49 protein-coding genes and 1 pseudogene (1 of these 50 running past the window's edge) are annotated in these 57,671 nt (G+C 48.3%); 9 read left to right on the top strand and 41 right to left on the bottom strand.

All coding sequences use genetic code 11. The annotated features are described in order from the left end of the window. On the bottom strand, positions 1-985 hold the 5' portion of the coding sequence (locus LQ229_RS17950) for an MFS transporter (protein WP_230192449.1). It extends 425 nt beyond the left edge of the window; only the first 985 of its 1,410 coding nucleotides appear in the window; its start codon is at positions 983-985; its stop codon lies beyond the left edge, outside the window. A 156-nt stretch (positions 986-1,141) separates the two neighbouring features. Then, on the bottom strand, positions 1,142-1,567 hold the full coding sequence (locus LQ229_RS17945) for a MarR family transcriptional regulator (protein ID WP_230192448.1): 426 nt from the start codon (positions 1,565-1,567) through the stop codon (positions 1,142-1,144). 173 nt (positions 1,568-1,740) lie between these two features. Here LQ229_RS17945 and LQ229_RS17940 point away from each other — a divergent pair, with 173 nt between their 5' ends. Then, positions 1,741-2,160 (top strand): GNAT family N-acetyltransferase, encoded by a 420-nt coding sequence (locus LQ229_RS17940; RefSeq protein ID WP_230192447.1) that lies wholly within the window; start codon positions 1,741-1,743, stop codon positions 2,158-2,160. A gap of 217 nt (positions 2,161-2,377) precedes the next feature. Here LQ229_RS17940 and LQ229_RS17935 read toward each other — a convergent pair whose 3' ends face one another. From LQ229_RS17935 to LQ229_RS17865, 15 genes are all read right to left on the bottom strand, one after another. Further along, on the bottom strand, positions 2,378-3,409 hold the full coding sequence (locus LQ229_RS17935; protein ID WP_230192446.1) for a hypothetical protein: 1,032 nt from the start codon (positions 3,407-3,409) through the stop codon (positions 2,378-2,380). Beyond that, positions 3,399-3,905 carry an RNA polymerase sigma factor gene (locus tag LQ229_RS17930; RefSeq protein WP_230192445.1) on the bottom strand — a complete coding sequence of 169 codons (507 nt, stop codon included), beginning with the start codon at positions 3,903-3,905 and terminating at the stop codon, positions 3,399-3,401. Before LQ229_RS17930 ends, LQ229_RS17935 begins: the two co-directional genes overlap by 11 nt. Positions 3,906-4,445: 540 nt before the next feature. Continuing rightward, on the bottom strand, positions 4,446-4,838 hold the full coding sequence (locus LQ229_RS17925; RefSeq protein ID WP_230192444.1) for a nuclear transport factor 2 family protein: 393 nt from the start codon (positions 4,836-4,838) through the stop codon (positions 4,446-4,448). A 52-nt stretch (positions 4,839-4,890) separates the two neighbouring features. Continuing rightward, complete coding sequence (aac(6'), locus tag LQ229_RS17920; protein ID WP_230192443.1) at positions 4,891-5,328, bottom strand: aminoglycoside 6'-N-acetyltransferase; 438 nt, start codon at positions 5,326-5,328, stop codon at positions 4,891-4,893. Positions 5,329-5,352: 24 nt separating this feature from the next. Further along, the gene (locus LQ229_RS17915; RefSeq protein WP_216540474.1) at positions 5,353-5,727 is read right to left on the bottom strand and encodes a VOC family protein; all 375 of its coding nucleotides are present in this window, start codon (positions 5,725-5,727) and stop codon (positions 5,353-5,355) included. Positions 5,728-6,516: 789 nt separating this feature from the next. Next, positions 6,517-7,557, bottom strand: coding sequence for an LCP family protein (locus LQ229_RS17910; protein WP_216540475.1), 1,041 nt, complete (start codon positions 7,555-7,557; stop codon positions 6,517-6,519). A 110-nt stretch (positions 7,558-7,667) separates the two neighbouring features. After that, positions 7,668-8,789, bottom strand: a complete 1,122-nt coding sequence (locus tag LQ229_RS17905) for an FtsW/RodA/SpoVE family cell cycle protein (protein ID WP_216540476.1) — start codon at positions 8,787-8,789, stop codon at positions 7,668-7,670. Between the two features lie 29 nt (positions 8,790-8,818). Next, positions 8,819-9,943 carry a putative lipid II flippase FtsW gene (gene ftsW, locus LQ229_RS17900; protein WP_230192442.1) on the bottom strand — a complete coding sequence of 375 codons (1,125 nt, stop codon included), beginning with the start codon at positions 9,941-9,943 and terminating at the stop codon, positions 8,819-8,821. A gap of 47 nt (positions 9,944-9,990) precedes the next feature. Then, the gene (locus LQ229_RS17895) at positions 9,991-10,530 is read right to left on the bottom strand and encodes a hypothetical protein (protein ID WP_230192441.1); all 540 of its coding nucleotides are present in this window, start codon (positions 10,528-10,530) and stop codon (positions 9,991-9,993) included. A gap of 80 nt (positions 10,531-10,610) precedes the next feature. Beyond that, the gene (locus LQ229_RS17890; RefSeq protein ID WP_230192440.1) at positions 10,611-12,008 is read right to left on the bottom strand and encodes a HAMP domain-containing sensor histidine kinase; all 1,398 of its coding nucleotides are present in this window, start codon (positions 12,006-12,008) and stop codon (positions 10,611-10,613) included. A 4-nt stretch (positions 12,009-12,012) separates the two neighbouring features. Beyond that, on the bottom strand, positions 12,013-12,726 hold the full coding sequence (locus tag LQ229_RS17885) for a response regulator transcription factor (RefSeq protein ID WP_356711215.1): 714 nt from the start codon (positions 12,724-12,726) through the stop codon (positions 12,013-12,015). Between the two features lie 278 nt (positions 12,727-13,004). Next, entirely contained in the window at positions 13,005-13,853 is an 849-nt protein-coding gene (locus LQ229_RS17880; RefSeq protein WP_230192439.1) for an ABC transporter ATP-binding protein, read from the bottom strand. A gap of 19 nt (positions 13,854-13,872) precedes the next feature. After that, a complete protein-coding gene (locus tag LQ229_RS17875) occupies positions 13,873-14,925 on the bottom strand; it encodes an NAD(P)/FAD-dependent oxidoreductase (protein ID WP_216540482.1) in 1,053 nt (350 codons plus the stop codon). Positions 14,926-14,974: 49 nt separating this feature from the next. Beyond that, positions 14,975-16,000: an iron ABC transporter permease gene (locus LQ229_RS17870; protein ID WP_216540483.1), complete on the bottom strand. Its 1,026-nt coding sequence runs from the start codon at positions 15,998-16,000 to the stop codon at positions 14,975-14,977. Then, entirely contained in the window at positions 15,997-17,058 is a 1,062-nt protein-coding gene (locus LQ229_RS17865) for an iron ABC transporter permease (RefSeq protein ID WP_230192438.1), read from the bottom strand. Before LQ229_RS17865 ends, LQ229_RS17870 begins: the two co-directional genes overlap by 4 nt. 403 nt (positions 17,059-17,461) lie before the next feature. On the opposite strand from LQ229_RS17865, the gene LQ229_RS17860 reads away from it, so the two are divergent. Beyond that, positions 17,462-18,439, top strand: coding sequence for an ABC transporter substrate-binding protein (locus LQ229_RS17860; protein WP_230192437.1), 978 nt, complete (start codon positions 17,462-17,464; stop codon positions 18,437-18,439). Between the two features lie 116 nt (positions 18,440-18,555). On the opposite strand, the gene LQ229_RS17855 is transcribed toward LQ229_RS17860, so the two are convergent. The 3 genes from LQ229_RS17855 to LQ229_RS17845 form a co-directional block, all read right to left on the bottom strand. Further along, positions 18,556-19,044: a histidine phosphatase family protein gene (locus LQ229_RS17855; RefSeq protein WP_290370050.1), complete on the bottom strand. Its 489-nt coding sequence runs from the start codon at positions 19,042-19,044 to the stop codon at positions 18,556-18,558. Between the two features lie 141 nt (positions 19,045-19,185). After that, positions 19,186-20,946, bottom strand: coding sequence for a dihydroxyacetone kinase subunit DhaK (gene dhaK / locus LQ229_RS17850; RefSeq protein WP_230192435.1), 1,761 nt, complete (start codon positions 20,944-20,946; stop codon positions 19,186-19,188). A 283-nt stretch (positions 20,947-21,229) separates the two neighbouring features. Next, positions 21,230-21,529 carry a hypothetical protein gene (locus tag LQ229_RS17845; RefSeq protein ID WP_230192434.1) on the bottom strand — a complete coding sequence of 100 codons (300 nt, stop codon included), beginning with the start codon at positions 21,527-21,529 and terminating at the stop codon, positions 21,230-21,232. Between the two features lie 639 nt (positions 21,530-22,168). Here LQ229_RS17845 and LQ229_RS17840 point away from each other — a divergent pair. Genes LQ229_RS17840 through LQ229_RS17820 form a run of 5 tightly spaced genes read left to right on the top strand, consistent with a single transcriptional unit; the run spans position 22,169 to position 26,614 of the window. Next, a complete protein-coding gene (locus LQ229_RS17840; protein WP_230192433.1) occupies positions 22,169-23,593 on the top strand; it encodes a PQQ-dependent sugar dehydrogenase in 1,425 nt (474 codons plus the stop codon). Positions 23,594-23,609: 16 nt separating this feature from the next. Continuing rightward, on the top strand, positions 23,610-24,416 hold the full coding sequence (locus tag LQ229_RS17835) for an ATP-binding cassette domain-containing protein (RefSeq protein WP_230192432.1): 807 nt from the start codon (positions 23,610-23,612) through the stop codon (positions 24,414-24,416). Next, positions 24,416-25,273, top strand: coding sequence for an ATP-binding cassette domain-containing protein (locus LQ229_RS17830; protein WP_216540489.1), 858 nt, complete (start codon positions 24,416-24,418; stop codon positions 25,271-25,273). The genes LQ229_RS17835 and LQ229_RS17830 overlap by 1 nt, the downstream gene beginning before the upstream one ends. A 1-nt stretch (position 25,274) precedes the next feature. Beyond that, positions 25,275-26,039: an energy-coupling factor transporter transmembrane component T gene (locus LQ229_RS17825; protein WP_230192431.1), complete on the top strand. Its 765-nt coding sequence runs from the start codon at positions 25,275-25,277 to the stop codon at positions 26,037-26,039. Then, positions 26,036-26,614, top strand: a complete 579-nt coding sequence (locus LQ229_RS17820) for a hypothetical protein (RefSeq protein ID WP_230192430.1) — start codon at positions 26,036-26,038, stop codon at positions 26,612-26,614. The genes LQ229_RS17825 and LQ229_RS17820 overlap by 4 nt, the downstream gene beginning before the upstream one ends. Before the next feature lie 200 nt (positions 26,615-26,814). On the opposite strand, the gene LQ229_RS27335 is transcribed toward LQ229_RS17820, so the two are convergent. From LQ229_RS27335 to LQ229_RS17810, 3 genes are all read right to left on the bottom strand, one after another. After that, complete coding sequence (locus LQ229_RS27335; RefSeq protein ID WP_356711212.1) at positions 26,815-27,051, bottom strand: transposase; 237 nt, start codon at positions 27,049-27,051, stop codon at positions 26,815-26,817. A gap of 140 nt (positions 27,052-27,191) precedes the next feature. Beyond that, a complete protein-coding gene (locus LQ229_RS17815; protein WP_230192429.1) occupies positions 27,192-27,545 on the bottom strand; it encodes a type II toxin-antitoxin system RelE/ParE family toxin in 354 nt (117 codons plus the stop codon). Beyond that, positions 27,529-27,801: a hypothetical protein gene (locus LQ229_RS17810; protein ID WP_230192428.1), complete on the bottom strand. Its 273-nt coding sequence runs from the start codon at positions 27,799-27,801 to the stop codon at positions 27,529-27,531. Before LQ229_RS17810 ends, LQ229_RS17815 begins: the two co-directional genes overlap by 17 nt. A 168-nt stretch (positions 27,802-27,969) precedes the next feature. Between LQ229_RS17810 and LQ229_RS17805 the strand changes: the two genes are divergently transcribed. Continuing rightward, positions 27,970-28,590, top strand: a complete 621-nt coding sequence (locus LQ229_RS17805) for a hypothetical protein (protein WP_230192427.1) — start codon at positions 27,970-27,972, stop codon at positions 28,588-28,590. 499 nt (positions 28,591-29,089) lie between these two features. Here the strand turns inward: LQ229_RS17805 and ilvB are convergent, their stop codons facing one another. The 15 genes and pseudogenes from ilvB to LQ229_RS17725 form a co-directional block, all read right to left on the bottom strand. After that, positions 29,090-30,832: a biosynthetic-type acetolactate synthase large subunit gene (gene ilvB, locus LQ229_RS17800; protein WP_230192426.1), complete on the bottom strand. Its 1,743-nt coding sequence runs from the start codon at positions 30,830-30,832 to the stop codon at positions 29,090-29,092. Between the two features lie 779 nt (positions 30,833-31,611). After that, positions 31,612-31,830 carry a hypothetical protein gene (locus LQ229_RS17795; protein WP_216540496.1) on the bottom strand — a complete coding sequence of 73 codons (219 nt, stop codon included), beginning with the start codon at positions 31,828-31,830 and terminating at the stop codon, positions 31,612-31,614. A gap of 326 nt (positions 31,831-32,156) precedes the next feature. After that, positions 32,157-34,391 carry an FtsX-like permease family protein gene (locus tag LQ229_RS17790; RefSeq protein WP_230192425.1) on the bottom strand — a complete coding sequence of 745 codons (2,235 nt, stop codon included), beginning with the start codon at positions 34,389-34,391 and terminating at the stop codon, positions 32,157-32,159. Between the two features lie 2 nt (positions 34,392-34,393). Further along, a complete protein-coding gene (locus LQ229_RS17785; protein ID WP_230192424.1) occupies positions 34,394-35,092 on the bottom strand; it encodes an ABC transporter ATP-binding protein in 699 nt (232 codons plus the stop codon). A gap of 57 nt (positions 35,093-35,149) precedes the next feature. Continuing rightward, positions 35,150-35,851 (bottom strand): TetR/AcrR family transcriptional regulator, encoded by a 702-nt coding sequence (locus LQ229_RS17780; protein ID WP_230192423.1) that lies wholly within the window; start codon positions 35,849-35,851, stop codon positions 35,150-35,152. Positions 35,852-36,350: 499 nt separating this feature from the next. Further along, on the bottom strand, positions 36,351-37,868 hold the full coding sequence (locus LQ229_RS17775) for an S-layer homology domain-containing protein (RefSeq protein WP_230192422.1): 1,518 nt from the start codon (positions 37,866-37,868) through the stop codon (positions 36,351-36,353). A gap of 36 nt (positions 37,869-37,904) precedes the next feature. Then, positions 37,905-41,237 carry a polysaccharide lyase family 8 super-sandwich domain-containing protein gene (locus tag LQ229_RS17770; protein WP_230192421.1) on the bottom strand — a complete coding sequence of 1,111 codons (3,333 nt, stop codon included), beginning with the start codon at positions 41,235-41,237 and terminating at the stop codon, positions 37,905-37,907. 31 nt (positions 41,238-41,268) lie between these two features. Further along, positions 41,269-45,279 (bottom strand): annotated as a pseudogene (locus LQ229_RS17760) (Ig-like domain-containing protein); the annotation flags it as partial. A gap of 1,210 nt (positions 45,280-46,489) precedes the next feature. After that, positions 46,490-47,431 (bottom strand): glycoside hydrolase family 43 protein, encoded by a 942-nt coding sequence (locus LQ229_RS17755; protein WP_230192420.1) that lies wholly within the window; start codon positions 47,429-47,431, stop codon positions 46,490-46,492. 27 nt (positions 47,432-47,458) lie between these two features. Beyond that, a complete protein-coding gene (locus tag LQ229_RS17750) occupies positions 47,459-48,961 on the bottom strand; it encodes an alpha-N-arabinofuranosidase (protein ID WP_216540503.1) in 1,503 nt (500 codons plus the stop codon). A gap of 29 nt (positions 48,962-48,990) precedes the next feature. Then, a complete protein-coding gene (locus LQ229_RS17745) occupies positions 48,991-49,812 on the bottom strand; it encodes a carbohydrate ABC transporter permease (RefSeq protein WP_230192419.1) in 822 nt (273 codons plus the stop codon). 12 nt (positions 49,813-49,824) lie between these two features. Beyond that, positions 49,825-50,736 (bottom strand): sugar ABC transporter permease, encoded by a 912-nt coding sequence (locus tag LQ229_RS17740; protein WP_230192418.1) that lies wholly within the window; start codon positions 50,734-50,736, stop codon positions 49,825-49,827. A gap of 63 nt (positions 50,737-50,799) precedes the next feature. Beyond that, positions 50,800-52,107 carry an ABC transporter substrate-binding protein gene (locus tag LQ229_RS17735; protein WP_216540506.1) on the bottom strand — a complete coding sequence of 436 codons (1,308 nt, stop codon included), beginning with the start codon at positions 52,105-52,107 and terminating at the stop codon, positions 50,800-50,802. A gap of 145 nt (positions 52,108-52,252) precedes the next feature. Beyond that, positions 52,253-53,281, bottom strand: a complete 1,029-nt coding sequence (locus tag LQ229_RS17730) for a LacI family DNA-binding transcriptional regulator (protein WP_230192417.1) — start codon at positions 53,279-53,281, stop codon at positions 52,253-52,255. Positions 53,282-53,560: 279 nt separating this feature from the next. After that, positions 53,561-54,427 (bottom strand): hypothetical protein, encoded by an 867-nt coding sequence (locus tag LQ229_RS17725; RefSeq protein WP_230192416.1) that lies wholly within the window; start codon positions 54,425-54,427, stop codon positions 53,561-53,563. A 475-nt stretch (positions 54,428-54,902) separates the two neighbouring features. Here LQ229_RS17725 and LQ229_RS17720 point away from each other — a divergent pair, with 475 nt between their 5' ends. Continuing rightward, positions 54,903-55,145, top strand: a complete 243-nt coding sequence (locus tag LQ229_RS17720; RefSeq protein WP_290370049.1) for a DUF4365 domain-containing protein — start codon at positions 54,903-54,905, stop codon at positions 55,143-55,145. 316 nt (positions 55,146-55,461) lie between these two features. Here the strand turns inward: LQ229_RS17720 and LQ229_RS17715 are convergent, their stop codons facing one another. The 3 genes from LQ229_RS17715 to LQ229_RS17705 all read right to left on the bottom strand — a co-directional run bounded on the left by LQ229_RS17715 (position 55,462) and on the right by LQ229_RS17705 (position 57,142). Next, the gene (locus LQ229_RS17715) at positions 55,462-55,677 is read right to left on the bottom strand and encodes a hypothetical protein (protein ID WP_230192415.1); all 216 of its coding nucleotides are present in this window, start codon (positions 55,675-55,677) and stop codon (positions 55,462-55,464) included. 373 nt (positions 55,678-56,050) lie between these two features. Then, complete coding sequence (locus LQ229_RS17710) at positions 56,051-56,800, bottom strand: DUF1129 family protein (protein ID WP_230192414.1); 750 nt, start codon at positions 56,798-56,800, stop codon at positions 56,051-56,053. Positions 56,801-56,803: 3 nt separating this feature from the next. Then, positions 56,804-57,142 carry a PadR family transcriptional regulator gene (locus tag LQ229_RS17705; protein WP_230192413.1) on the bottom strand — a complete coding sequence of 113 codons (339 nt, stop codon included), beginning with the start codon at positions 57,140-57,142 and terminating at the stop codon, positions 56,804-56,806. Between the last annotated feature and the right edge of the window lie 529 nt (positions 57,143-57,671).

Below are 57,671 nucleotides of genomic sequence, written 5' to 3'. Positions count from 1 at the left end.
GTCCCGTCCCATGGTCTTTGGCATCAAGCTTGGACTGGAGCCAAGCCGCCGTCGACCAGCTTAACGCCCCTGCGGCCACAATCAATCCCGCCAGATCCGCAGGCAGATTTTTCACGTCAGTCAACGCCAGGACGACATAGCTTTCCGTGGCATGATAACAAGCGACAAACAAGCCTCGCGAAGCAATGGTCGCAGGCAAGCCTCTTCTTGCGCCAAAAGTGCCCGCCGGGAGCAGCTTTCGCAAAGGCTGAATCATGAGAAGGACTCCTGCCGCCGCAAGCGCCATCCCTTTCCAATCGGTTATCAAACCGAGTCCGGCCAGCAGCAAGCCCGTTCCAACAGCCAGCAATACCGCATATCCTTCTTTGCGGCCGCTCTTGACGGTTCCTTGTTTTCTTGCCGAAAATTTACGAAAAGCGGGAAGCGTCAGCACGACAGCCAAGCCAATGAAAGGAAGCACCAGCCAAAAAACAAATCTCCAGGACAAATACTCGGCCAACAGCCCGGCGATATAAGGGCCGATTAACGCGGGCAAAATATACGCGCTTGAAAACATGGCGAGTATTTTCGTTCTTAGCTTATCGGGATAACCTAACGTAATGCTGTAATATACGCATGTAATAACGGCTCCCGCTCCAAACCCCTGAAACACTCTGCCCGCAATCAGCATCGCCATGTTCACGGCAGTGGCCGCAATCACGATGCCGATGACAAAAAATAGAATGGAGACGACAAACGATGGAAATACGCCGTTTTTATTGATCCGCTGCCCGATCATCATCGTTCCGAGAATTTGCGCCAACAGAAAAGCGCTGAAGATCCAGCCGTACAAAGGAAGGCCGTTCAATTTCTGCGCCAGACTCGGCGCAATCGTGGTAATCGCTAGCCCTTCAAACGCTACAGTAGTCACGGCAAGTATGATCCCGATCGTCAAAGCCCGATATTTGGCGTCAAAAATCCCTGCATCTTTTTTGGATAGTTCCATCCCGTACTCTCCTTTTATTTGTCATGTCATTACTTGTCGCAGCAAGTATAATGCCTGTTTTTATATTTTCTACCCCAAAATAACAGGACTAGATATAATTGTCTTGATGATAATGGTCTTAGCAACTATATGGCCTGTTTTCATAGAGCAAGCCGACTATAAATCCTTTACATTATTATACATGACGGCAAGAACCCTCCTAAACGTCTCAACGTCCTCTTCCGACAAACCTTTGATGGTGTTCTTGTACGCTTCAATGGACGGAGCAAGTATTTCATCTTTAATATCGCGGCCTTTAGGCGTCAAATAGACGCGCAAAGATCTTCGATCCGTCTCATGGACCACCCGATAAATAAATCCCTTCTTCTCCAGCTTGAACAGCATTCTTGCAATGTTCGTCTGATCCTTGTGCAGCCTTTCGGCAATATCTTTTTGGGTAATCCCTTCTTTTTCCCACAAGATGACCAATATTTCCCATTGGTCTACCGTAATATCGAACGGGTTGACCACCTTTTGATAATAGTTATTCAGCTTGAGAGCCGCCCGCTGCACAACAACGCCGATATATTTTTCTAATTCCAAGGCCGTCCTCCATGATCATAGGCATGATTATAGTTGCTACGACCATTATAATAACACTCTTATCGAATGTCAACGTTGCGCAAAGAACAGTTTGGCAAGAGAAGGGAAAAATACCATTGAAATCGAAAATAACTGGTTAGAAACGATGATGTAAAAGAAACGAGAGTGAAACTGTGAAAATTAGAGCAGCCAATGAATTCGATTACCCTGATTTAAGAAAGGTATATTTGGAATCGCGTCGCAAAACTTTTCATTGGGCGGATACCGAAGAAATGAGTTTAGAAGATTTCGATAAGGATACGGAAGGCGAGTTTATCATTTTAGCGGAGGAGGATCGCCAAATCATCGGATTTGCTTCCTTGTACTTGCCGGATAACTTTATCCATAATTTATTCGTACACCCCGATTTCTTGGGCAAAGGCGCAGGCAGCCTGTTGCTTCGCGCCTCCGTAGAAAAAATGAAGACACCGATAAGATTGAAGTGCGTATCCGAAAATCAAAAAGCGATGAAATTTTATGAGAAGAACGGTTGGAAGAAAGTGATTGAAGAAGGTAAACCGGGAGAAAAATATTGGGTTATGATATATGAATAAGAAATTGCCTGAAGCGATCGTGTTGATGACGGTTTTGGCATCCCCCGTATGATCGGCGGAATCCCGACCGGCGCAAAACTGAACATCGTATCGCTGCAGGCAGGATACTACGAATCCATATATCACCCGAATATTCGCTCGTCAAGTGGCGAATCGTTACTCAGCATAATCGCTTCCATGGTTATACCTCCGATAACCATGGAAGCAATCGCGCCATTCAGTTTTGAATCGGAATTTCTTTGTCAAAAAAGACGATAGATGCGATTTCTTTATCATTGATCAGATTCTCAAAAGTTTTGATCGTAAGGATTTGGCCGCTTATATTATCCGCCAAATACAATCCGGAAAAAATAGCAGTCGTTTCCGAAGTGCCATCTGCATAGTTTATTGTGATTGGAAACTTATCCATAGATTTATTTTCGCCAATTTTCTTTAATTTGTCGGCGGCATCGTCAATCTCTTTCAATGAGCTGCTTTCAATCTTTACAGAAATCGAAATGGGCGAGACCGAGATCGTTTTTAATACTGCCTGATATCCAAACATGGTAATGTTTTGATCGACGGTATAAAGGGTGGAGTACTCCTTGAAATCCAGTTTAAATGAGGTTTCCCAAGTACCCGGTATGACCGTTTCAAAAATCGCCGGAAACGGATCGGCTGCTTGTAAATCTTTGAATTTGAAATGAGCCGTTTGGCCGGCTATTGAATTTTCGGTCATGATACTCAAGACAAGGCTAATTTTATTGTCATTTGGATTTCCATCGTCCAGCACCTTAAATTCTGTACTATAATAATTCTGATCTGCACGAATCTCGGGATGCTCAAAACGGTATCGCGCTGCATTTAAAACTGTGCCTTCCGGAGCCGTAAAGTCCATTAAGAGATAAGTCAGGTTGCTGTCGCCAATCACTTGTTTGATGGCAAGCGTCCCATTCTCTTTTGCCACCTGCTTGTCAACTACATAAACGCCATTTGACAAATATTGTGCCTGCTCATGATTTGCCGGGTTGAGAAATTTTAAAAATGCTTCATCCAACCCCATATATGCCGCTGCAAAAGCTGTCGTCGTTAAACAAACCATGAGCACGGGAACCAGTACTGCAAATCTTAACCGTTTCACGGGAGTAAATCTTCTAGTCCTTGAATTTTCATTCCGGCTTTGCATCATAATGTTACGAAACATTTCTTCTTTTTGTTCGGTTTTTGGCGTAAGTGCTTCAAAAAGCCGATGAATATCTTTATTGCTCAAAGCAATTCCCTCCCAAATCAATTTTAAGGCGTTTGCGCCCTCTAGCTAGCTGTGTTTGGATCGTGCTCTCATTACGTCCTAGCATCTCTGATATTTCTTTTACCGAGTACTCCTCGAAATAGTAGAGATATAGAACGGTTTTGTATTTTTCGGGAAGTGAAAGCAGTCGTGCAAGCACCTTACCCGATGGCTCGTCACCATTCCAAGAAGAAACTTCCGGCAAAGCGTCTAAAGCTACGCGTCGAGTTCTCCACCAATGTTTAAGAACGTCTTTACAGTAATTTCTGGTCGTTACCGTTAGCCACGCCTTTTCATGTTCGCGGTCATGGAAAACCATTTGAGATTTGATCAGTTTTAGAAATACAGATTGAACAGCGTCTTCTGCATCAACGGGATGTTTCAAATATAGATAGCACAGCCTGTAAACTAAATCTGCATGCCGTTGATATAGTTCGGCCAATTCTTTATCCGTACGCAATAAAGAATTGTTTTCCATTTTTTCGCCTCCTATATACAACACGATTGATGACTCGAATATATCCCATTATCCCGAATTAAAAAGTACGGGCACAAAAAAAACCCTTGCGGGCATTGGCGTTGCATCGAAAAGGGCTGAGGATTCGATTTCGTGAAGGTTGCCATGCGCGATTGGCCGGCAACTGACCGTGGCGAATATCAATTCGAGGCGATCCGCGCAGTACTCCTTGTTTGGCGCTAAACGAAACTGACAATCCTTATTGGGCTCAAAATGAAGACATGTCCATCCTAACGAATGTACGTATCGCTATTCATTGGAAATCGGCGGTTCTCCCCCCTTTTTTCCCTCATTAGCGTGTTAACGTTTCGTTAGCCCGCTCGACGGGTCGTCAGCCGCGCAGCGGTATGATGAAATGGACTCAAAACGCATCGAAGCGAGAAAAAAGCTCCCTTTTCGCAGGCATTGCCGCAGCAATCGATCAACACGGGCGAAAAGACGCATCATTGCAGGTTTCTGAATGAAAGGCCTTCATGGCCTGGCTTTGGGTGGTGAAACGGGTCAAATCGTCTTTCTATAAGGATAAAATTTCTCCCTTTTCATCTCATATTCATTCAATTCATAGAGTAAGGAGTTCCTGAAATAAACAATACTAGACCCTTCCCATTCATATTCTTGAGCGTCATAAACGCACTTAAATATCCATTCAACAAATGCGGTATTTACGATTTCATCAAATCCTACGCTTTTTATAGTCCAATACTCCACTTTATTGTCATTACCGTTCCATTGTGTAAACCAGTTCGTCAATTCGTCTCTACCCTCTATGACAGTACCGTTGCACTCCCTTACGATGGCTTTATCATGCAACACGCTGCGAAACATCTCCATATCCTTCTTGACCCATGATTCGAAATATTGGCGAATGATTTGAGTCGCTTGATCCCGATTCAATTCAAGTCCCTCCTTAAATAATGAATGTCCCGCACCGCAGCAGATACAACACTTATAAATCCTTAATAAAGGCGACAATCCTGCCCGCTTCTCTAAATCCGATCTTCTTGTGGAATTGCTGGCTTCCATCGTTATCCAACTGTGTATCCGACGCCATTTGGCTGCACCCCAACGACTTTGACCATTGTTCCCCGGCTTCAACCAGTTTTTTGGAAATGCCTTTTCTTCGGTACTTGTCATCCACATAGATGCCTTCAACATAACCTACAGGAGATGAATGCGAACCTTCCACGTAATCATGCCTCAAAGACATATGAATAAACCCGACATAAACTCCTTCGACGAATGCTAGATAAAAGATATCTTTTTCCGATTCCAGCAATTCTTCGAACTCAGACCTTATATCATCTCTCGAATGATCCGGCCATAGCTTCAAGGCTAATGTCGTTAACTCATCAAGGGTTGAGATGTCTGCTTTAACAATGAACATGGACACACCACCTTTACTGTCTATCTAAGCTTTTTCCATGATCGGTTTGATACACTCCACTCTATTCCCAAATGGATCTCTAAATTCAAACCTCTCATATCCGGGTATCGGTACAGATTCCAGGATTTCAATACCATTTTTCCTTAATAGTACTTCTATTTCTTGCAAGTTATCCACTTCATACGCTAGATGAGCTTTCGTTTGAAGACGGTCAACCCTATCTTCCGTACCAATATGTAATTCCTGATCTGCTACTTGTACCCACAAACCGCCTCTACCCATTAATGATTCGGGTTTAGCGATTTCTTTCATTTTTAATATCCCACAGTAAAAGTCCCTAGCCTCTTCTTCTTTTCCATTTGGGATTGTAATTTGAGCATGGTGAAATCGTTTGATCATATCGATTCTCCTTTGTAGACAGTGAACACGATCACGCCTATTATGATTGGATTGGAACGCGGCTTCAGCAAAGAGGTTTACTTCGATACGTTGAAGGTTATTCCGATGATGTGGATCATTGTTGTGCTCTTAGTAAAATTAGTTGCAGGGCCGATTGTAAGTAAAGCGATGCCAAAATTCGTGGGAAAGACAGGCGCGAAAAGCAGAAAATGCAGATGCTTAAACGAAACGGATCAATCAATTTGTCCGGTAATGATTATCTCTTCAATAATGGAATTGCCTTTTCACTTATATTCCTTTCAACAATTCCCGGTAAGATGACATCATCATCTTCCAATAAGGTGTGTTGTCTGAGTAGTCAAGCAGGGTCAGCGATAGTAACTCTAACGGATGTCACGGCCGCTATTTCCGAAAATTCGGCCCATTTGAAATTGTAACGGAACTATACGCCGCTATTTGATGATAGATCGTGTTTTTTCGCATGAAATAACCCGAATAAGGTCGCTCAGATCCGTTACATTTCAAAAAGAGGCTCTATCGGGAAAATAACGTCTGTCACTTCCGTTAGAGCCTCATTCGGATACAGAGCTCGTTACAAATCCACCAACCGAACGAAGCTTTCTCCCATGATTATACATCTAATAACAAAGGGGCGAAAGTCCCGCAACGCGAATGTAATATTGTTATACATAGTAGCGGTACTGCACTTTAGGATTAAGGCCTTCATCATATTTCAATATGTATCGGAGGACGAAGGGTTATGAAAACGGCCCCGCACCTTGCAGCATTTTATTTATTCATCGTCCCGATCGATTCGAACTTTGGATTACTGTCAGTACTGAGACCTGCCTCTTTCCGCAATGCTGCCAGCGCATCCGCAAGATCGTCTTGTTTCACATAAACAAACGGACTCTTCCAGACGCTTTCCATTTGTAAGGATTCCATTTGATTCGGTTTTAACTTAGGGAAATTCAAGATCCATTGGCGCAGCACCGATTCAGGTATATCCGATGTTACATTTTCACCGATAATATCCAATATGGTTCCCCATTGGCTTATTCCATTGAAAGCGCCCAGTTTATCTAAAATCTGTTTGATAACCTGCTGTTGACGCTCATTGCGGGCAAAGTCGGAAGATTCCCGCGTACCTTGATTCGATTTGCGGTATCGGACGTAGTCAAGCACATGCTGGCCATCCAATGTCTGCAGTCCTTTACGTAGATCAATATTCGTCCCGTCTGCGGAGTCTTTATATTTCATGTCCATTTCCACATCGATCTGAAGTCCGCCTAGTGCATCCACCGTCTTGCGCAATGCATTGAAATCGACAACAACCATATAATCGATCGGCAAATCGAACAACTCGCTGAAGAACTGCTTCGTTGTGGGAATGGCCTCGGACTTATCCTTGATGTAGTAATGGGCATAGTAATAATTGGCTTTGCGGGAACGCGATGATTCGGATTTGATCAATAGATCGCGCGGTATCGACAATAGACTGGCTGAGCGGGTATCAGGGTTATAACTTACAAGCATAAGAACATCTGTATTCATCATTCCATCGGCGCCTTCCCGGCTATCGATTCCCGCCAGCATAATCATCATCGGTTTTATGCCCGGATCAGGTATTGGCGCAGTCATTTCATCCGCAGGAGTCGTTTGAAACGCCGGAAGCGTTTTAACTGAGGAAGATATCCGCTGTATCGCGGCATCCGCCTTATAATACAGATATCCCGCATAGATGCCGACTCCAACAATGATTACGGCAAACAGGCTCCAAATGGTATTTACAACTTTACGCATTTTCCTTTTTTTCATTTTGTCAGACATCGTTTCCCCCACCATATTTACGAGTTGTTTGGTCAGACGGCTAAGTACGCCAATGAGTGCCCCTGTTATGACATCGGACGGAAAATAAACACGTTATGATTTTTGCTTGGTTATGAGAGGCTTTCTTCGTCTTTATGCGCTGAAACGCTTAACACCAATCCGATGGCAATCATATTGATAAACAAAGAGCTGCCGCCATAACTGATAAACGGTAATGAAATACCGGTCAGCGGGACCAATCCGATAAGCATGCCAATATTAACGAATATTTGAAACACTAGCATCCCAATAATCCCGATAACAATATAAGCCCCTGTGAGGTGTCTGCTTTCCATGACGATTTGAACCATACGATAAATAAGCAAAAAGTATAGGAATAAGAGTACGGACGATCCAATAAATCCATAATTCTCTCCGATAACGACGTAAATCGAATCGGAATATGCATAGGGAATGAACCCTCTCTGGATATAATACCCGCCGCTTCCGGTCAAACCACCCGAACCGATTGCACGCATAGCATTTTTGACATGCCATGATTTGTCGGGATCGCTTGCAGGATCAAGAAAAGTCTCAATTCTTGACATTTGATGCGGCTCTACAACCTTGGCTAGCAATTCCTGGTTCGTATGAAACAGCCACAGTATCGTACCGATCGCAATGACCATGATGCTGAGGAACGCAATCATATAGAGCAATCGAACGTTGCCCATCCACAGCATGCTTAGTAACACCCCTACAAACACAAGTGAAGTCCCTAAATCGGGCTGCTTCATAATTAAAATGGTAGGAATCAAAAAGACAATGCAGATCGGAATCAAATCTTGAACTAGTCGAAGCTTCATTCCTTCACGTTTACCTAGCATATGAGCAACAAGCAGTATGGTGAAGATCTTCGCGAATTCCGATGGTTGCAATTGAAAATGGCCGATGTTTAGCCAGCGGGCTGCCCCATTAATGTTCTCTCCGGTAAATTTAACAAGAATAAGCATTCCTGTGCCTAAGCCGTAGAAAAAGTACAACAATTTGCCGGGCAGAGCCCTGCAATCGATCCGGGAAATCGCCAGCATCGGAATGCAGAAGGCTGCAAACAGAAATATATTGTTTATATGAAGACCTTCTAAATTTGTATCTTTGGTGGCCCCGTATATCGAGACGGTTCCACAGGCAACCAGACACAATAAAATGAATAACGTGAATTTATCCAGCTTCTTAAATTTGCGTACGAACATGTTGATACTACCTCTATTTTGTTGATTCCCTATCCTCTTTCTTCGTCATCTTTTCTGCGTCGATAGGAACTATCTCTTGATATGCTAAGCAAGATGCCGGTGCCAGCTAAGCATAAAATAAGCGAAGATCCGCCGTAACTAATGAACGGCAGCGGTAAGCCCGTGATCGGCAAGGTCCCTGTTACGCCTCCGATGTTCAATACGATCTGAATAAAAATCATCATAACGATGCCTACCCCTAACAAGAGGCCGAAAGGGTCGTCACATAGAACAGCAGCTTTATAGCCCCTCCATACGAATAGAAAGAAAACAATCAGGAGGAGAGATGTCCCCACAAACCCGAATTCTTCGCCTATAACGGCAAAAATAAAATCGGTATGCGCTTCAGGCAAATAAAACAGCTTTTGTATGCTTTTGCCAAGGCCTGTCCCCGTAAGACCCCCATTCCCCAGTGCAATGAGCGACTGAATAAGTTGATAGTCCGCGCCCAAGGGGTTATTCATCGGATTCAGAAAAGCGGCGATTCGCTGCAGTCGATAACTTTGACTCACGGCAAGAAAGAGAAAAACAGGAATGAAAAACAAACTCAGCAGGAAAAGATGCCGCAGATCAACTCCACCGACAATAAGGATCGTTAGAGCAATACAGCACAAAATTAACACCGTACCGAAATCCGGCTGTTTCAATACAAGCAGCATTACCAGACCTGCAACCGTTAAAATAGGCAATAATCCTCTCCTGAAGTCCCGAATATGTTCTCCTTTCCTGCTGACTAGGGCCGCCATGTACATAATGACACTTAACTTCGTAAACTCGGCAGGTTGTAAATGATAACCGCCTAATACAAACCAACGTTTCGCGCCATTGATGTTGATTCCTACCAGTAATACAAGAACAAGCGAAATAATAGAGCACAATAACAGCATAGGGGTCACTTTTTTCCACCACGTATATGGGATACGCATAAAAATGAGCATTAAAAATAGTCCAATGAGCGCAAATACGCCTTGTTTCATGACGTAATGCCATGGACTTTCGTGTTTCATCGTAGCTATCGGCGAGCTGGCGCTAAAAATCATAATCAAGCCAAATCCCACTAACAGGATCGTTACGAACAGAAGTAAGAAATCAGGGCGTCCTCGGATTTTACTCAAGTCGCAAATACCTCCATCCGATGCGCTGCAATCAATCCGTTGGTTATTTATTCCTCATCAAGATCAAGCTTTCCATGGTACTCTTTCTTCTTAATTAACTCCAATTGATCATGGTTCAATCCATAAACATCCAGCCCATTTCCAGCCGCTCCTAGCGACCAGGCAAGAGCAAGCTCGGGCAGACCATCGTCATTGAAATCCGAAAATCCGGCATACTCCAACCCATATCCAAAACCTTTCACTTCCGATACGATTCGCCACTTATTGTTATCCCGTTTGAATAGCGCAGCTTTCAATACTTTTCCTGACGGATTATTCTCTTCGTATACAATCACAGCTTCATCGATCCCGTCGCCATCCATATCTCCGAATGAGATGTCCTGCCTCTCTTTGCCTTGCACGGGTACGACTAACTTAGCCTGGGCGGGCAGCAATTGAATAAGTTCATCGCTGATGCGATCGCGTTCGAGGCTGTTCACGGATAAGGGAGGCTTAATCATATCGATAGGCGTTGCCGGAATTCCGCATCCTCCGAGCATCCATACCATAGTAATCATGATCCCTATTCTACCCGGTTTATAAAGCATACTGACGATCATCTCCCCCGCATGGTTACTATATATTCTAAGGGCGCTCGGGCCCAAAGTGGTTATGAAATAGTTAAATTTCAATAATCTAAAACCGGCAGGAAAATATGAACCGTTGTTCCCTTCCCCACTGTACTGCTAATTCGCAATTCACCATGATGCAGGCGAATGATTTGATCGGATATGGCTAGACCTAACCCGCTGCCCGCGGCATGTTGATCTGCTTTATAGAATTTGTGAACAACGCGCGCCAATTCTTCCTCAGCAATGCCTATGCCCGTATCTTCAACACAAATAACAACTTTTCCTTGATCCTTGTGCGCGTGCAGAAGAATTTGACCGCCAGGGGCTGTAAATTTGAGCGAGTTGTCCAGTAAATTAATCAATACTTGCTTAAGACGGTTTACGTCGGCTTGGATAAGGGGAAGATCTTCACCCGTTTGGATTTCCAGCGAGACGCCTTGCCGGGCCGCTCTTGGACCAAGCTGCCTGCCCATATGGCGGAGCAATTCGGAAAGATCGACAGGACCAAGCTCCAAGGCGATTCTTCCATTATCCAATTTGGAAAAATCCAGCAGTTCATCAACCAAATGACTTAACCTGTCGCCCTCCGATTCAATAATATCCAGTCCTTCTTGCAATAGAAGTTTATTGTCCCTCCCACTTGATTTCAAAGTAATGACCCAGCCTTTGATCGAAGTGAGCGGTGTCCGCAGTTCATGGGAAATGGAAGAGATAAAATCGTTTTTAAGCTCTTCGCTCTTTAAGATTCTAGCAGCCATCATATTTAAAGTGTCCGCCAACGAACCCAACTCGTCTTGGTAGCGCTTTCGCACGCGTATGCTGAAGTCTCCTTCTGTCATGCGGTCTGCTCCTTGCTTGAGATCCTTAATCGATCTTGTAATCGTCCAGGACAGCAGCAGCCCGAGAACCGTAACGATGGCAATGACAAGAATCCCGACGGATATAAGAAGGACCGTAATCTGATGCAAGGTATGCAGCGTGGCCGTCAAGGAAGTGACGAACCTGACCTCGCCCAGAGTCATCCCATTTTCATGTTCTTTTAAAGGGTAAGATACGGCTAATACCGGTTCATGGGTCAGAGGATCCTTCCCCTTCCATACCCCGGGTGCGCCGCCGATCGCTGCTTGGACATCCGGATATTCCGTCATGGAGACGTTCCCTTGTAATCCGTTTGAATCCTGCAGCAGCCGGCCCGAAGGAGCAATAATCTGTACCTGCGCATCGGAATTGTGAGCGAACCCTTGCAATAACCGGTCTGATTGCGTCTCCAGATCCTCTTCATCAAAATATTGCTGAAAAAAAGAAGCTGACAGCTCTGCTTGATTATTCAGGATTCGCTCAACATTATGAAAATAATAAAACCTCACCGAGGCAATCAGAAAGATCTCGAGAATGAGGACTGTAAGGCAAATCACGACCATGTAGCTTCCGACTAGTCTTTTTTGTATACTCATGGCTCTATTCGTCTTTCCTCCAACGATACCCCAAGCCCCACACCGTCTCAATCCAATGGGGCTTGGAGCAGTCATCTTCAAGTTTCTCGCGAAGTTTGCGCACATGGACATCTACTGTTTTCGGATCGCCGACAAAGTCCTCGCCCCATACCAGATTCAATAATTCATTGCGCGATAATGCCGTATCGGGTTGTTCAAGAAACGTGCGAATCATTTGGAATTCTTTCGGCGTCAGATCGATTGCCTCGTCATGCTTGAACACTTTATTGGAATTGAGATCTACCCGAATGGGACCGGATTGAAGGATATGTCTTTGCGGTTTCAGGCTGACATCGGTACGGCGCAATATAGCATGAATACGTGCTACAAGTTCCAGAGGGTTAAATGGCTTGACAATATAATCGTCGGCTCCGATTTCAAGCCCTTTGATTCTATCAAGATCTTGTCCGCGTGCCGTTAAGAAGACAATGATGACAGCAGGATCCTTCTCTCTGATTCGTCTGCAGATCTCAAATCCATCGGTATCCGGAAGCATAATGTCAAGAACGATCACATCGGGTTGATGCGCCAAATAGCTTTTGATTGCCTCTTCTCCGGTTGAAGCTTCATGCACGATAAATCCATTATGCGATAAATTGATTGATATAAAACGTCTGATATGATCGTCATCTTCGCCGATTAATACTTGATTGCGTGTTACAGTATCCAAGATTTGCACCCCCAACACTGAATTCTTCGTAAGTCACATGCAAAAAAGACTTTGCCCGAGAAATTATAATACATTCCGTACTTTCACTCGCTGATAACAAAGTGGATGTTACTTGAAATTGATCGACTTGTCAAAAATGGCGCAGCTTTCCTATCCAAGATGAATAAAAAAGGTGTATTCCGTCCGGTCCGATCAAGAGAATGCGGAAAGCCGCCCCTTAGGCCGGGTTTACGACCTTTTGGGACGGCTCCATGACAGGCGAACCTTTTAGAGGAAATACCAATCATTTAGGCTGAAGCTTCTTTTCTCGGAGGTTCCGCAAGAGGCTGCTCTATGCTTTGGCCCGTTTCGGCTTGTGCAAGTTCGTACGGCAAGCAGAGTGGCACGCCCGTGCGCGGATCGGGGATAATATCCGCTTCGATGCCGAAGACTTCCCGTAAAACTTCCTGGGTCATCACTTCTTCTGGAGACCCTTCGCTCACGATTCTTCCCTGCTTGATCGCTACCATATGCTGTGCAAATCGGGTCGCATGATTCAGGTCGTGAACGACCATGACAATGGTTCGTTGCTGCTCCCCATTTAACTGCTGCAGCAGCTTAAGCACCTCAAGTTGATGCGCCATATCGAGATACGTCGTCGGTTCGTCCAGGAACAGCATATTCGTTCCTTGTGCAAGCGCCATGGCAATCCACGCCCGCTGCCGTTGACCACCCGACAGTTGATCAACCGGCCGATCGCTGAATGCGCCCATTCCGGTCACCTGTATGGACCATCGAATGATCTCCTTGTCTTGTTTCGTGAGCGACCCGAATCCTTTCTGATGCGGGAATCGGCCATAGGAAATAAGCTCTGAAACGGTCAGCCCCTCGGGTGCGACCGGGTTTTGCGGCAAAATCGCAAGCTGTTTGGCGACCTCTTTGGTTGGCTGGCTATGAATCGATTTGCCGTCGAGGAATACGGTTCCGGCTTGCGGCCTCATCATCCGTGCCATTGCTTTCAGAATCGTCGATTTTCCCGAGCCATTCGCACCGACAAGCGCCGTAATCTTACCTTCCGGAATCGCCAAATTCAAATTCTCTACGATGAAACGGTCGGAATACGCGATGTCTAGTTTTTCGGTATATAAGCGTTTCATTGCCTTCACCTCTCCTCTCTCATGTCGTATATAAATTTTTCATGATCTCGCGGTTTTTCTGTTGAAACAATTCGTTATGGGTAGACACCATTCCCCATGCATTCGCTTCAGGCGCAATAAATTGTTTGGCTTTATTCACCGCGTTCGCAGCATCCTGGAATGCGCCGGCAATCAAATGAAGTTTCCCATCGTGATGCAAGATATCGCCTGCCGCATACAACCCCTCTACCGATGTCTCACTCATCGCAGTCCCCGCTACGCAGTATTCATTCTCCATCGCAATTTTCAATTCGCTGTTTTCCAGCAGATCCTTATCCCGTTCATATCCGTGATTGATAATGACCTCATCGACGGCCAGTTCTATTTTCTCCCCATCCTCACTGCGATTCAACAATACTTTGTCAATCCGTTCATGATCAGGCGTCGCGACCAGCTTTTCGATCGTCGTATTGAACAAGCATTCAACCGTGCTGTTTAGCAGCCGTGTTACTTGAGCTTCATGTCCGTTCAGCATGTCTTTTCTATAAGTCAAGTAAACTTTCTTCGCAAACGGTTCCAGCTCGTTCGCCCAATCGATCGCCGCATTGCCGCCGCCTGAAATCAGAATTGTTTTCCCTTTGAAACGAGCCAATGATTTTACCGTGTAATGCAAATTGGTCACTTCAAATCGCTCGGCGCCGTCAATATTTAATTTGGTCGGTTTCAGAATACCGCCGCCTACGGCAAGAATGACCGTCTTGGAGCAATGCCGCTGGCCGGACGAAGTATGCACAATAAAATGACCGCTTTCATCTTTAGTCAGGGAAGTCACCTTTTGCCCAAGCACGACCTCAGGATCGAAGGTTAATCCTTGCGCCACGATTTGCTCAATGAATTGGGCGCCCGTGACCGGTGTCAGCCCGCCTACATCCCAGATCATTTTCTCCGGATACACATGAACTTTGCCGCCAAGAAAAGGTTGGAACTCGATGATTTTCGTTTTCATCTCGCGCAAACCGCTATAGAAAGCGGCAAACAATCCCGCAGGACCGCCGCCGACAATCGTCACATCAAAAATTTGATCCGTATTCATAGATTACCGTCTCCTTGTCATGCTTTATATCGAATAAAATTCGGATGGCCTACGCTTTCGACCGTGCCAGCAAATAGAGAAAATAAGGCGCGCCGATAACCGCGACGACGATACCGGTCGGAATTTCCGACATTGAGCGTCCGATCGTATCGGCCACGATCATGAGCAAACCGCCGGTCAATGCGGAAGCCGGAAGCAACAGCTGATGCTTCGGACCGACAAGCCGCCGCGCCAGATGCGGACCGATCAGACCGACAAAAACGATCCCTCCGCTTACCGCGACGCAGGATCCGGCCAGACCTACCGCTGCGGCAAGCAGCAGAAGCCGTTCTTTCTCAACCGGAGCGCCAAGTCCGGTAGCCGTTTGCTCGCCAAGGTTCAACACATTCATGACGCCGGCTTTGAAAAAAACGAAGGGGAGAAGCACCGCAATCCACGGGATCAGTGCGAGGACAAATTTCCAGTTCGACCCCCAGACGCTTCCTGCCAGCCAAGTGGCCACGAACTGATACTTGTCCGGATCGAGCCGCATCGTTAGCACAATCATTGCGGCGCTTATACCGGCTGCTACGGCAATTCCGGTCAGAACCAGCCGCGTCGGCGAAATGCCCTCATGACGCCTATAAGCAAGCGTGTAGATCAACAAAGCCGTTACCCCGGCCCCGGCCAAAGCGAGCACCGGAAGCAGGAATACCGGAGCCGCTGTAGTCGCCGGATAAAAGGAGATAAACAGCATGACCATGAATCCGGCTCCGGCGTTAATGCCCAAGATCCCGGGATCGGCCAGCGCATTGCGTGAAATTCCTTGCAGAATGCAACCCGATACGGCCAATCCGGCGCCAACGAGAATGGAAATGACGATCCGCGGCAAGCGGAATTCGAACAAAATAAGCCTCTGCTTCTCCGTACCCATGCCGAAAAGCGTCTTCAACACGTCCAATGGCGATAGATGAATATAGCCGGTATTCATGCTGATCATAAATGAAATGATGATAAGCGCGGCCAGAATCGCCATCACGATCAAGCCCTGTCGATGTCTTCTTTCGCCCGAAGTTAACGTTTGTGCCGTTTTCATGACAGCACCCTCCTCTCCTTGCGTACCAAATAGAGGAAGAAAGGAACCCCAATCAAGGCAATAAGAGCCCCGACAGGTATTTCATAAGGAGGATTGATCATTCTTGCCGCAAGATCGGCGAGTATGACAAGCAAGCTGCCGAGCACCGCCGAGCAAGGAATAATCCAGCGGTAATCCACGCCGACCAGGAATCGTGTCAAGTGCGGAATGATCAGACCGATAAAACCGACGGCGCCGACGACAGAGACGGCGGAACCGGCCAGAATGAGCACGATGATCGTACCTGCCAGCTTGACGAGGCGGGTTCGTTGCCCGAGACCAACGGCAACCTCCTCTCCGAGACTTAGCAAGGTAACGGATCGAGACATGATCAACGCAGCGATCATCGCTCCCGCGACCCATGGAAACATAACTTTCAGTTGGAACCATTTCGTACCCGCTACCCCGCCTGCAAACCAAAAAACGATATCCTGGCCGATGCGGAAATGAAGAGCAATCCCTTCGCTCAGCGCAGTAAGGAGCGCGGTGACCGCTGCTCCAGCCAATACCAGGCGAACGGGAGTCAAGCCTCCCTTGGCCAGCGATCCAACTCCGAACACAAGTCCGGCGCCGGCAGCGGCGCCCAGAAACGAATATAAAATGAGAAACATATACGGAAGTCCGGGAAGAAAAGCAAAGCATAACGCCAATGCAAAGCCGGCTCCGGCGTTGAGTCCGAGCAACCCGGAATCTGCCATCGGATTGCGGGTCATTCCTTGCATCAGCGCGCCTGCTACCGCGAAGCTCGCGCCGACCATCGCTCCGCCAAGTACACGCGGCAACCGAAGCTCCTGAATAACTTGATGCTGGGTTACGTCAGGATTAAATCGGAATATCGCCTCCCATACCGTAACGAACGCAATATCCGAAGCGCCGAAGGAAACGGAGAACGCAATCCCGAGCATTAGGGCAATGACTCCTCCGATCAAAATAAAGGTCGCAGCGAGCGGCCGTGTCCGCAATTTCTCCGTCTCTATAGCTGTTTCTTCCATGCCTGCTCTTTCTGTCCAGTACGACATCCCCGTTCTCCTCACCCGTATAAATCGATGTGTTCTTTATGAATTTCATGGTTCCGGGCAAAGCGCTGCGCTTCATCCCCAAACTTTTAAATGATAACGATTATCAATATCAATGAATACTATACCAGATGAACAGAAATGATTCAACATATAAGAACCAGATTCATCCATCATTTATCCGCAAATCTGCAGACATTTCTATTGCCCGGCTTCGGTCTCTTCATTGCCGCGAGAATCATTATGGCGTTAGGCGCCGGGATGGCCGCCGTTACCGAGAATAAACAAAGAATTGCAATAGGAGTTTGCTTGTATTAGAATGATCATAGTGATAATGATAATCTTTATCAATTAAAGATGCTTTATTACATATATTACAGCAATGGAGAAAAAAAGGAGCAGATTTATGAAAACCGGAAAACATGCCTATGCAATCATACTTATCGCTGCGCTTCTGCTTATTATGACAGCATGCAGCAGTTCTCAGAATCCTTCGATGTCTTCCGAACCTTCCTCACAGTCGGAAACAGCCAACGGCAGCGGCTCGTCCGCACCATCCGCCCAGCCGGAAGCGGCGACGAAAACAATCAAAGACGGCCTGGATCGGGAGGTAGAGATTCCAACAAGGCCCGAGAAGATGGTTGTGCTCGGCAACATGGGCGAAGTGCTCTCCTTGGGCATCAAGCCAATCGGCACGAACGACTACTATCTGAATAAATTCGAGCCGGAGCGAATGGCTGGTATCGCAAGTGTCGGCGGAGACGAACCCTCCATGGAGAAAATTCTCGATCTGGAGCCGGATCTGATTATTATTCCAAGCTATTTCAAACCTGAAATTGTGGAAGCATTGCACAAAATTGCACCTACCATAGCGACCAAGTGGGGACTGCTTCCGCGGGAACACTTGTCCGTTTTAGCCGAATGGTTAGGCAGAGAAGCGGAAGAACAAACTTGGCTTGCGCAATATGCCGACAAAGCCGCACAAACCAAAGAAGCGCTCAAACCGTTTCACCTTGAGGGCGAAAAGGCGATCGTTCTTCAGTTTTGGAACAAATCGATTTATCAGCATGCAACAACCGTATTCACGCCATTGTTCGAAGACATCGGCTTCATTCCTACGGATGCACAATCTAAGGTAACGGAATCCAAGGGAATCTCGGAAGAAGCGGTCGTCGATTATGCAGCCGATGCAGATCGCTTGTTCATTCTGGTAGACGGGCAGAATGATATCGATATGTATCAGCAACTGAAAGAGACCGCTTGGAAGAACATCCCTGCGGTACAGAACGATAAGGTCATGCTAGTAGAAAGCGCAAGATGGAATGATTACAGCACAGCCGCGATGGAATGGATGCTCGAAGATTTAGTCAAGTTGATCAAATAAACGCCTATTTTGCATGTACAAAGAAACCGTCTCCTCCGTATAAAGAGACGGTTTCTTTTATCATTAGTGCGCACGGCTTCTAACCGAATATAAAGTACATGGCTTCAAATTTACCTTCAAAGGCTCTTTTCAAACGTATAGATCCGTCCATTGCTGGGCTTTGTAAATTTATCCCCTATATAGCCTCGATGTAAAAGCTCCTGTCGGAGCACCGTCATAAAAGCGCCATGAGTGACAATTAAGACATTCTCATCGTTTTTGCCGCTTTCTTCTACGGTGTTCAGAAATATTTGGGCTCTTTCCATTGTGGAGTACTTCTCTTCCTGCGATGGATGGTTGATTAACCACGCAAATCTCCCCAAGATTAACCAAACATTCAAATGCAGCTTGACGTTTGAGCGAAACATGGAACGAATGGTAATTTCCCGGAGTAAATCTGTCGTAATTAACTCGCCTTTATACATCGTTTCGGCCGTTTTGACCGCTCTTTTCATATCGCTCGAATAACAAACATCCCAATGGATCTTCGTTGTTGTTATATTCGTAAGGTCAATGTCTGACTCATCATACTGTTTGACCCACTCCGAGAAATCATTCGAAGTCATCCAGTACTTCTTTGTATTGATATTCACTTTATAATGTCTCATGATCCCAATTCTCATCATTACCTCGTGGTTTCAATTCATCACTACAGGTTTCAGGGCTTCGCCAAGACATCGACCCGCCAAAATAATCGGCCGGCGCGATTATTGCATCGCTTTGGCAAGCTCCGTGAAAATCACCCCGAGCGCGTAAGCGCCCGCATCGGGATAACCGATGCTGCGTTCCCCTACGGCGCCCGCTCTTCCCATTCGGGCGACAATGTCCGCCGTTTGCCGCGCGCCGAGAACCGCCGCTTCCGCCGCCTTGGTCGCCGCCGGCTTCATCTCGTCGCCTTGTTCGGCGCTCCGCGTCCACGCATCCGCAAACGGCACAAGCGCATCGATCAACGTCTTGTCTCCGACAACGGCCCCTCTGCCGAACGATCTTTCGCCTGTGTCCTGTACCCCTTTCACGACGGCCTGCATCATATCGGCGACGTCCTGAACGGACAGTTCCTGTTTCTTCCGGGCATACTTGCCCGCCGCGCGGAACCCCGATCCCCAGATCGGCCCGGAGGCCCCGCCGCAATGCTCCATAATGATCATCGAGCATGCGTCGAGGAAATCTCCGATATCGCTAAGATGATGGGTTAGAAGATCGTTCCACTCCGCTTTCAACTGCTTGAATCCCTTGGCGACGCTCATCCCGAAATCGCCGTCTCCGGCATGGGCGTCGAGCTCGCAGAACGGAACCTCGTTCTCGATGATGACTTCGCTCATTTGATCGATCAAATAGACGATATTTTGCAAAGAAAGCCGGTTATTCCGAATGACCGCTGCCGCACGATCCGTGTTGTTTTTATACGATACGGCCCCCGCTGCCTTCTCTTCCCGCACGACCTCGGTATAATTCACCGGCTCGAACGGGCCTTTGACCGACAACGCCGGCGTATCGCATGGCGCGGACAGCCATTTCTTCAGCGTCTCATCCAGCTTCATGATCGTCACCGACGCGCCGGCCATATCGATGCTGGTCATATAGTTGCCGACAAACGCCTTGAATACCCGTTTGTTCCTGGCCGTCAATTCGCGCGTCACGGAATTGTTGAGCAAATACAGTTCCTGCAGCGGCGTGCCGCCAAACCCGTTGATCAAGACGGCAACATCTTGTTCCGCAGGATCGTTCATCCGCAAGTTGTCCAGCAAAGACGTCACCATCCGCTGCGCCAGTTCATCCGCAGGCACGACTCGCTCCCTGCGTATTCCAGGTTCGCCGTGAATGCCGACGCCGTATTCCATCTCGTCCTCTTCGATATGAAACGTCGGAGATCCCTTGGCGGGAACGGTGCAGGAAGTAAAAGCGAAGCCGATGCTGCGAACATGATTAATCGCATGCTGCGCCGCTTCCTTTACTTCCGGCAGAGACAGTCCGGCTTCCGCGGCAGCCCCGGCCACCTTATGAACGAGAACTGTTCCGGCAACCCCTCTTCTCCCTACCGTATAGAGACTGTCTTCGACGGCAATATCGTCGTCTACCTTGACATAATCCGCTTGAATGCCGTCTTCGCTGGCGAGATGGGCCGCATTTTGAAAATTCATGATGTCGCCGCTGTAGTTCTTGATAATAAGCAGCGTTCCCTTATTGCTTGCGGTGCTGCGGATCGCTTGATACACCTGGATTTGGGACGGAGAAGCAAACACATCGCCGCATACGGCCGCATCGAGCATCCCTTTCCCTACGAACCCGGCATGGGCCGGTTCATGCCCGCTTCCGCCGCCGCTGATCAGCGTCACTTTGTCGGGATGGATCTCTTTTTTGGAAATCACTTTGAATTTCGGATTGAAATCCAGCTCAGGATGCGCCAGCACAAGCCCATTGCACATTTCCCGAACCAGAGTCTCAGGTTTGTTCATGATTTTCTTCATTATAAATCTCCTTCCTTCATTTATATTGTCGGCCTAAATGACGGCGGCCATAATCGCCGCTCATTTAAAACCGAATGAATGATTCGATCTATGTTCTCCACCTCTATACCAATTGTAGAAAAAAAAGGTTTGCCACCAACCGTAAATGTACTTGTAGTAAAATCATCAGTCTTCCATAAATAAGTGTCCCTCCTAAGATATATATAATCTTGCACTGGTCTCACATAACTTGTATCAATGAACCCGAGAGTTACATGCTGTGCCCAGCGTTACAGGCAAATGTTTATTTTTCTACCTCATACCAAAATTGATATGCTTCAATATTTTCCTCCGATTTATTGCTCGCATCGAATGTTTTGAAATATTTTGCATAATACTCATGTTCGATTTCTTCGTCGTCGTCCGTATTTATGGTCAGGTGTACTGTAGATATCTCCAAATTCCATTTGATTTTGTTGGCAATCTCGTCCATATTCTCAACCGTTGCAAATTCCTTCGTTCTCGATAGAATGGCATCGATTAATTCGTCGCTCGGTTCTTCCGAAAGTTTGATTTGACAGTATAGATCCGGCCTTTGAAACATGACTTTTACTTTATTAATTTTACCCGATAGTTCTTGTATATCTTGGATATATTCCTTTGTCGGTCCTGTGTTGACGTGAACCCTCGTAGAGCATCCGCTTAGAATAACTATAGAAAAAATAATTATCAAAACAAGAAAGTTAGTTCTAATATGACTCCACTCCTTCTTAGTTTTCTCCTAATATAATAACATGGAAAACCGTGGTGCATGCATTAGCGTTGCAATAAATCTTCTAGCTTGGATGTGGTGTCATGAAAAGATAACGGATTTCCAAGGTCTTATTTTTCGAATCCCAGTCGATTTTTTGGAATTAACGGATTTTCGACCCGTTAACATATCGTGATCGGCCTGAGAATCCTTGGTTTTGTGAAATTTCTACAAAATAGAGCCCTCAAAATCCGCTAACTTCACCCAAGCAGCGGTATTGGATAAATTAAGGCCTCCAAAGTCCGTTAAGCTTTGCTCCTCCCTATCGGAATCATCGGCTTGAAATACAGTAAAGCATTCGATGCAATAAGATGCATGGGATATTTTGTTCCTGTATGGACGATGCCGTTGGACCGGGTACCCCGGGGAATAATAAACCGTTCCAATCATATTCTTTATAGAAGAAAACAATCAAAAGGAGGGTAAAGGGAATTGGTAAAAGCGAAAGTTAGTTTGCGGCCCATTGCTAGTAAGCTGAATTTACCCACTGTTTTGAAAACAACGATTCTTCCGGGTGACTCCATCGAAAGATTATTTATCGCAACCCAGGTAGGAGAGATCTTTTACATAAGGGACGGAGCAACAAGAACTTTTTTAGATATCCGCCCACGAATCATACAACTAGGTGCTTCTAGCGGCGGATATGATGAACGGGGATTGCTGGGACTAGCATTTCATCCCGATTTTTATTATAATCGTCTGTTTTATCTCCATTATTCGGTAGCCGGAACCCAAGGTCCGGGCGCTCTTCCAGGTCCTTTTGAATCTTTTAAGCCTAATCCTTGCGATCCCGAAACCTTAAACCTAAAGTGGACAAATAGAGAAACTCAATACGATCATATTGATACGGTTGAAGAATGGATTCTGCAATCGAATGGCCAACCTCGAAAACGGCGGACATTGCTGAATATAAGAAGACCCTTTTTAAACCATAATGGTGTCAATAGCTTAAACTTTTCGCCTGAAACAGGAAGACTTGTTTTGACAACCGGCGATGGCGGATCAGGCTACGATCCGTTTAATTTAAGCCAAGACGATATGGAAATCGCAGGTAAAATCATCGAAATTGATGTAGGTAGAAATACATTGATCGATAATCCGCCCATCGTTACACGTTTTCATGAGCTGCCCGAACCGATTCAGGAAACGCTTACGGTCATAGCCAAAGGGGTTCGCAATATACCAGGCATTTCATTTCAATGGTTTTATAACGAGTATATCAAATACGTGGGAAATGTCGGACAGGATCTCGTAGAGTCGATTTTTTCATTCGTACACTATAAACCAATACCGGTTACTCGGCTTGTTCAAGCATATTTCATGAATTCGGAACTTGACCAAGAAGGATTTATTAACTTTGGCTGGCGAGGGTGGGAGGGCGCTTTTCCTACCGCGACCATAACAGGCTGCTCTGCAAATTCCGCTTTGAATCGGAAAACCATTGCTTATTACGATGAAGCGATAAAAACTTCAGTACGGCGTCTTCTGCCTCTAACAAGTTATTATCATGAAGAGCCCCGTACCGATAAGTTTAAAGCAACTGCGCTTACAGGAGTCCAGCCATATATGGGAAATGCAATCCCCGCTTTATCGGGAAGCGTTGTGTTTACCGATCTGGCTCGGGACAAAGAATCTCAACTTCCGGTTAGAGGGGCTTTAGCTTATACGAGGCTAAGAACAGATTGTAAACTAAATCATTATACTATTATTGAAACCGATTACCATTTTGGGTCTCAATCCGCTTATTATGTTAGTTTGGGAACGAATCGGAATCAAACCAGACTCTATTTAGGGGTTTACGGCTCTATGAAAGTGACTGATGCTAACCAAGGGACTGTTTTTGAAATTGTTCCATGAATAGCCGGAGGGGACGATGAAAAACGTGATTTCGTTGAAAAACGTATCGTTTCGGTACGATTCGCGCCAGGATTGGGCACTTCGGGACATCAATTTAACCGTTTATGAAGGAGAATGGCTTACGATCGTGGGCGGAAACGGTTCCGGAAAATCAACGCTGGTTCGATTGATTAACGGCCTTCTTCAACCCGCATTGGGAGAAGTCGCTGTTTGCGGAATGTTGACATGCGACCCTCTGCACTTAAGGAATATTCGCCAACATGTTGGTATGGCGTTCCAAAACGCGGAGAATCAAATTGTCGGTCCGACCGTTTGGGAGGATACGGCTTTTGGCTTGCATCATATCGGCGTTTCCCCGGAACAAGCAGATGCCCGGTGCCGCTCCGTCTTGCAAATGCTTGGGCTCTATGAACGGAAAGATCATCCTCCGTATTTGCTATCCGGCGGGGAAAAACAAAAGTTGGCGCTTGCCGGAGTTCTGGCGATGGAGCCGAAAGTGATCATTGTTGACGAGTCTGCTTCCATGCTCGATTCCAAAAGCGCGCAACAAATTCATGAGATCATGTCCGAACTGCATCGCAACCAAGTCACACTTATCCAGGTGACCCATGAGGTCGAAGAGATTTTCACTGCCGATCGTCTTGTCGTTATGCAGAAAGGCATGATCCGGTTCGATGGAACGCCCCAAGCAGCGGCACGCAATTCGAGCGTTTTTACGGATTCCGGACTCCTCCCTCCGTTTTCTGTTCGAATGCGTGATGTCGCCACGCTAAGAGGGCTGAATTTACCTGCTATGAGCGAATTTGAATTCGCGGATCTGTGATGGATATTGTTGTAGAGAACGTAAATTGCATGTTGGCCGCCAGAACCCCTTTTTATCAAAAAGTCATTGATCGAATCTCGTTGCATATTCCCGCAGGGCAGTTCGTAGCGATGATGGGACCGACCGGGAGTGGAAAAACGACATTGGGACAAATGATCGGAGGCCTGATCCCCTCTCATTCAGGGGTAATAAGGATCGGACCTTACCGAGTCAATAAAAAGACCGACCGCCGCCGCCTTTGGAAAGCAATCGGATTTTTATTCCAATTCCCCGAGCACCAAGTACTCGAGGATACGGTTTTCACCCATATCGGAGCCGGACTCCATCGTTTAGGCATGAGGCGGGAATGGGTTTCCGAGCAGGTAAAACAAGCCATGGAAGCCGTGGGGTTATGCTATTCGCAATTCAAAGACCTGTCACCGTTTCAAATCAGCGGCGGTGAATTGCGACGGATTGCACTGGCGGGAGTTTTGGTTGCGGAACCGGAAATTCTTATTCTGGATGAACCGACAGCGGGCCTGGATAGCCGGGAACGGAGCAGAATGTTATCGTACATCAAGCGAATTCATGATGAGAACAAAATGACGGTTATCTATATTACTCATCGGCTTGAAGAAGCCCTCGAGTACGCTGACCGGATTCTCGTGCTGGACCATGGTCGATTGTATGCGGATTTCCACCCTTGTAAAATTCGGGATCACTGGCCGCGGCTGGAACGAATCGGTTTTGTGAAAACGCCCCTCCTCCGTTTTATCGATGCACTTGAGAAGCGGGCCGCCGAACCATTGCCCGAAAGTTTATATAAAGAAGAGCAACTGATGTCATTCATCGCTAATCTCTCTAGGGAGGACCTGTGACGTGCAATGGTTGAAGTTGCTGTCTTTAGGGCTGTCTATGAACACACGCTCTTTTTTGCAGGACTTGGACCCTCGTTCAAAACTTATTTTTGCTGCGACCTATTTATTTTTGGTTGCCTGTTCGAATGATCTAGCCAGCATGGTTTTGTATGCAATCTCCGGATTTTTAATCGTTTTCGCCGCCCGGTTGCCGCTAGTTTATTTATGGAATGGCCTGAAGGGTTTGCTCCCCCTTCTGCTGGCGCTGTTTTGTTACCACATGCTGTTAGGCGATATGAAACATGCGGCTATTCTGCCTTGCAAGTTCATTTTTTTTATCCTAACGGCTCTCGTGCTCAGTGCAACGACCGCCCCGACAAAGCTGGCAGACGGTCTGGAGGCCGTCATGCGCCCGCTTGCTCTCATACGATTTCCGGTTCATCATTTCGTCTTTATGATCTCGGTGGCCTTCCGGTTCATTCCTCTCTTTGTCGACGAAACGGATTCCATGTTGAAATCGCAAAAAGTGAAACACGCACGTGATCAAGACAAAAGGTTTCGAACAAAAATACAATCACTTCTTCAGCTTCTCGTTGCTCTGCTCGTTGCCGCGCTTCGCCGTGCGAACCAATTGGCTCTCGCTATGGACGCTCGTTGTTACTTACCGGGAAATAAAATCCGGGCACGCCGGTTGCAGTTTCGTTGGCGTGATTGGATGGTTATCTTTTCTGCGCTGGTTCTGCTTCTGATCGATATCCTGTTGAAAGGAGCAATTGGGAAACGATGAACCCGATGAAAAAATATTGGTTGAAGCCGGTATGTATAGAAGTTTCAGAGATGAACGCCCGTTTTGGAGCAGCCGAAGCTGCCACAAGAAAAATGATTACTGTCGCTTTTCTTGCCGCGCTATCCGCCATGTTCCAATCCATGGGAGGGTTACTACCGGGGATAGGCTACTTGCTTAGTCCCCTCGCCACAGCCCCCATTGTGTTAAGCACCGTCCTTTCTCTCGGTTCCGGCCTGGCCGCTTATGCGCTCGCTATGTTGCTTCTCTTTTTTATCCAACCGAGCGAACTGATCGTGTTTCCTTTCACGACAGGCATATTGGGGCTTGGGATTGGCGGTTCGCTGTTATATTTGAAAATACGTTTATCGGCGGTGATTGCCGGGTCGTTGTCTTTGTGGGCAGGAATCCTTTTGTTGCTTTACGTTTTTCGATTTCCTGTTCTAGGCCCAGCCGTTTCAACTACATTTAACCTGAGTACCATCGCAATGGTTTATGTGTTCTCGCTGTTGTACAGCTGGCTCTGGGTAGAAATAAGCAGGTATGTCATTCAAAAAACAAGCAAAGTGATTGCTTGATCCCAACTCCGATAACGAATCATATGCTTTCTTCACAATGCCGAATTCCGCCACCGGTGATGGAACTGGTTTTATTGCGCATTCGGCGCTAACGAAACTAGCAATCCTTATTCTGCTCATAATGAAGACGTCCCAATCCTAACGAAAGTACGCATCGTTATTCATTGAAAACCGGCCGTTTTACCGCCTTTTTCCCCTCATTAGCGTGCTTCAGTTTCGTTACACGAGCAACAAGGGGATTTACGGGCTATTAGCGTGCATATGTTTCGTCCCGGAATAACGAACCCTTCAACGACTTCCGGCTCACCGCCGTACTTCTTCATCCAGCCGTATAACGTATTGTCCTTGATTTTTAGTTCGCGGGCGACCTCCGCCACCGCCTTTCCGCTTTCCTTGACGTACTGAACTGTCTTTCTCTTGTACGCTTCATTATACAGGGGTTTTTCATTCTGACACAGACCTCCGATTATTCTTCATTTCTTTAGCGCCTGTGACTGAGATATTTTTTTGTTAACCGTAAACATAAAAAAAGACCGTCGATCCGAACGGTCGAATCAATCCGAGTAACTGGAATTGATTACTTGGTCACGCGTTTCCGTTTGGTGCGCGCGGGTAAAATATTGATGACATCCACAACCCGATCCTGTTCGTGAACAGCGTAATAAATTAGATAATTCAAAAACACATGCCTGCTTCTTCCATAAGTCATCCGCCGAAGCCCTTTGAAACTGCCGCGTTCAACTGCGGGACCCACGTATGGATTAAGCGCCAACAAGTTCTCTATGTAGTCGATGATTTCGATTTCCTTCGTGTACCACCATTGCAACGGTTCCGGCCCTTGTTCCGCAAAAAAACGTTCGATTCGATCCAAGCATACATCGAACTCTTCTTTAAAAATTACACGAAAGGGCCGGTTATTTTCTTCGCTCACGACGCTTCTCCTTCAGTTCACTGGCCGAGTAGCCTTTCATATCAGGATTATCCAAATAATTCTGCAACGAAGCTTTCAGTTCAGGATAATCCTCAATCTCCTGAGCCAAATCCATTTTCCCGTCATCGCCCATAGCTGGATCGAAGTTTTCCACTTCAACGGAAACCAGTTTACCATCAATCACGAAAAGGCCCGACTGCTTGCCTTCCAACGCATGTAGCAACTCTACCTTCGCTTTGTCGCTTAATGGGTTCATCCGGTTCACCTCCACTTCATTTTCACACACGATCCCTGATTCTGCTTGTTACTATCATAGCATCGACGACATGTCCTGTCGATATTCACGCCTCCTACCGAGATAAACCATCCGTCTGCCTGCTACGTTGGATCGGGCGCTCCAGTCGCCACTTTACAAAATAAATTAATGACAGATATCATTGCTCAGGACGAGGAAAGCAATATCTTGGAACACTTTATTCAGAACAAAAACAACTTGTTTAGTAGTTTCTACAAGTGTTTTTGCAAATATAAAAATGCTTATCCAGTTGAGTTTTACAAGTACTTCAAACAATTAAATGATGATTGGCATTATTATTTTGGGAAGAGCCTTATAAAAGCTCCATTCAAATCTAAGTTTCCTGCTTATGCAAATGGAGAGTATAAAGCTGAGGTAATACGTTATTCCTCCAACTTTATATCAGATGATAACAAGTCATTACTTACCGATATTGAAGAAGACAATGGAGAAATATCTTATGAAGTCTTCATATACACTCTTTATTTGCAGAAATTTCTTTCAGAAATAATAAGACATTCGAAGCCTGTATGGTGGATAAATTGTATACCTAATATTATGTATTCTCCAATTCTATCTTTTGAAAGAGGGCGTAATCGGCAAGGACTTTTTATATATCAAGCATATCTCTCTTACATCGAAAGTGTGTATGGTTCTTTAGTAGTTGCCCAACAAAGAATCTGGGCTGATACAATTATTGTTGTAGAAAATAAAGAACAAGAGAAAATCGTATGTTACAAATTACATTAACGCTAACAAAACAAGGAGGCTGTCTATTAACTGTGGACAGTTTTCTAATTTGCTTCTCAAATGCTCAGATCGATTTTCTTTTCGACAAGAGATTTACCTCTGCATTAAAAATCCATATAAGAGGGCGATTTGGAAATTAATAAAATGTGTCCACATTAAATCGACAGTCTCCAAGGTAACTCTAATTCCTTTTGTGCCGCGGTGCACTTATCTTTTACAAAATCGTTTCAATGAGTATTCGGGCTGCTTGTTTATCACTTCCTAAACTTGACTGATAATTTGACACAAGTTAAGCTCTATTTATCAGCTTCGTATATCACTTGAGTTATCTTCCATGATTATACATCTAGCAGCCAGAGGGCGGAAGCCCCGCAGCGCGAATACGTCGCTTGAACGACAGTGAAAATGCCAATTCATTCTGCAGACTTATCCTAAGATAAAACCCCTGCTGGATGAATTCTTATCCATCCCCCACAAACTCCAACTAACCCTACCGGAGTTAATGATCCGATAACTCGACATCCCCCAATATCATCTGATCTAAATTTCGTCCGCCGGGAATCATCGGATATACATTTTCATCTTTCGGCACCACAAATTCAAGCAGCACCGGTCCGGGTGTTTCCATAGCCTCTTGCCAAATTCGTCTTGCCTCCGCTTTGGTGCTTGCTCTTAACCCCTTCATGCCATAGGCTTCGGCCAATTTTACAAAATCGGGACTGCCGGCAAGGTCGATATGGCTTAAACGATTGCTGTACATGACCTCCTGCTGCTGTCTAACCATGCCCAGCACTTCATTGTTAATGACCACAATTTTCACGGGAATACGATGAATCGCACAAATCGCCATCTCCTGCGCGCACATCTGCATCCCTCCGTCGCCATTGACCGAAACAACCAGACGATTTGGATTGCCTATCTGAGCACCTATAGCGGACGGAAATCCGAAGCCCATTGTCCCAAGGCCTCCGGAAGTAATGAGGGAACGGGGATGTTTAAATTTATAAAATTGAGCCACCCACATTTGGTGCTGTCCTACATCCGTGGTGATAATCGCTTCCCCTTGCGTAGTTTCGCTGATCATTTCGATAACGAATTGCGGTTTAAGCTCCGTATCCGAATCTTTGTAGCGCAACGGATATTTTGCTTGATCCGTCTCCAACTGTTTGATCCATCTGTCCGAATTGGACGGTCGGGCTTTCGCGTTGGCACAATGGAGAAGTGCTTTCATATCGCCGACACAAGCAATATCCGTTTTGACGTTTTTTCCAATTTCGGCAGGATCAATATCGAGATGCGCGATCCGTTTGGCATTTGGGGCAAAACCGGCAATGTTCATCGTGGCTCGCTCGTCGAAACGCGAACCGATGGAAATGACCAAATCCGCATTTTGGACGGCCATATTCGCAGCATACGTACCATGCATGCCCAGCATGCCCAGCCAGAGAGGGTGGGCGCTAGGGAAAGCTCCTAAACCGAGCAGTGTTGTTGCCACCGGAACCTTCGTTTTATTGACAAATTCCAGCAACTCCATGGATGCATTGGAATAAACGACTCCGCCTCCGGCAATAATGACCGGTTTCTCCGATTCGGCAATGGCCTGAAGGAGCTTATCGATCTGCGTCTGATCGGGACTCGGAGCCGGATGATATCCGCGTAAATGCATCTCGGCGGATAACTGAAACACCATGTTTTGATTGGATACATCTTTGGGGATATCGATCAACACCGGACCTTTCCTGCCTGTGTTCGCAATGTGGAAGGCTTCGCGAACAATGCGCGGCAGATCATGCACGTCGCGTACGTAGTAGCTATGTTTGGTTATGGGCATTGTAATGCCGACAATATCCACTTCTTGAAATGCATCCGTTCCCCCTGCTGCGGTAGCCACATTCCCCGTAATGACGACAAGCGGTACGGAATCCATGTATGCAGTTGCAATGCCGGTGACCAGATTCGCCGCTCCCGGCCCGGAGGTCGCGATACATACGCCTACTTTTCCTGTCGATCGGGCATAACCGTCCGCAGCATGGATCGCCCCTTGTTCATGCCGAGTCAAGATATGTTGAAAGTCCGAATTGCCGACCATCGCATCATAGATGTAAAGAACGCTTCCGCCCGGGTAGCCAAATACGCATTCTGCCCCTTCCCTTAGCAAGCAACGTAAAAGAACTTCCGATCCATTGATCAAATGTTGTGAATCCTCAATAGACTCTCTCTCGATTTTAAAACCCTGTTCCATATAACTTCCTCCCTGAAAAAAAATGAACCCCTTCCATCCTCGGCAGACAGCATTCGACTGTCACACCTAGGGACGAAAGGGGAAGGTTTCGCGGTACCACCCTGATTTGCCGGGAACCTCGCGATTCCGGCCTCATGAGGTAAGGATTGGCCTTACCTCCAGCACGGTAACGTGTGCCATTCCGTTTGAGCCTACTCATCGAACCAACGCTTGGCTCGACCTTCGATCAAAAGCTCCGAGACGACATCTGACAAAGGTTTACGGCAAAGGTTCCAGCTTTCCCTCCGCTCTCTGGACATAAGAGCCTTCGTCATTTTTTCTCTTCATCGCTTTATTCGATTTAAAAAATAAAAACCCCTTTCATCCGCGGCAGACAGCATGCAACTGTACACCAAGGGACGAAAGGGGAAGATTTCGCGGTACCACCCTGATTTGCCGGGAACCTCGCGATTCCGGCCTCATGAGGTAAGGATTGGCCTTACCTGCGGCACGATAACGTGTGCCATTCCGTTTGAGCCTACTCATCGAGCCAACGCATGACTCGACCTTCGATCAAAAGCTCCGAGACGACATCTTACAAAGGATTACGGCAAAGGTTCCAGCTTTCCCTCCGCTCTCTGGACATAAGCGCCTTTGTAATTTTTCCTCTTCATCGCATTTTGTTTTTCATCGTAGCACAAGGCATGCAATATTTCAATCGACTTGAACAGGACCAAAAGAATTTTATGATGAATCAAAACCATTCCGTAATCCAAATCGTTTCACTTCATTGCTTGTTCTTATAGGCTTTCCGCCAAGCCCGGTTGAATCTGCAAAATCAACATCCTTTTCCCTTCCGCATCCTTCACTTTATATTCAACGAACGTCCCATTATAGTGCTCATTGAAACGTTCCTCAACAAAGATTTCTTCATACTCTTTGCCCATACCATTTCCAGAAACGAAAAGGCGTTCACCATTATAACTTAATTCCGTAACAATTGGTTCGCCTTGCTGCAATTCATACCTGCACGGTACCAATGGCGTTGCATCGAGAAATGGCGTTCCGGACCGTACGGCCGTTATTTTGCGTCAAAACCGCTTATTTGCTGTTTAGGCGGACAGTGGTTCCGTTATTCATTCCTCGAGGGCTTGTTTTTGCGCTTTTGCCGCGAATAAAGGATCGTCTGTCCGCAAACTATCCGAAATCGAGCCGTTTGTCACAATTAACGTATCCTGTGTCCGCGAATTTTGGGAGCAGGGCGGTAGAAGAAATATTTAAGATTGCTAAGAAAAGTTAATGCAACGCCAATGGCGCGGTGCGCGTGACAAAAGCGGGCATAAAGCTATTCCGTTCCCGCCTTAAGCGCGTCGCTCATGGGGATGCGGTTGATCTTTTTGCTACTCATCAGCTTGGCAAGTTCGAAAGTCAGCATAACAATGACAAAGCCCAGCAGGATATACCCAATGTTCAGTTTGGCCGGAATGGCCATCTGCAAGCTTTCGGCAAGCAACCGGTACATGGCGTTAATGGATCCCACCAAGACAGGTACGCCCAATATATAGCCGACGATGACGATCCATGTATTGCTGTTCAGGATCAGTCTGTTGATTTCCTTCTTCTTGTATCCCAGCACTTTGAGCAGCGAAATCGTTCCCTTATTCTCGTCGACCACCAGTCCTGTGACGATGTAAAGGATCACCAACCCCAGTACGAACGCCGAAACGGTCAGACCGTATATCATACCGCCCATTTGGTCAATGAAAGAGTGAAAGCTCGCTTTGATCGCCTCGATCGATTTCGTGCTTTTGATTTCATCTTGCGGAAAGCTCATTGGGACATCGCTGAAAATCCCGACATAGGTGTCCGAAGAGAAGCCCAGCATGGCATTCAACTCGGAGAGAGGCATGAAGATAAACTCCCCGCCGTAGGTGTCCGCAATGTCTTCGATCGTAATCGCATATTTCTTTCCGTCGTCATAGTTATAGAAGCTTACGGTATCGCCGATACCAAGCCCAAGCTTTTGTGCCAGCGGTACGGTGACGATCGCTTTGTCGGCAGCAAGTCTGTTGCCTTTCGCATCGTTCAAGACGATTCGGGTGGAGTTCTCGGGAATTCCCGTAACATAGAAGCTGGTTTCCGCTTCATCGTCCATGACCGCATACATCGCGTTAAATGGCTCGGTTCCTTCCGGCGGCGCCCCCTTCCGGTAATCGGTAAATACATATTCGTATTTTAAATTGTACAACTTGCTTATGCCTTCGTTCAGCATGAAATCGACCGAGCTTTTCATCGTAAGCCCATATTGCAGCAGCATGGTCGCCACAATGACGCCGAACAGCAAGAATACCGTTCTCGAAATACTTCGGAATTGCTGGCGTATTTGAAATTTCGTCGCAAATTTGAATCGATCCAGGCGAAGCGCGCGTTCGATCGCGTTGAGTTTATTGCTCTGGCCGCCCTTCATCAGCTCTGCCGGCTGAGTCTTCAGCACCTTGTTAATAACCAGGATCGTGCAAACGCCAAGCGCTGCAATCGGCAACAGCAAACTGAATAGAAAGATCCCGGGAGCATAGACTACCGGCTCCTTGGGCATCGGGAACGCCGTAAGCAGAAAGTCGAACATGGGGTTCATCGCTAACGCGCCGGCAATCGTGCCGACGATCGCGCCCGCTCCGGCTACGATCATCGGAAATGCGAGATAGTGCGCCAGAAGCTCTTTTTTCCGATAACCCAGTGCATACAGAGTGCCGATGATAACCGACTCGCGCTGAATCAGCCGCCACATCAGAATCCCCGTCAATACGCAGGTCAACAGCAAAATCACGGAGGGAACCATGATGCTTATGTTTCCGAGCAGATTGATTTCCATCGGAATATAGGACACCCTGAAATTTTTGGCGGTGCTTTCCCAATTTATAATTTTGACCCCTTGCTCCCGGACATCGTTTTTCATTGCGGTTTCCTGAGCTTTGATACCCTCGGCGTTGTTGAACTTGACGGCGTAGAAGGAAGTCGCATCGGGAACCGTTGCAAAATCGTCCTTGCCAACGACGGCCAGTCCGAAGGTTTGGGGATCGCGGATCATCTCCTCCTTGGACTTAGCGATATAGATATAGTTGGGCAACGTCATATTTCCGGCATACGTATACTCTTTTCCGCCAATGCGCAGGATGTCGCCCAATTCATAGCCGTTGGTTTTCGCAAACAGCTCGTCGAGAAGAATCTCTCCGGCGCCAAGTTGTTGGCCGCTTGTAACGGCAGGAACATTGACCTGAGCGTTGAAGCTATAAATTCTTAGGGTCTGCCCGGGATGAAGCTCATAATCTGCAACCCCGCTCTGCTCGATTTCGGCGTTGAAACGGCTCTCCATACCGGCAATATCAAGATCGGCGTCAACATAGATTTCGGCATCGCTCATCGCATGGTTGGATTTGAACGCGGAGAAGGTGTTGTCTAAATTCACGGAGACCAGGTTCATCATGACCATCAGCATGCAGCTAACGGCAATCAAAAACATGGAGCCGACATATTGCGCTTTGTTTTCCGAAATCGTTCTTAGTACTTTTTTTACCAGCATCGTCACCACTCAATCCTTTCCGCCGGAACAGGGGACGCATTCACCAGCTCTTCGACGATTTCCCCGCTTCGCAGCTTGAATACCTTGTTCGCCATATCGGCAATCGCCGTGTTGTGGGTGATCATCAAAACGGTCGTGCCGTACTGCGCGTTCACCTCCTGCAAGAGCTGTAGGATGCTGCGGGAAGTACCATAGTCGAGCGCGCCGGTCGGCTCGTCGCACAACAGCAGTTTCGGATTTTTGACGATCGCCCGCGCGATGGATACCCGCTGCTGTTCGCCGCCGCTCAGTTCCCTCGGAAAGCGCCGTTTTTTGTCCTGCAGCCCCACCGCCGCCAACACTTCGTCGATGTTCAGTGACGATCGGCTAATGTTGGAGACGACTTCGATGTTTTCCGCCACCGAAAGGTTGGGGACAAGATTGTAGAATTGGAATACAAAACCGATATGCTCGCGACGGTAGTCGGTCAGCTTGTCGTCGTTCAACCGCTGCACTTCGATCCCGTCCACGATGACGCTGCCGCTATCGCCGCGGTCGATGCCGCCCAGAATGTTCATCAATGTCGATTTTCCCGAACCGGACGGTCCGAGAATAACGCCGACTTCTCCCTTGTCCAACCGCATTCCGATCCCCTTTAACACTTCGGTTGTAATCGTCCCAGACGTGTAGCTCTTCCTTATTCCCGCGATCTCCATAAACATACGGCTTCACCATTCCCTTCCGGATTGCTTTGCGCAATCCGACGTTAGATTTGGACTTCAATCTTCCGCCGTCACCCATGCCTTGACCGCTTCTGCATCCAACCGATACAACGCATTCGAAGGCGCGCCCAACACGCGCTCGATCGCATCCATATAGGCGGCATACGTGACGGTAATGCGTTCCATGCAGTTCTGCGGATCCTGTTCCTTCTCAAGCGAAAGCAATAACTTGGCATGGGTGTTTCCCATCCCTTGCTGCAGAGACAAAATGACCTCGCCGGATTGTTCGGGATAGGCTGTGGTGAAGAAGCCTTCCCGCACGCCTTGACGGACAATCTCCGTAAGCAGCGGCGCGCGCTGCTCGCGAACGGCTTCCTCCACTTTTTGCCGGACAATGGCATTCTCGTCGGCATACCACACGCGCCCGAGCTTCAAGACAGCCGCCCTGTTCTCGGACCTCAGCCGATCCAATGTATCGAAAAACCCTTGCAGCTTCTCGATGGCGGACAGCTTGGGATCGCGGATAATGGGAAGAAGCGGTTTCTCCGTCTCTTCCCGAATCCGCTCGATGAACGCCTCCAGCACCGCCGGCTTCGAGCCGAAATAGTGGTAAAACGCGCCGCTAGATATCTGCAGCTCGTTCAGAATATCCTGGATCGTCATCCGCTCGTAGCCTTTGACATGGATGAGCCGCTGCGCCGTGTCAAGAATTTCGTTGCGTTTTTTGGCGTATTCCTCTTCATTGATCGTTCGCGCCATGTTCCATCTCTCCTTTTTATTAATAAACCGAGTCTCTCTCTATTAATACAACACCACTATACTCCTTTTTGCGCCCGATGACAAGAGAGCGAAGCGCTTCTGACAATGAATAATGAAGCCGAGTGCGGCTAACACTGGGCTGAACAATTGGCTGGATGGGATATCCCTTCTTGAGTCAGAAACGGATAAGAGCCCACCTCTGGCGCTAACCTTAGGGTGGGTCCTTCTTTTCTCTTGAGTTATTATTGAAGAGGGTAAAACCGCCCATTTCCAATGAATAACGCCACGTACTTTCTTTAGATTGGGAACGTCTTCGTTTCGAGCCCATTAAGGATCGTCAGTTTGGTAAGCGCTTAGGTCCCCGCAGATCGCCTTCAATTATTTGACTTGAATATACATAAAGAAGCCAGCAAAGCAGCTATAAAAAGGCCGGTCAACGTATCATGTACGTAAACCGGCATTTATTACTATGTCGCGAGGTGCGCGCACAACATTTTCTTTACTGGGACGACTGAGCTTGAAGTACGTTCAACAAGACCGCTACCGCTTCGGCACGGGTCGCCTGCGCTGTCGGAGCGAAGCGATGATCGCCGCGCCCTTGGAGAAGGCCTTCGTTCACGGCGGCTGCGATCCAGCCTTGCGCCCAAGCCGGGATTTCTCCGGCATCGGCAAATGTCAGCCCGGTCTTCGATCCTTCGGCAAGACCCAACGCCTTGGCAGCCATCGTTGCGAGCTCCATGCGAGTCATCGTTTGGTTCGCACGGAACGTATTATCTGCATAGCCGGTAATAAATCCTTGATGAACGCCCTTGGCAATATCCGATTTCGCCCACTGCGGAAGAAGATCGGCATCCGCGAATGTGAGCCCGGTTTCTTCGCGCAAGTCGAGTCCTCTTGCCAATAAAGCGGTAAACTCGGCGCGTGTGATCGGCTTGTCGGGACCGAACGTTCCGTCCGCATACCCTTGAACCAAGCCTTTCTGCACCGCATCCGCAATTTTCGCTTGAGCCCAATGTCCTTGAGTATCGCTGAAGACTGCGGTTGTCCGATCTGCCGATTCTCCGATCCGTACGGACTTGCCAATGGCAACGTCTTGCGCCGCGAGCTTGTGGTCGACAGCGGTCAAGCTATCCCAACGAACTTCGGTGGCGCCGGCCTTTTTCACCTTAAACGTGAAGCCGCCGATTTCAATATCGCCCTCTTCCCCGGCAATATTGCCCGTCTTCGTATGAAGGAAGGTAATCTCTCCGTCCTTCACAATTGGGGAAACGGAGAATCCGGTGAGCTCCGACGCCGCTTCGACCAATTCCAAGTAATCAGGATCGAAGCTTAATTTGACTTCATAGGCGTACAAGTCCCGTACGTTTTTCCCCGTCAAAACCAGCTTCACGGCATCCCCTTCGTTCCAGCTTCCCGATTTCGCAGCGAGGTGGAAAGAGGTCGGACCTTGGGCGAAAATGCGTCTAGGGCTATCGCTAGGGCCGGCCATTTTCCGGGCGACCGATGCCAGATCGAGCACGTCGATTTTGCCGTCGCCGTTGACGTCGAGCGCTTTGATTCGATCCCAATCCATGCTTGTCTTGTCGTGGCCAAGCAGCTTCGCAAGCTGCTCGAGATCGCTAAGCTTTGCCTTGTTCGCTTCGCCTGCGTTCGAACCGGACGAGCTGCTTGAACTGCCGCTATTGCCCGATCCGGGATCAGGATGCTGCGGCTCCCCGGGTTCTCCCGGTTCTCCAGGCTCGCCAGGTCCGCCGGGTTCCCCGGGTTCTTCGCCATCGGCTTTCAACTTATAAACGAAGGAAGTCGCAACCGCCTCGATCTCATCGCCGCTAGCGTCCCCGATCCGCGCCCCGGCGATATCGATGCTGCTTTCTGTCGTCTCAGCAACCTTATTGGTGTCAAAAGTCAGCTTGATCAAGTCTTGATTGCCTTGAATCGGCCGGCCTTCGCCGGCGAGAATAAGCCGAAGCTGCCCCGAATCGTTCCGCGTATCGAGAACGGTTACCCCTTCCTGCAACGATTCGGCGGAAACGAACGTTAACAGATTCGCATCTTATTGCAGAGTCAGGTCGTGCGCATACATCTCCTTCATAGCCGACTTGATTCCATAGGCGACCGCCAACGGTTCGCCGCCCGTCACTTCAACCGGTCCGCTGATTTGCACCGTCGGCTGTGTAATCGAGACGACAATGCTTTGCGTCTCTTCGACATTGCCCGCTTTGTCAACCGACCGGTATTCGATCGTATGAACGCCTTGCTCTTGAACGGCCAGTTTGCCGTCCTTTACCGTCTTCCACTTGCCTCCGTCGATCCGGTACTCGGTCCGCAGCACGCCCCAGCCGTTCGGATTATCTTCTGCGGAGAAGCGAAGAACGATCTCCTTATAATGTTCCCCTTCGGTCTCGCCGCTTCCCTCTAATTGAACCGTTGTCGTCGGCGCTTCCGTGTCTTTAAGGAGAATGTCCAGATAAGCTTGGTACTTGCCGTCTTCATTTTTGCGGCTGCGGATCTCCGCGTGCAGATCGCGGCCGACTTGCTGCAAGGTTAAGCTGACCGTTTTATTGTCTTGCAGTTTGGTTTGTACAAAAGGCGTTACATTGAATGTCCACCATTGATCCGGCGACGCAAACGCCGTCAGATCGATTCGTTCGCCTGCGCTCGGTTTATTTTTATAGGTGATCGTGTCTTCTTTCCAGCTATCGTCATGTACCTCGAACACGCCGATATCGGATTGCGTTCCGTTGTTGTCTTTGGTTTGACCGTAAACATGAAGCGTAGCTTGTTCAATTTCATCGGCAAGGTGCGAAAGATCGAACTTCAAGAACACGCGGCGGTCGTAGTTCCCGCTTCCGTTGCGAATATTGAGGAATCCTCTCGTTCCGAAGTTCGTATTCTCTTCGCTGCCGCCGTTCACGAACGTGTCTTCCGCTACGTTAATGCGGACTTTGGCCGCGTCGTCAGGCTCCAGCGCGCCTTCTTCGGGAAGCTCCGTTTCCGCGTCGGGATCGACTTTCAGCTTAATGACATGGCTGCGGCCTTTCGTTCCTCCCGTGGCAATCTCCAGTTGAACCGACGGAGAAGTCCGCAATACGGTCACGGTCGGATCCTTGGCTAATTCCTCAAGCGCCACTGCGGCAATGTCCACCCTTACCTTGGATTGCGTTTGCGTCGGATCGGATACGGACACGGTCCATTCGTCGGCTTGCTCCTTCACCATCACCGAAGCGGGTTGATAGGCGCGCACGCGGCCCAATTCGCCCGGCTGCCAGAAGTTGATGCCTGTCAGGCCAAGCTTCGTTTCTTCCACCGCCTGCATTTCTGCCGTATTGCTCAGGACGCGAATGTCCGGATTCTCGCTGTACGCTTGCGTCGCTTCCGGCGACAATGTCGGCAGCACCACATAGGAATACGCGGCGTCCGTCGGTTTCGTGCCATGCTCTACCGCCAAACTGACATAATTGCGCGTAATCGGATCGGCGGGACCCGATACGTTAATGTCTTTCCATGAACCGGTTCTCGCTTCGCGCAACGCCCGAATATCGGTACTCTCCGGGAAATAGTAGCCGATATCGGCTCCGTCCGCCGTCCCTGCCAGATGCGCCCAGTTCACTCCTTGTAGCTCGTCGGACCAGCCCAACTCGCTTGGCATCGCCTGACCGTTCACGGTCAGCGGATTGGAGCCGGCCGTATTGATCATCCGATTTTCTACAATCGTTTCCACTTGGCGTCCGTCTGTCCGCTCGTCAGGCGTCGTAATACCCGCTCCCAGCGCGACGATTTCATTGTCGAACATAAACCACGACTTCTTGCCGGTCAGTTTGCTTCCGGGCGGAGCCAGGTCCATCCCGGCGATCCCGTACAGGTTGTCCATGGACGAACCGCCGACCCATGTTTTGCCCGTCGTTTTGATCATCGGCCGCTCCACGCCGTCGGACGTCGTGCCCGGCATCCGGTGGGAATCGACCGTCGGCCAGAACGCATCGCGGAATTGCCCCGAATCGCGGTTGTATAAATACGTCATTCCGTCGCCGGTATACCAGCCTCTAGTATGTTCGCCGTTCATTCCTCCCTCGAAGTTGGCAATGCGGGAGGAGGACATGCTAATGCCGAGAGTATAGCCCGGGCGCGAATGAACGATCCGGTCCATCGCCGAAAACTGGCGGTGCGCAATCAAGTCCCCGCGCGGCTCGATCGAAGTGTCGCTCATCAGCTTTTTGAATAAAACGATGTCTCGAATTTGCATGCCTTCGTACATATTCGGCATAGTGCGATCGGAGATGACCCAATCCTTGACCATGCTCTTATAATAGGCGGCTTGTTCCGGGGGAGCGTATTGCGCCAAGCGCAGAATCGTCCATACCGCGCCCCGGGTATTGTTATTGTAACGGGAGACCGCTCTGCCGCTGACCATCTCCATAATATGGCCGCTATAAATGACCGGTTCGAACGAATCGGTGATCCAACTCCACACATGATCGAAATTCGGATCTTCGATCGGCCACGGAGAGCCGCTCAAGACGGTCAACAATTTCGAAATATCCCCCAACAGTACGCTGCCGTAGCTGCCGGTATACGCGATATTATTATGCTGGATAAAAGAACCGTCCTGATAGAAGCCGTCCCCGCTGGTCACATACGGGAAGACGGAACCGATCGCATCGCGCGCTTGCACGATTTTCGCCTCGTCCTGTCCGAGGACCCCCCGCAGCAGAACGGCCAGCGATTTATCCAACAGATTGGCGCCCGTCTCTTTCAAGCCGGGAGCGCCGATCAATCTCTTGGTCGGATCGGGTATAAATCGGTCGATCGTCCGGGTATACCCCGCGATCTGTTCCGGGCTTAGGTGATCGTACATCAGGGTAACGACATCGGCTAACGAAAGCGGCGAGCCGATCTCCCACTCCCACCAATTGCCGTAATAGCTTCTTGTTTCGTTAAAACGATTCGCGTACATCCAATCCAAGCCCGCGATAATATCGTTCTTTAACTCCTCGTTCCGATATAACGGCGTGCCGGGAGTGGCGAAGGCAATCGCCATATCCTTCAGGCGGTTGTACGATAAGGTGATATGGTTCGGAGCGGTCGTACTGTTATAATCCGCCCAGAGATAGGTACGGTCCGCCGCTTTATTGAGCGTGTCCCATACGCCGCTCCCATCCTCATTCGTGACTTTCCGGGCATTCGCCTCGACCGCATTGCGGATGTCGGCATCGTTAAGGTTGATTTGCGCGCCGCCTGTCAAATAATCGAACCATTTCATCCGCAGCGAATCGAAGTCATTCGCCTGCGGCGCCGCCGCGGCTGCCGGGGCAGCCGGGAAAGACGCAAACATAAGCGAAAAGATGAGCAAAGAAAGGACGCAAAACTTGACGCTGTATTTGTTCACGATGAAATAACACCCCTTCCAATTTCTTTTACTCAGCGATCATCGTTTCGGCAAACCATTGCAAATCGTCCGCATCGATGATGCCGTTGCCGTTGATGTCGGCAGCCATGACCTTGTCCCAATCCGGGCTTGCGGCCGTCTTGCCGAAATGGGCGGCGGCCATCGCCAAATCGCCAACCCCGACCTTGCCGTCCCCGTTCAGATCGCCGACGGTATTCGTAAGCGTAATTTGAATGACGCAGGCTGCGATAAATGCGCCGTCCTCGGTCGTTACCGTCACGCGAACGCGACCCGGTGTCAAAGCGGTTACCGTCGCTTGGCGTCCGTCCGTCTTCAAAGCTGCGATATCGCTGCGATCGATCGTCCACACTACATTGGCATTCGTCGCGTTCTCGGGAACGACGGTCGCCTCAAGATTCAGGCTGTCGCCGACGATGAGAGCCGCTTGTTCCTTGCTTAATTGGACGCCCGTGACTCGAACCGCGGGCTTCAACGTCACTTCCAAATACGACTTGTAGACGCCGCCTTCATTTTCTTTACTTCTCACTTCCACCGTCAAGTCGGTTTCGCCTTGCAGCGCGATGCTTACTTGCCGATCGGCGGCCATCCGCGCTTTGGCATAGGCGGTAATATCAAATTCACGCCATTGATTCTCGCTGTCGAACGACACTTTCTCGATCAAACTTCCAACTTGAGGCATGTTATTCCAGGTGAGCGTATTTTCTGTCCAAGCATTGCTCTCTACTTCGTACGCGCCAACGGTCTCCGTCACTCCCCGGGTGTCGTTCTTTTTGCCGTACACATGCAGCTTCACCGACTCAATTTCCCCGGAAATTTCGCTCAAGTCGTATTTCAGGAACGTTTTGCGCAAGTAGTCGTTCACGCCGTTTTTCACATTGAGATAGCCAACACCGCCGAAATTCTGGCCCGCTTTGCTGCCGGCATTGACATATGCGTCTTCCGCTACGTATACGATGACTTTCTCCTCTTGGCCCGGTTCCGCAGGATCGTCCAATTCCGGCGTTTGGCTCGGATCGTATTGAAATTGAATCGTATGGGTTCTGCCTATCGCACCCTTTGTGTCAATTTCCAATTTGAGATAAGGCGAGGTTTGGATCACGGTAACGGAAGGGTCCTTCGCGATTTCCTTCAACACGGCTTTACCGAGGTCTACGGTCACTTTCTCTTGCTTCTGCGTCGGGTCGGAAACGGCGACAGTCAATTGATCGCCTTGTTCCTTGACCATGATCGAAGCAGGTTGATACGCCCGTACAAATGCCGCACGATCCGCTTCCCAGAAGTTGAAGGCGGTCATGCCAAGCTTCTTCTCATGCACGGCATGAACTTTGCTCGTCCGGCTCACAATTTCAATATCGGGATGCCCGCTGTATTGCTCGGTCGCTGCCGTATCCTTGTTCGGCAACAGGACATAAGCGTAACCCCCGTTCTGCGGCGCCATGCCGTGATCGAACGCCAAGCTGAGATAATTTCTCGTGATCGGATCGGACGATCCTCCGTTATTGATCTCGCTCCAAGCGCCCGTTCTCGCTTCGCGTTTCCCCGTGATATCGGCTTTGTCCGGGAAATAATACCCGATGTCCGAACCGGCTACATTGCCCTCCAGGTGGGCCCAACCGATCCCTTTCATCGGCTCCTCCCATCCGAGCGCGTCCGATTTCACTTGACCGTCCACCGTAAGCTTATTCGTGCCGCTGTCCGTCAATTGGCGGTTTTCCACGATCGTTTCCACCTTGCGGTTGTCCGTGCTTGCAATGTCCGAGCCTAACGCCACAATCTCATCGTCGAACATAAACCATGATTTTTTGCCATGCAGTTTGCTGCCGGTGCTTTTATCCAGCGCAAAATTCATCCCTGCCGCGCCGTACTGTCCGTCAATTGACGAACCCCCGACCCAGGTTTTCGCATTGTAATAAGAGGCCCAATCTTTCGGAGCCGGCGCATAGCCGTCCGTTGTGGTTCCCGGCAGGCGGTACATGTCCACCGTCGGCCAATATTGATTGCTGTATTGAGACAAGTCGTTATTGTACAAGGCGGTCATACCGATCCCGGTGTACCATTCTCGTTGTTGCCGAATTCAAACGCCGAGATCCGGTCGGAGAACATGCTGAGCCCGAAACCGAAGCCCGGACGCAGGTGAACGACCCGATCCATCGCGGCAAAATTCTGATGCTTCACCAGTTCCCCGCGCGGCTGAATCGCGGCATCGCGCATGATCGCCTTGATCAGATTCATTTCATAGATCGGCATATTGTCGTAATAGTTCGGGAACGTCGTATCGGATAAGACCCATTCCTTAATCATGCTCTTGATCTTCGCGGCTTCCTCCGCAGGCGCTCCTTCGGCCAAGCGCGCCAACGTCCGAATGATCGCACGGCCGGTCAGATGATCGGAATCCGTCTGGCGGGAGATGCTGCGTCCCTTCACCATATCCATCATCGCGCCTTTATAGATTAACGCCTCAAACGAATCTTCCACCCATCGGTACACATTGTTCGCGTTCGGATCGTCCAATTCCCATGGCGACGCGTTGAACAAATACATTAAATCGGCCATCCGTCCGATCAATACGCCGCCGTATGCCCCCGTATAAGCAATATTGCTGTGCTGGATTAAAGAACCGTCTTCATAGATTCCGTCCCCGCTCTTCGCGTATTGGAATTCCCCGGACATCGCATTCCGGCCCTGTTCGATCTTGGCGCCGTGCTTGCCGACAACGCCGCGCAGCACAACGACCAGCGCTTTATCAAGCAGGTTTGCGCCGGTTTCCGTAACGCCCGCGTTTTGCACTCTTTTCGTCGGGTCAGGCACGAATCGATCGATGACATTCAAGTATTGATCAACTTGTTCTGCCGGCATCTCTTCATACATCAGTACGAGAATGTCCATGAACGCTTGCGGCGTTCCGATCTCCCAATCCCACCAGTTCGGGACGCTGTTCTTGTTTAAGTTATATTGGTACGTATGCATCCATTCCAAAGCTACGAGGATATCGTTCCGCAATTCCCCCTTTTGGTACACAGCGGTACCTTCGGTCGAATAGGCAAGCGCCATATCTTTGATCATGCCGTACGCTTTCGTGATTCGAGCCGAATCGGCGTTCGTCTTGTCGATCACATCATCCCATAGCGCATTCGCATCCGGCGTTTTGTTCATCCGGTCCCAAATCCCCGTGCCCTCGGCATTGGACACTTTCTCCGATAACGACTGAATATAAGCGGCAACATCCGGATCGGACGCATCCATGGAAGATCCGCCAATGAGTTTGTCGTACCATCTCAGTCTTAGCTCGTCATAGCCGGACAGCGTTTCGGATGACTCCACCGTCACATAAGATTGGGCGCTAACGAGACCGTCCGGCGTCGAGACGGTGATGATAGCGGTTCCGTAATCGAGCGCCGTTACCGTTCCGCCTTCTACCGATGCAATCTCCGAATCGGTAGAACTCCACACGACAGGTTGATCCGATGCGTCCTCCGGCGTGAAGATCGGGGTTAACGTCGCGCTTTGGCCTTTTTCCAAGGAGATCATTTTCGGCTCCAGAGACAGTGCGGTTATGCCTTGGCGCGGTTTCAACGTCACGTCGTCAAACCAAGCTGTCCCCGTCCCCGTTTCGAAAAACGGCTCGATTCTCACATATTTCGCTTCGGCCGGAGCCGCCAGCACCGCCTCTTTCAGCGTCCAGTCGTTCGTCCCGGCCAATTTGGCGGTCGAAGGCCCGTCCCCGACTTTTTCGCTCTTCGTGCTGCCGTCCAGACCGGCGATGCTTTTGTAAAAATTCGTTCTCACAAATACGCCGCCGCTCGACACGACATCCGCCGTTTTGATCTGGGCGCTGAATTCATATGTATTTCCGCCGGCAATCGGCACATCCAAGCTAAGGCCTGTCCGGTCGTCAGCCCCCAGATGCTCGATCTGTACCGCATAGGTTCCGGAATAATAAACGGTATCGGTCACGGACACTCTTCCTTGTCCCTTGGCCAGCCACGCGCCCCATCCTTGCGGCTGAATCCCGTCTACCCAGGATGCGTTCCCCGTGTAGCCGACATTCTCAAATCCCCCGTTAGGAACGAGATTGACTTCCGCTGCGCCCGCTTCCGCCTCCGCCGCATTCGCGAGCCATGCCGGAAACGCCGGCAGCACATTCAACGTCATACAAAAAAGCAAAACAACGGATATTCTTTTGTACAGCGCTTTCAATAAACTTCCTCCTCCCAGCTTGCTGAAATCGTTTTCCAGACTCCTTACCATGATAAATCGGAGGGCGGAGGGTAGAGCAGGGTCAATTTTTGCCTTCCCGTGAATAATTTTGACTTTTGTGCGGGGATGGAGAAAAGGGGGAGGGTTGTGTAGGGTACTTATCATCCGAGCGTTTTTCCATGATAAAAAGGCTCATGACGTTTCCTAGGGTGGCCATGAACCTTTCATACGACAATGATTCTTATCTCGAAGCTGGTTGCTCCTTCATGAGGCGGCCTGATCAAACGCCCCCCTGCTCGCCCGGCTTAACAGAATAGGCTGCCGGCGGGAAAAGCGTGCGATTGGGGTCAATTTCATATGCGCCACCGTTGATGCAGCAGGCTTTTTTGCGCATAAGGGAGTGACCTCCTTGTATTTCGAGGGCGATCGCGCGAACCTACGCTCTTTGTTGGCGCTAACGAAACTGACAATCCTTATTGGGCTCAAAATGAAGACATTCCCAATCTAACGAAAGCACATATCGCTATTCGTAGGAAATCGGTGGTTTTACCGCCTTTCCCCCCTCAATAACGTGTTTCAGTTTCGTTACAATGAACAACAAGGCGATTTACAGGCTATTAGCGTGTTTCAGTTTCGTTAGCACACGATGGGTCGTCCGCCGCAACCAGCTGTGGGGATTGCCGTACTATGGCATTCCCATTTCTTCTACCGCCCTGCTCCCAAGATGACGGACACAGACGCCGCTATTTGTGACAAACCGCCCGATTTCGGACCGTTTGCGGTCAGGCGATCCGCTATTCGCCACAAAAGCGTAAAAATAACCGCTTCATCGAACGAATAACGGAACCAATGTCCGCCTAAACCGCGAATAAGCTATTTTGAAGCAAAATAACAGCCGTACGGTCCGGATCGCAATTCTCGATGCAACGCCGCTGGTTTCCGACACAATGAGCGGGAGATAGCCGATAGCAAAACATGCCGCACGGCCCCCTTGCGAAAAAAGAGACAACCGCCCAAGCGATTGTCTCCCATCTCTATTGCGGCACACCGAAGTTAGGGGTGCCGTCCTCATTCCAAGCAATGACCTTCGCCCTTGCATGCCGGTTCGGGTCATACAGCGGATTGCCTTCGATTTCTTTGTAAGGCCGGGCATGGTAGACCATGACGTCCTTCCCGTTCTCTTGCGTGAAGCTGTTATGGCCCGGGCCGTATTGGCCCGCTTCCTCGTTGCTTACAAATACCGGTTGCGGCGTTTTGGACCAAGCTCCCGCATCCATGAGATCGGCTTCTTCGGACACCGTCAATAATCCCATGCAATAATGATGGTCCGTCGCGCTGGCCGAGAAAGCGACGAAAATGTTGCCATTGCGCTTCAGAACGGCCGCCCCTTCGTTGACCCAGAAACCGATTTGTTCCCACGGATGCTCCGGTGTGGCGATCATGACCTCGTTGCCGGCAATCGTCCATGGATTTACCATTTTATCGATATACAAATTCGATATATTATTGCGTTTCTCCGCCCAGATCGCATAACGCGTGCCGCGATGCTCGAAGGTGGTCATATCGAGTGAAAAATCCGTAAAGGCTTCCGATTTCGGATTCTCCTTTTGCATGATGCCTTTCTCGATCCAATCTCCTTCGAGCGGATTCTCAGCGGCGCATTCCAAGGCGAAGGGGCGGATCTTCCAAATATCCTCTCGCTCCCCGGCGGCAAAATAAATATACCAACGGCCTTCGATATAATGAATCTCCGGCGCCCAAATGTGCAGGGACATCTCGCCGGATTCGCGGCAATGCCATACCGCCTTCTCCTCGGCGTCCGCCAACCCCTGAATGGATGTCGCCCGTCTTATGATAATGCGATTATATTCCGGCACCGATGCCGTGAAATAGTAGAATCCGTCCGTATGGAGATATACCCAAGGATCCGCACGCTGCTCTATCACCAAATTCTTGTACGTTTGTTCTGCTATCATCGTCTCATCGATCCTCTCTATCATGTTTTAACGCGACATATGAAAACGAATCACATTCCAGGAATAAGGGTCGACAGCGGTCTCGGCACGGCCGCCGTCAACACGCGCCGCTCCGGCTTGGGCCGGCTGAATCTCATCGGGACGATCCGCCGTATTCACGGCATCCAGCCGCTCATGCTTCATCACAATGTGTTCCACGAATTGGCAACCCTCAAAGTCTCGCAAATCCAATTGCAGCAAGAGAGCTTCCTCTCCCCGATTGACCGCGAACACCGTCAGGTCGCCGGATTCCTCGTTGTAGACAACCGCGGAATCGAGGACCGGTACGTCCGTGTACGTAGGGGTATCGTATTTCGGACTGTCTACGATGCCTCGAAGCACCGTGCCTCTGCCAAACCGGGAGATGTGCTGGAACGGATAGTAGGTTGGGTTGCGCCACGCCTTGCCTCCCTTTTCCGTTAGAATCAAAGGTTCGGTATTGACTAACAGAGATTGGCAGGCAATTTGGATACGGTCTGCATGACGCAGCAGGCTAAGCGCCGCGGAACCGAATACGAGCGCGTCTTCCATTCGAAATTTTACCCAATCCAGAGGATGCCCGGTTTGCCACGGAACATATTCCACATCGGGCTCGCGCCAAACGTTCCATTCGTCAAACGATAACTTCATCACCTTATTGCTGCGCTTGACTCCTTTCACATAATCGCAGGTTGCAATGACTTCTTCGATTTGTTTTTCCATCTCGATCGGCATGGCCAAGTAAGACGGTGTGTCATTCGCGCGATTGAACACCCCGATATATTGATGAAGCGAGAGCATATCCGCATATTCATACGTATATTCCAGTACGGTTCGATCCCATTCCGGGAAGGTCGGCATATGGCGCGCGGAACTTCCGACCGCAACAAGCTCAATACTCGGATCGATCCATTTCATCACTTTCGCCGTTTCCCGCGCCAATTCTCCGTATTGGGCCGCCGTTTTGCGGGCGATCTGCCACTCCCCGTCGAGTTCATTGCCCAAGCACCATGTTTTGATCTTGTAAGGATCCTTGATGCCATGGGATTTGCGAAGGTCGCTCCATTTGGTTCCGCCTTCGAAATTGCAATATTCCAAAATATTTTTAGCCGCCTCGATGCCTCTCGTCCCCAGATTGATCGTCATAATCGCTTCCGCGTCAATCATGCGGGCCCATTGCATGAACTCGTTCAGGCCGAATTGATTCGTTTCGATCTGTTTCCAGGCCGGATCGACGACGATCGGCCGCTGCTCTTTCGGGCCGATGCCATCCTCCCAATTGTACCCGGAAGTGAAATTCCCGCCGGGATACCGGACGACCGAGAGATTCAATTCCTTCACCAGGTCCATGACATCTTGACGAAACCCGTGCTCGTCGGCGGTCTTATGATCGGGCTCATAAATGCCGTTATAAACAACGCTTCCCATATGCTCGACGAACGATCCGAACATCGTATCGCTCACTTCGCCAATTTGATAATCTTTGCTTACAATAATGGATGCCTTTTTCATCGTTTCTACTCCACTTCATCTATGATGTATTATTTGAGACCGGATGTTGCTATCCCCTGTACGAAATACCGCTGCGCCATCGCATAGACCGCCACTAACGGAATCAGGGAGACCGTTGCCGCAGCCAACGTAGCGCCGTATTCAATGGTTCTGCCCCCGACGAACATGGCCAGTCCCGCCGACAGCGTTCTCATCTCGGTCGAGCTTGTCAGCATCAGCGGATAGATCAGATCGTTCCAGTTGTTCATGAGCAAGAAGATGCCCAGCGTGACCATGGAAGATTTGCATAACGGCAGCATAATGTGCCAGTAAATTCTGAATTCATTCAACCCGTCCACTCTTCCGGATTCCTCAAGATCCTTCGGCAAGCCTACGAAGAAGGACCGCATTAAGAAAATGCCAAAGGGACTGGCCGCTCGCGGAAGAATCAGGCCCCAATAGGTGTCCAGCATGCCGAACTTGTAGATCTGAACGAACAATGGAATCATCAGCACCTGGAAAGGAATCATCATCAGAATTAACACCAGGGTAAAAAGGACTTTATTCCCTTTAAACTTGATCCGGGCAAACGCATACCCTGCGAGCGAATCGAAAAATACCGACAAAACCATGACGCCTCCGGAAAAAATGACGGTATTTTTCAGAAAATCGAGCAAAGGGATCCGTTCCCAAACTGTGATATATTGCGAGAACGTATAGCTGTCCGCAAAGAAAGTCGGCGGAAACTTGATCAACGACTGTTCGGTCTTAAACGAAGAGATCAAGATCCATAGAAAAGGATGAAGAATAAGGATCAATAACGCGATGGCGATGACGGAACCTACGATTTTTTGCCACGTCGGTCTTTTCATGTTGATAGCCCCCTAATGCATGTCCGTTGTTTCTTTGCTTTGGAAATAGCGATTCATCGCAAGCGTAACGATCATGATCACAATCAAGGTCATCACGGAAATAGCCGACGCGTAGCCGAGATCGTACGGCGCCGTCTGGAAGCCGCTCTTGTAAATGTAGGTCACCAGGGTTTCGGTTTTGCCCATTGGCCCGCCTTGCGTGGTCACGAAGATTTGGTCGAATACTTGCAAGGCCATAATCGTTGCCGTAACAACGCTGAATCCGAGTGCGGGAATAATCGACGGGATCGTAATGTTGAAAAATTGCCGAAACTTCCCTGCCCCGTCCAATTCGGCGGCTTCGTAATACGATCCGGGGATTGTCTGAATGGCAGCGACGAGAATGACCATGGTATAACCGAAGTTACGCCACACCGTCATGAAGATGACCGCAGGCATCGCCAGATTCGGATCCCGCAGAAATCCCAAGCGGGGGAATCCGAGCTGGGTCAAATAATGCGTGTATAACCCGATCTGCGGATCCAACAAGAACGACCACATGATCCCGATGGCCGTCAACGAACAAACAAACGGCAGAAATAAAGCGGATCGAAAAAATTTACGGAGCCGAGTGTTGCGCGAGACGAATACGGCAGCCACTAGAGACAGAGCAATTTGGAAAGGCACTTCCAGAACCGTAAAATAAGCCGTATTAAATAAAGCGCCCCAAAACTTGCTGTCGCCCAGCATGCGCTGAAAATGAGCGAGACCGATAAAGTCCGCGGACTGCATAAAGACGTCCATACGGAGCGTGCTGATCGCAATCGTCGAGACCAGCGGAATGAGCATAAAGATGAACAAAATAAGCATGGCAGGAGCAATAAACAAGTACGCGGCCCGTTCCGGCTTATTCAACAATGACGCGGTTTTCACATTTGATTTCATACGTTTCACCTGCTGACTTCTCGGGGCCAAGCCAACGAGTCCGTCAGCTCGGCCGCCCCTGGTTTATTGTTCGGATTTCAGCAATTCGTCGATGGTATCCGATGCTTTCTTAAGGGATTCCTCCACGTTCGCTCCATTCTCCACCGCTTCGATGAGCAGCAGGAGCACTTCATTGTTAATACGGTCTGCGCTAATTAACCCTTGCAAGAACGGACCTGCCGCGTCGCCCATATCGGCCATCGTCGATATAATCGGATTCGACTTCACCTCGGGATCCTCGACGACCGATTTCAAGTAAGGAGGAAATCCGTTGCTAATCGACCACTTCTTCGCGATTTCCGGAGAGTTCCAATAGTTGATAAAATCATAGACCGCGGCTTTCTCCGCTTCCGATGTCCCTTTCGGCACGCCGAAGCCGATCCCGTCCAGTTGCGTAAATTGCGTCGCCGAACCTGCAGGGGGCAACGCAATGCCGAAATCGATGGAACCGCTTTGCAAGGCCGGCACCATCCATGGCCCGTTCATATACATCGCCATCTGCCCGCTTTGCATCATCTTCTCTAAATCCGCACTGGACGAACCCACCGGACTCACTTTTTTATTAACCACCAGATCTTGCAGCCATGAGAAGGTTTCCAAGTTTTCCGGCGAATACAATGTCGATGTTCGAGTCGCGTCGTCCACGACCGATCCTCCGTTGCCAATGATCAGAGAAGCGTAATATGGCGCCACTCCGCTCACAGGCAACCCTAAGCCGTATTGGTTCTTGGACGGGTCGGTTAATTTCTCGGCATAATCCGCCAATTCTTGCAAGGTGGCAGGGGCTTTGTCAGGATCCAATCCCGCATCCTTGAACATTTGCTTGTTCCAGAATAAGTAGAGCCCGTTCATTTGCATCGGAAGCAGGTAGGGTTGTCCATCCTTCGCCCCGAGCTCGAGCGCCCCGTTCACATAATCGTCGCGGTTGGCGCCTGTCGTATCGAAGAAATCGCTTATGTTTTGAAACGAGCCGTTCTGAATAAACGGAGTGGCCGCACCGCCGATTACAGCGACAAAGCTGGGCGCGGTATCGGTGGATATCGCGACCGGAAGCTTCTGATTGAGTTGAGCCCACGGCATCACATCCATTTTGATTTCAACCTTGCCTTTATTGGCTTCGTTATAGTCGTTCACAATCTGCTGCAGCAGTTCCCCGTCCGGACCTGTGAATCCGTTCCAGAAGGATAGCGTGATTTTCCCGGATGAGGATTCCGAACCGTTGCCGCTTGAGTCGGTTTTCCCGTTGCCGCATGCCGATAACACGATAAGTAAAATGGCCAAGCTCATTGATAAGAAAATGCGTACTTTTTGTTGCCGCAAATGATGTAACATTCGTTTCCCTCCAAAATGGTTAGTTAACACCGGTATTCGCTTACTGGACCGCCAAACTTCAACTTTACTTTGGAAGATCACCACCCCCTGCATGGATGAACGCCTTTTCTTTTAAATCGATTTAAATTGTGTTTAAAAAAATTTCTTATACTTTTATACTGGATTCGCGAACGACGATCTCGGCAGGGATCGTCGTTTGTTTCGCGCCGACCTCTTGCCCCGTTAACAAAAGGATCATCTTGGTAGCGGCGACTCGGCCGATTTCACGCAACGACTGATGAATCGTTGTTAAAGCCGGCGTCGTCATCGAAGCCATCTCCATATTATCGCAACCGACCATCGCTACATCTTCCGGAATTCGGATCCCGGCCGCATGCAGCGCTTTCATCGCGCCGATGGCCATGCGATCGTTGCCCGAGAAGAGGCCGTCAAAGGAAACGCCGCGCTTCAGCAATTCCCGGATGGCAGCCGCCCCGGATTCCATGGTGTAATCGCCGGTGACGACCAAGGAAGGATCATACAGCACTTTATAGTCTTCAAGCGCTTTCTTATACCCTTCCAGCCGGTCTATGCTAACCTGGTATTCCAGAGGCCCTGTAATATGGGCGACGTTCCTTCTGCCTGCTTGCAGCAGATGTTCGGTCGCCAGGTAGGCGCCGCCGAAGTCGTCGCGTTCGACGGTAATGACGTCGTTGTGATGCCATCTTCCCAGGTAAACCACCGGAAAACCCGATTCGACAATCCGGGAAATATTGCTGTCGTTGATCGATGCAGGCCATAAAATAATGCCGTCCGCACGCCGGTTCATCATGATTTTATCATAGGCGGCTTGTTCGTCTTGTTCCGTGGGCGCTGTGGATACCATTAAGTAAAATCCGTTCTGGACGAGCATCTCCGTTACCCCTTCGAGGAGCTCTACAAAATACGGATGCGAAAATGCGTTATGCGGCGTATTGGGAAAGATTAAGGCGATCGTTTCCGCTTTCTTCGCCCGCAGACTTCTTCCGATCTCATTCGGAACATAGTTCAACCGGCGCGCCGCTTCTTCTACCATTTCTCTTGTTTTCACGTTTACTCTGGGATCGCCGGCAAGCGCCAATGAAGCGGTTGCAGGGGAAACGCCAACAATTTTGGCCAAATCCTTCAGCGTGAGACTTCCTTTTTTCATAGACATCCCAAGGCACCCTTTATCATTTAAATCGATTTAATTAAAACCAATAATAATACGTTTACATGGATTCGTCAATAGGGATTTTCAATGTTACGATCGCGTACCGGGAGAGATCCCAGTGACGTACCTGTGTTTAGCGCTAGACTTTACCTTTTCATGACACCTATCCGATCCGAACATCTTCATTTCTGTGTAAAACAGCTGGCTTTTTCAAATTTGAGCAATCATGGAACAGGCCATAATCTTTCGAGAGCAAGATTATGACCTGTTTAAACATTTTAATTATTGATTTTCATAAATCCACCCTTTTACAGCCACTCCAGAGTTATCACTTGGATTTTTTACTTTAAGGTAAACCCCACTAGGTGGCTTATTCGTGTTTGACAATGTTAAAACTTGATAGAATGACTCCTTCGCATATTCTGGTAGTTCTGGATAGTATCCAGTTTTGATGCTTTCTCCCAACACATCATCACTAAATAGACCCTTTTTTACAACTTGATATACAGCAGTAACCGAATCCTGAAAACCAGGTTTGTACTGATATCCCGATATGCCTATTTTAAGATCGGTCATATCAAACTTATCACTGTATGTTTTACCACCTTTGGATAGCCATTCATCATAAGAACCCAGGTAAACTGATGCTTGGGGCGATATCATACCATCATTCATTATTTGGGAAGTATTACGATGTGAAAATCTTTCTGATTCTATTTTTTTTCTAACTAGATCACTCATCGTCTCTTGACCATCGAGCAACAATTTCCACTCCCCCTCTTTTTTAATAACTGGGAGTAAAACTCTGTTAACCTCGTTATTCTCTTTGCGGATCAATTTCAAAGTTACAGTGAATGAAGAGTCAGAATTAGAAACAATACTTTCTAAAGAAGCATTTGAAAATGGATCTGTACTTATAGCCTCCTGATACTGCTCGATTTGTTCGTTGATCGATTCGAACCTAGTGTCAATTACCCAATTCACAGCTTCAGTAACATCACCCATTTGAATTGCATTAATGTAGTTGTTTACAGACTGCTTTGCCATTTCTTCTTTATTCACTGAATTCGCATTTACAGCGGCCGGGAATACGGAGAGAAACATTAAAGGTATGATGATGAATGTCGTTTTTATTCTTCCAAAAAACATTGAAATTTGCATTATAATTTTCATCCTCTCTTTTTTAATTAATTTCACCCAAGTAGCCCATGATCAAGTCTACAACCTGCCCTCCTTACCAAATTAGTTAAAATAGCGACTAAGTATACTCTATTCACATTGGTAATCCCTCCCTTTTATTAATTTTCCTAAATAATAACATATTTCCCTATGAAAATCCACAATCTACCATAGTATGTAAAACAATCGAAATTATAAATCCAACTGTAATGAATCATTGTTCTTTCCGGTTCATCTTCGGTCAAGGATTAAACCAAGCAATATTTATAAAGATATTTGATATAATGAATTCAAAGCACATTTGACTGTTAAATAAAGGAGAGTCTAATGTATGAGCAAAATGTCAAACGGGAAATTAGAAAGACTTGCGGTTAACGCTATCAACGCAGAAGCAGATAAACCCTCCTCTTACCTTATTGCCAATATATCTGTAGGAGATTAGGGTATCTCATTTGATGGAAGTATTGAGGTTTATGTTAATGATTCGGCGAAAACTGAGTCCTTACCTGGCTCTGTCCCCGTTCAGGTTAAAGGAACTCAAGTAAGTACGTTTTCCGTAGGCAATCGAAGCTTTCCTCTTAAATTAACTCATTATCAAAACTATTATAAAAGCGGTGGAGCATTGCTCCTTGTTGTAGAAATAAATCAAGAAGGCCCAATGTTCCGGAGACTCTGGCGTTGTGAGTAGCTGCGCTTTATCCGGACGCGGTTCCCCCAACATCTCCGACATCTTTCTACAAAAAACACCGATAAGAACCCTAAAGAGGTCATTATCGGTGCTTTCGATGTAGAAATATTTTCGATTAACTTTATTAAAGCATGAATTCGACTCTAATACAAATATTTGGAGATACTAAATAAAAAGCCTAGTTTCCCAGGCTATTCATCCGGCAAATTAAATCCGAGTTTATGCTCGTGTCCAATCGCCGCTTCTCGCATTTTGCGAATTTCCTTTTCATAAAGACGTGTGGCCATGCTCAAATCCACGATATCAGGTGGATTTTCTACTTTTCTATGCTGTTCGTTGCCATTTGTAAGGTTTCTTTATGTAAAGCACGGTCTATTGTAGCTTGAACTTCATCCGTTCTTTTTCCACCTACGCCAACGTAATCCCAAAAGGTAACGCCTAGGCGCTGCTTGATCGCCAACATGGCATGGTCGAAAGCTTGTCCTTTATTCTGTTGTAAATTCGGTTGAGGGAACTTCAGCACTTCTGCCATTGTTCGTACCTCCTATGCTTTGTATTACTATTTTAGCATAGATTTCATCTACGTGCATCACCCTCAATTAAAAATCCATCGATAAGCCTCACCCCCATGTAATTCATTTAGTTGCCCGTTGTGCTTGTCGCTTGGCACAAGATTATCAGGGGATTTACTTCGGCAGCGTTGCTTCGGCGCGTAGTTCATCCTAGGCTCCGCCAGGCGCGGATACGCGCTGCCGGAGTGGATGAACTTGAATGTCATAGAAGAAGCACAATGCGGCATTTCGTTAATTTTTTATTGAGGTGTATTAAAACCCCGTCCGGAGGATCTTCACGAACCGCGATAAGGATTAGAATGGGGAGATTACCACCTCTATTCATTGAAATAATTACGCCTTTCGTCTATTTTGTATCACTAAATATACTAGGTAGACCACAATCAGGCCGAACTCAATTCCAAGATTGGCTATAGCACGATTCTGCGGAGACGTCGTCAAGACATTGGCGATAAAGTCTGGAACTATGACAATACACGGAAAGATAATGGTGATCCACGTCTTGGCAAAGATCGAATACCCGATCAAAAACACTCCACAGGCGGCGGCAATCATATAATTCTGTGACGGCGTTGCGATAAATACTGGGCTTAATTCCATAAAACGATTAAGCAGTTTGATGCCGAGGAAAATCCCCATGGGAACAAATCCTATTATCCAGTACATGGCGATGCGGGTTGCTTTGGCAAGAGATCTGGAGCTTTCCAACCGCAGGAATAGAATAAACATCCCCAACCCAATGATAAGAGCCGTCAGATTACCGATAACATCTAGGAGAGTATAAGCCGCATTTCCTTGCAAGGCATCCGGCAGAATGACAAAAGCCAGAGCCAGCGGGAAAAAGAGCAACAGTGCCGACAAAACCTCCTTTTGATCAGTTTTCATTTCATCTCTCAGCTGTTCCATATAGGCTTTCGGCGAACCGCCTGTAATTTCCTCAATGCTTTTTCCATCCTTTTCAGCTTGAATGAGATGATCCTCCAACTCGGACACAATGTCTTCAATCTCCTGCTCATTCTTGCCGTACGTTGTCAAGTATATTTTTAAATCCGATAGAAATCGCTCCGCTTTTTTAGATAACATTGCTTAACCTCCCTTAGTAAAATCTATATCAAATAACGCATCGACGGCTTGGGAGAGCTCCTTCCACCGGGCTTCAAAATTCGCCAATTCGTTCAAACCTTCCGAGGTGATCGAGTAGTATTTGCGCTTGGGCCCCGCAGGCGAGGCTTTCATTACCGTGGAAACCAGACCTTCCTTCTGCATTCGGATCAGCACAGGATATATACTGCCTTCGCTTACCATGTGAAAGCCAAAACGCTCAAGCTTCTCTATCATTTCGTACCCGTAGGTCTCACCGCGCGCTATAACAGCCAGCAAACAGCCTTCCAGTACCCCCTTCAGCATCTGGGTGGATGTTGACATATTCACACTCCCTTGCAATACAAGATAGATAGTCAAAAAAACAAGATCAGACGGTATCTTGTATTACATTATAGCAAGGCGGTATACAGAAATCAATACTTTCCGTAATGAAATGTTTCGCAGCGTCGATGGCCAAACTGCGGAAACGTTGTTTGACGGTCCTAACAACGGGGTCAGATCGTATGCAAAGCTGCTTATAGAAGGATACCCGCATATCCAATTTGCGTATTCTCACGGAGGTTTCGATGATGACGGATTAAATGTCCGAAGCTGCCAGGAATGACGAATCTCTACTCTTAGCTTTCAATGATCGGTAATTCACGTCGCTAGCCTAAAGCCCTTGTTTTGAACTTAAAAAACAAGGGCTTTTCATTCGCTTAGAATTTACTAAGTTCCAAGTCTTTTTGTACGAAAATAAACTATTTAACATTAAAGCGCTAAAGTCCCTTGGACCGAAAAGGTTTCCTAAGCAACATTAATATCCATAAAGTTACAGTTATGCTGGGACTATCTCACGTAGCTCTACTTC

Origin of the sequence: Paenibacillus sp. CECT 9249 (assembly GCF_918697855.1) — a bacterium.
GTDB lineage: Bacteria > Bacillota > Bacilli > Paenibacillales > Paenibacillaceae > MSJ-34.
The sequence above is the reverse complement of the archived record's forward strand: the minus strand, read 5'-3'. Positions and strand labels throughout refer to the sequence as shown.

Coding starts and splice junctions, on each gene's coding strand:
- LQ229_RS17730 (WP_230192417.1), bottom strand. CDS start 53,281: ATGTCTATGAAAAAAGGAAGTCTCACGCTGAAGGATTTGGCCAAAATT.
- LQ229_RS17750 (WP_216540503.1), bottom strand. CDS start 48,961: ATGAAAAAGGCATCCATTATTGTAAGCAAAGATTATCAAATTGGCGAA.
- LQ229_RS17710 (WP_230192414.1), bottom strand. CDS start 56,800: ATGTTATCTAAAAAAGCGGAGCGATTTCTATCGGATTTAAAAATATAC.
- LQ229_RS17915 (WP_216540474.1), bottom strand. CDS start 5,727: ATGATCAAACGATTTCACCATGCTCAAATTACAATCCCAAATGGAAAA.
- dhaK (WP_230192435.1), bottom strand. CDS start 20,946: ATGAAGAAAATCATGAACAAACCTGAGACTCTGGTTCGGGAAATGTGC.
- LQ229_RS17810 (WP_230192428.1), bottom strand. CDS start 27,801: ATGAACCCATTAAGCGACAAAGCGAAGGTAGAGTTGCTACATGCGTTG.
- LQ229_RS17820 (WP_230192430.1), top strand. CDS start 26,036: ATGAACCCGATGAAAAAATATTGGTTGAAGCCGGTATGTATAGAAGTT.
- LQ229_RS17740 (WP_230192418.1), bottom strand. CDS start 50,736: ATGAAATCAAATGTGAAAACCGCGTCATTGTTGAATAAGCCGGAACGG.
- LQ229_RS17785 (WP_230192424.1), bottom strand. CDS start 35,092: ATGTTTATGGAGATCGCGGGAATAAGGAAGAGCTACACGTCTGGGACG.
- LQ229_RS17910 (WP_216540475.1), bottom strand. CDS start 7,557: ATGTCTGACAAAATGAAAAAAAGGAAAATGCGTAAAGTTGTAAATACC.
- LQ229_RS17890 (WP_230192440.1), bottom strand. CDS start 12,008: ATGAGTATACAAAAAAGACTAGTCGGAAGCTACATGGTCGTGATTTGC.
- LQ229_RS17745 (WP_230192419.1), bottom strand. CDS start 49,812: ATGAAAAGACCGACGTGGCAAAAAATCGTAGGTTCCGTCATCGCCATC.
- LQ229_RS17845 (WP_230192434.1), bottom strand. CDS start 21,529: ATGTTTCAAAGGCCGGATCTATACTGTCAAATCAAACTTTCGGAAGAA.
- LQ229_RS17755 (WP_230192420.1), bottom strand. CDS start 47,431: ATGATAGCAGAACAAACGTACAAGAATTTGGTGATAGAGCAGCGTGCG.
- ilvB (WP_230192426.1), bottom strand. CDS start 30,832: ATGGAACAGGGTTTTAAAATCGAGAGAGAGTCTATTGAGGATTCACAA.
- LQ229_RS17835 (WP_230192432.1), top strand. CDS start 23,610: ATGAAAAACGTGATTTCGTTGAAAAACGTATCGTTTCGGTACGATTCG.
- LQ229_RS17715 (WP_230192415.1), bottom strand. CDS start 55,677: ATGGCAGAAGTGCTGAAGTTCCCTCAACCGAATTTACAACAGAATAAA.
- LQ229_RS17830 (WP_216540489.1), top strand. CDS start 24,416: ATGGATATTGTTGTAGAGAACGTAAATTGCATGTTGGCCGCCAGAACC.
- LQ229_RS17865 (WP_230192438.1), bottom strand. CDS start 17,058: ATGTCGTACTGGACAGAAAGAGCAGGCATGGAAGAAACAGCTATAGAG.
- LQ229_RS17870 (WP_216540483.1), bottom strand. CDS start 16,000: ATGAAAACGGCACAAACGTTAACTTCGGGCGAAAGAAGACATCGACAG.
- LQ229_RS17895 (WP_230192441.1), bottom strand. CDS start 10,530: ATGCTTTATAAACCGGGTAGAATAGGGATCATGATTACTATGGTATGG.
- LQ229_RS17855 (WP_290370050.1), bottom strand. CDS start 19,044: ATGACTTCGAATGATTTCTCGGAGTGGGTCAAACAGTATGATGAGTCA.
- LQ229_RS17725 (WP_230192416.1), bottom strand. CDS start 54,427: ATGTTTTTTGGAAGAATAAAAACGACATTCATCATCATACCTTTAATG.
- LQ229_RS17735 (WP_216540506.1), bottom strand. CDS start 52,107: ATGTTACATCATTTGCGGCAACAAAAAGTACGCATTTTCTTATCAATG.
- LQ229_RS17860 (WP_230192437.1), top strand. CDS start 17,462: ATGAAAACCGGAAAACATGCCTATGCAATCATACTTATCGCTGCGCTT.
- LQ229_RS17880 (WP_230192439.1), bottom strand. CDS start 13,853: ATGAAACGCTTATATACCGAAAAACTAGACATCGCGTATTCCGACCGT.
- LQ229_RS17705 (WP_230192413.1), bottom strand. CDS start 57,142: ATGTCAACATCCACCCAGATGCTGAAGGGGGTACTGGAAGGCTGTTTG.
- LQ229_RS17790 (WP_230192425.1), bottom strand. CDS start 34,391: ATGCTGGTAAAAAAAGTACTAAGAACGATTTCGGAAAACAAAGCGCAA.
- LQ229_RS17905 (WP_216540476.1), bottom strand. CDS start 8,789: ATGTTCGTACGCAAATTTAAGAAGCTGGATAAATTCACGTTATTCATT.
- LQ229_RS17875 (WP_216540482.1), bottom strand. CDS start 14,925: ATGAATACGGATCAAATTTTTGATGTGACGATTGTCGGCGGCGGTCCT.
- LQ229_RS17930 (WP_230192445.1), bottom strand. CDS start 3,905: ATGGAAAACAATTCTTTATTGCGTACGGATAAAGAATTGGCCGAACTA.
- LQ229_RS17805 (WP_230192427.1), top strand. CDS start 27,970: ATGACAGATATCATTGCTCAGGACGAGGAAAGCAATATCTTGGAACAC.
- LQ229_RS17780 (WP_230192423.1), bottom strand. CDS start 35,851: ATGGCGCGAACGATCAATGAAGAGGAATACGCCAAAAAACGCAACGAA.